At 49.4% G+C, this 57671-nt stretch carries 46 protein-coding genes (1 of these 46 running past the window's edge); 6 read left to right on the plus strand and 40 right to left on the minus strand.

Translation table 11 applies throughout. The features are described from left to right. Positions 1-67: 67 nt before the first annotated feature. Positions 68-934 (plus strand): YitT family protein, encoded by an 867-nt coding sequence (locus QU597_RS19570; protein WP_236332034.1) that lies wholly within the window; start codon positions 68-70, stop codon positions 932-934. Between the two features lie 417 nt (positions 935-1351). Here the strand turns inward: QU597_RS19570 and QU597_RS19575 are convergent, their stop codons facing one another. From QU597_RS19575 to QU597_RS19590, 4 genes are all read right to left on the minus strand, one after another. Continuing rightward, complete coding sequence (locus QU597_RS19575; RefSeq protein WP_310829452.1) at positions 1352-2605, minus strand: aspartate kinase; 1254 nt, start codon at positions 2603-2605, stop codon at positions 1352-1354. A gap of 169 nt (positions 2606-2774) precedes the next feature. Then, positions 2775-3332: an elongation factor P gene (efp, locus tag QU597_RS19580; RefSeq protein ID WP_054941504.1), complete on the minus strand. Its 558-nt coding sequence runs from the start codon at positions 3330-3332 to the stop codon at positions 2775-2777. Between the two features lie 40 nt (positions 3333-3372). Continuing rightward, the gene (locus QU597_RS19585) at positions 3373-4443 is read right to left on the minus strand and encodes a M24 family metallopeptidase (RefSeq protein WP_310829453.1); all 1071 of its coding nucleotides are present in this window, start codon (positions 4441-4443) and stop codon (positions 3373-3375) included. A 74-nt stretch (positions 4444-4517) separates the two neighbouring features. Then, entirely contained in the window at positions 4518-5009 is a 492-nt protein-coding gene (locus QU597_RS19590; protein WP_310829454.1) for a YqhR family membrane protein, read from the minus strand. Between the two features lie 207 nt (positions 5010-5216). On the opposite strand from QU597_RS19590, the gene QU597_RS19595 reads away from it, so the two are divergent. Continuing rightward, a complete protein-coding gene (locus tag QU597_RS19595; RefSeq protein WP_370656279.1) occupies positions 5217-6164 on the plus strand; it encodes a DUF1385 domain-containing protein in 948 nt (315 codons plus the stop codon). 7 nt (positions 6165-6171) lie between these two features. Then, positions 6172-6510: a hypothetical protein gene (locus QU597_RS19600; RefSeq protein WP_310829456.1), complete on the plus strand. Its 339-nt coding sequence runs from the start codon at positions 6172-6174 to the stop codon at positions 6508-6510. Between the two features lie 120 nt (positions 6511-6630). Here QU597_RS19600 and QU597_RS19605 read toward each other — a convergent pair whose 3' ends face one another. From QU597_RS19605 to mntR, 3 genes are all read right to left on the minus strand, one after another. Continuing rightward, a complete protein-coding gene (locus QU597_RS19605) occupies positions 6631-7563 on the minus strand; it encodes a patatin-like phospholipase family protein (protein ID WP_310829457.1) in 933 nt (310 codons plus the stop codon). 92 nt (positions 7564-7655) lie between these two features. Then, on the minus strand, positions 7656-9323 hold the full coding sequence (locus QU597_RS19610) for a family 10 glycosylhydrolase (protein ID WP_310829458.1): 1668 nt from the start codon (positions 9321-9323) through the stop codon (positions 7656-7658). Between the two features lie 249 nt (positions 9324-9572). Next, the gene (gene mntR / locus QU597_RS19615; protein ID WP_054941509.1) at positions 9573-9998 is read right to left on the minus strand and encodes a transcriptional regulator MntR; all 426 of its coding nucleotides are present in this window, start codon (positions 9996-9998) and stop codon (positions 9573-9575) included. Positions 9999-10188: 190 nt separating this feature from the next. On the opposite strand from mntR, the gene splB reads away from it, so the two are divergent. Beyond that, positions 10189-11265 (plus strand): spore photoproduct lyase, encoded by a 1077-nt coding sequence (splB, locus tag QU597_RS19620; protein ID WP_310829459.1) that lies wholly within the window; start codon positions 10189-10191, stop codon positions 11263-11265. Positions 11266-11340: 75 nt separating this feature from the next. Here the strand turns inward: splB and QU597_RS19625 are convergent, their stop codons facing one another. The 22 genes from QU597_RS19625 to QU597_RS28790 all read right to left on the minus strand — a co-directional run bounded on the left by QU597_RS19625 (position 11341) and on the right by QU597_RS28790 (position 41397). Beyond that, positions 11341-12054, minus strand: a complete 714-nt coding sequence (locus QU597_RS19625) for a cytochrome c biogenesis CcdA family protein (RefSeq protein ID WP_310829460.1) — start codon at positions 12052-12054, stop codon at positions 11341-11343. A 66-nt stretch (positions 12055-12120) separates the two neighbouring features. Next, positions 12121-12924: a metal ABC transporter permease gene (locus QU597_RS19630; protein ID WP_310829461.1), complete on the minus strand. Its 804-nt coding sequence runs from the start codon at positions 12922-12924 to the stop codon at positions 12121-12123. A gap of 346 nt (positions 12925-13270) precedes the next feature. Then, positions 13271-14020: a metal ABC transporter ATP-binding protein gene (locus QU597_RS19635; RefSeq protein WP_054941513.1), complete on the minus strand. Its 750-nt coding sequence runs from the start codon at positions 14018-14020 to the stop codon at positions 13271-13273. Between the two features lie 33 nt (positions 14021-14053). After that, on the minus strand, positions 14054-15037 hold the full coding sequence (locus tag QU597_RS19640) for a metal ABC transporter substrate-binding protein (protein ID WP_310829462.1): 984 nt from the start codon (positions 15035-15037) through the stop codon (positions 14054-14056). 161 nt (positions 15038-15198) lie between these two features. Beyond that, a complete protein-coding gene (metG, locus tag QU597_RS19645) occupies positions 15199-17223 on the minus strand; it encodes a methionine--tRNA ligase (protein ID WP_310829463.1) in 2025 nt (674 codons plus the stop codon). A 370-nt stretch (positions 17224-17593) separates the two neighbouring features. Next, positions 17594-17857, minus strand: coding sequence for a membrane protein insertion efficiency factor YidD (gene yidD / locus QU597_RS19650; RefSeq protein WP_206105225.1), 264 nt, complete (start codon positions 17855-17857; stop codon positions 17594-17596). 1 nt (position 17858) lies between these two features. Beyond that, the gene (locus QU597_RS19655) at positions 17859-18320 is read right to left on the minus strand and encodes a Fur family transcriptional regulator (RefSeq protein ID WP_206105226.1); all 462 of its coding nucleotides are present in this window, start codon (positions 18318-18320) and stop codon (positions 17859-17861) included. A gap of 205 nt (positions 18321-18525) precedes the next feature. After that, positions 18526-20757, minus strand: coding sequence for a stalk domain-containing protein (locus tag QU597_RS19660; RefSeq protein WP_310829464.1), 2232 nt, complete (start codon positions 20755-20757; stop codon positions 18526-18528). Between the two features lie 419 nt (positions 20758-21176). Beyond that, positions 21177-21968, minus strand: coding sequence for a response regulator transcription factor (locus QU597_RS19665; RefSeq protein WP_310829465.1), 792 nt, complete (start codon positions 21966-21968; stop codon positions 21177-21179). Further along, on the minus strand, positions 21946-23799 hold the full coding sequence (locus QU597_RS19670; RefSeq protein ID WP_310829466.1) for a cache domain-containing sensor histidine kinase: 1854 nt from the start codon (positions 23797-23799) through the stop codon (positions 21946-21948). The genes QU597_RS19665 and QU597_RS19670 overlap by 23 nt, the downstream gene beginning before the upstream one ends. A 26-nt stretch (positions 23800-23825) precedes the next feature. After that, on the minus strand, positions 23826-24656 hold the full coding sequence (locus QU597_RS19675; protein WP_054941521.1) for a carbohydrate ABC transporter permease: 831 nt from the start codon (positions 24654-24656) through the stop codon (positions 23826-23828). Beyond that, positions 24656-25540: a carbohydrate ABC transporter permease gene (locus QU597_RS19680; RefSeq protein WP_310829467.1), complete on the minus strand. Its 885-nt coding sequence runs from the start codon at positions 25538-25540 to the stop codon at positions 24656-24658. The genes QU597_RS19675 and QU597_RS19680 overlap by 1 nt, the downstream gene beginning before the upstream one ends. 97 nt (positions 25541-25637) lie before the next feature. Continuing rightward, a complete protein-coding gene (locus tag QU597_RS19685; RefSeq protein ID WP_310829468.1) occupies positions 25638-27041 on the minus strand; it encodes an extracellular solute-binding protein in 1404 nt (467 codons plus the stop codon). 325 nt (positions 27042-27366) lie between these two features. Then, positions 27367-28107 (minus strand): pyruvate formate-lyase-activating protein, encoded by a 741-nt coding sequence (pflA, locus tag QU597_RS19690; RefSeq protein WP_310829469.1) that lies wholly within the window; start codon positions 28105-28107, stop codon positions 27367-27369. Between the two features lie 137 nt (positions 28108-28244). Beyond that, positions 28245-30506, minus strand: coding sequence for a formate C-acetyltransferase (gene pflB, locus QU597_RS19695; RefSeq protein WP_236332076.1), 2262 nt, complete (start codon positions 30504-30506; stop codon positions 28245-28247). Positions 30507-30766: 260 nt separating this feature from the next. Next, entirely contained in the window at positions 30767-33388 is a 2622-nt protein-coding gene (gene adhE, locus QU597_RS19700) for a bifunctional acetaldehyde-CoA/alcohol dehydrogenase (RefSeq protein ID WP_310829470.1), read from the minus strand. 354 nt (positions 33389-33742) lie between these two features. Beyond that, the gene (locus QU597_RS19705) at positions 33743-35215 is read right to left on the minus strand and encodes an ABC transporter substrate-binding protein (RefSeq protein WP_310829471.1); all 1473 of its coding nucleotides are present in this window, start codon (positions 35213-35215) and stop codon (positions 33743-33745) included. A gap of 132 nt (positions 35216-35347) precedes the next feature. Beyond that, positions 35348-36220: a carbohydrate ABC transporter permease gene (locus QU597_RS19710; RefSeq protein ID WP_310829472.1), complete on the minus strand. Its 873-nt coding sequence runs from the start codon at positions 36218-36220 to the stop codon at positions 35348-35350. 1 nt (position 36221) lies between these two features. Beyond that, a complete protein-coding gene (locus QU597_RS19715; protein WP_370656280.1) occupies positions 36222-37049 on the minus strand; it encodes a carbohydrate ABC transporter permease in 828 nt (275 codons plus the stop codon). Positions 37050-37260: 211 nt separating this feature from the next. Next, on the minus strand, positions 37261-38592 hold the full coding sequence (locus QU597_RS19720; protein ID WP_310829474.1) for a response regulator: 1332 nt from the start codon (positions 38590-38592) through the stop codon (positions 37261-37263). Between the two features lie 16 nt (positions 38593-38608). Then, positions 38609-40402 (minus strand): sensor histidine kinase, encoded by a 1794-nt coding sequence (locus tag QU597_RS19725; RefSeq protein WP_370656198.1) that lies wholly within the window; start codon positions 40400-40402, stop codon positions 38609-38611. A gap of 602 nt (positions 40403-41004) precedes the next feature. Then, positions 41005-41397, minus strand: a complete 393-nt coding sequence (locus tag QU597_RS28790) for a LytTR family transcriptional regulator DNA-binding domain-containing protein (RefSeq protein ID WP_369698827.1) — start codon at positions 41395-41397, stop codon at positions 41005-41007. A gap of 294 nt (positions 41398-41691) precedes the next feature. On the opposite strand from QU597_RS28790, the gene QU597_RS19730 reads away from it, so the two are divergent. Further along, on the plus strand, positions 41692-42570 hold the full coding sequence (locus QU597_RS19730) for an RCC1 domain-containing protein (RefSeq protein WP_310829476.1): 879 nt from the start codon (positions 41692-41694) through the stop codon (positions 42568-42570). A gap of 63 nt (positions 42571-42633) precedes the next feature. Here QU597_RS19730 and QU597_RS19735 read toward each other — a convergent pair whose 3' ends face one another. The 5 genes from QU597_RS19735 to QU597_RS19755 form a co-directional block, all read right to left on the minus strand. Next, positions 42634-44232 (minus strand): peptide ABC transporter substrate-binding protein, encoded by a 1599-nt coding sequence (locus QU597_RS19735; RefSeq protein ID WP_310829477.1) that lies wholly within the window; start codon positions 44230-44232, stop codon positions 42634-42636. 214 nt (positions 44233-44446) lie between these two features. Continuing rightward, positions 44447-45244: an alpha/beta hydrolase gene (locus QU597_RS19740; RefSeq protein ID WP_310829478.1), complete on the minus strand. Its 798-nt coding sequence runs from the start codon at positions 45242-45244 to the stop codon at positions 44447-44449. Positions 45245-45326: 82 nt separating this feature from the next. Further along, positions 45327-45956, minus strand: coding sequence for a beta-phosphoglucomutase (gene pgmB / locus QU597_RS19745; RefSeq protein ID WP_310829479.1), 630 nt, complete (start codon positions 45954-45956; stop codon positions 45327-45329). Positions 45957-46024: 68 nt separating this feature from the next. Further along, positions 46025-48304 carry a glycosyl hydrolase family 65 domain-containing protein gene (locus QU597_RS19750; protein WP_310829480.1) on the minus strand — a complete coding sequence of 760 codons (2280 nt, stop codon included), beginning with the start codon at positions 48302-48304 and terminating at the stop codon, positions 46025-46027. After that, on the minus strand, positions 48301-50607 hold the full coding sequence (locus QU597_RS19755) for a glycoside hydrolase family 65 protein (RefSeq protein WP_310829481.1): 2307 nt from the start codon (positions 50605-50607) through the stop codon (positions 48301-48303). Before QU597_RS19755 ends, QU597_RS19750 begins: the two co-directional genes overlap by 4 nt. Before the next feature lie 355 nt (positions 50608-50962). Between QU597_RS19755 and QU597_RS19760 the strand changes: the two genes are divergently transcribed. Then, positions 50963-51682: a Crp/Fnr family transcriptional regulator gene (locus QU597_RS19760; RefSeq protein ID WP_370656199.1), complete on the plus strand. Its 720-nt coding sequence runs from the start codon at positions 50963-50965 to the stop codon at positions 51680-51682. 119 nt (positions 51683-51801) lie between these two features. On the opposite strand, the gene QU597_RS19765 is transcribed toward QU597_RS19760, so the two are convergent. The 6 genes from QU597_RS19765 to ric form a co-directional block, all read right to left on the minus strand. Then, positions 51802-52293: an NUDIX hydrolase gene (locus tag QU597_RS19765; RefSeq protein WP_310829482.1), complete on the minus strand. Its 492-nt coding sequence runs from the start codon at positions 52291-52293 to the stop codon at positions 51802-51804. 90 nt (positions 52294-52383) lie between these two features. Beyond that, positions 52384-53175 (minus strand): formate/nitrite transporter family protein, encoded by a 792-nt coding sequence (locus tag QU597_RS19770; protein WP_236332106.1) that lies wholly within the window; start codon positions 53173-53175, stop codon positions 52384-52386. A gap of 50 nt (positions 53176-53225) precedes the next feature. After that, positions 53226-53546: a nitrite reductase small subunit NirD gene (gene nirD / locus QU597_RS19775; protein ID WP_206101285.1), complete on the minus strand. Its 321-nt coding sequence runs from the start codon at positions 53544-53546 to the stop codon at positions 53226-53228. 25 nt (positions 53547-53571) lie between these two features. Further along, positions 53572-55998 carry a nitrite reductase large subunit NirB gene (nirB, locus tag QU597_RS19780; protein ID WP_310829483.1) on the minus strand — a complete coding sequence of 809 codons (2427 nt, stop codon included), beginning with the start codon at positions 55996-55998 and terminating at the stop codon, positions 53572-53574. 250 nt (positions 55999-56248) lie between these two features. Beyond that, positions 56249-56947 (minus strand): hypothetical protein, encoded by a 699-nt coding sequence (locus QU597_RS19785; protein ID WP_310829484.1) that lies wholly within the window; start codon positions 56945-56947, stop codon positions 56249-56251. Positions 56948-57169: 222 nt separating this feature from the next. Further along, positions 57170-57671, minus strand: the 3' portion of a protein-coding gene (ric, locus tag QU597_RS19790; protein WP_310829485.1) for an iron-sulfur cluster repair di-iron protein. 224 nt of this gene lie beyond the right edge of the window; 502 of the gene's 726 nt are visible here — the last part of the coding sequence; its start codon lies off the right edge, out of view; the stop codon is at positions 57170-57172.

Below are 57671 nucleotides of genomic sequence, written 5' to 3' on the forward strand. Positions count from 1 at the left end.
TATATTTTCAGCATCAGGGCTTTCCTGCATCTGATTAAAGACAACTTAAAAGAGGGGATTTTTTATCATGCAAGTTCGTAATCTCGTAGTACCGCTCGTATCAAGCACTGTGGCTAAGCAGGTAAAAGATGTAGCTATCATTATTTTTTCAGCCTTTCTGGTTGCGAGCGGGCTCCGGCTGTTCCTTATTCCGCATCAGCTGCTAAGCGGCGGGGTGGCGGGGACGGCTTCCATCATCGGCTATCTGACAAATCCGAAATATATCTCACTGTATTATTTTGCAATTAATCTTCCAATTCTGATCTGGGGCTTTGTGGCCGTAGGTAAAAAATATATTTGTCTGAGCATGCTGTCAGTCGTGTCCACCACCTGGTTCCTGACTGTAATTCCGGTGATTAAGCTGACCAAGGATCCGATTCTGGCAAGTATTTTTGGCGGAGTGATCATTGCCGGCGGGGTAGGGTTTTCGCTTCGTGCGGGAGGATCTTCCGGAGGATTTGATATTTTAGGCTCAATTATTACCCGCAAACGCGATATTCCAATGGGGACTGTGCTGTTTGTAATGGACGGTCTGGTTATTCTGAGCCTCGGCTTCTTCAAGAGCTGGGACTCCGCCCTGTATGCGATGCTCTGTATCTTCGTCAAAAGCAGAGTTGTGGATATGATTCATATCCGCCATATTAAATTGACCTGCTTCATTGTAACGAAGGAACGGGAAAAAATGCTGGACCGCCTGACCCTGCTTCCGCACGGCGTCACCGTTGTCAATGCGGAGGGCGGATACAGCCATGAGGGCAACACGATGCTGATGACGGTCACGACACGCTATGAGCTGGCTGAGCTGCGGAAGACGATTCTGGAGACGGATCCCAAATCCTTTGTCAACGTGCTGGAGACGGTGGAGATCGTAGGCAGATTCAGACGGCTGGGTTAGCTGGAATTGAAAAAGCGCGCTCCCGGGCTCTATGCCCCGAAACACTACGCTGAAATCAACGGGACTTTTCCCACTATTTCCAGCTAGTTGCCCGTTTCCGCTGGAATCAAAGGGACTTTTCCCACTATTTCCGGCTAATTGCCCGTTTCCACTGAAATCAACGGGACTTTTCCCGCTATTTCCGGCTAATTGCCCGTTTCCGCTGCAATCAAAGGGACTTTTCCCACTATTTCCGGCTAATTGCCCGTTTCCGCTGAAATCAACGGGACTTTTCCTGCTATTTCCAGCTAGTTGCCCGTTTCCGCCTTCCCGCCTGCTTTCCGCAAATGCATAGATATTTCCTATACAGCAAAAAAAGGATGTCCCTCCAGCCCTACGGCTGAAGAAACATCCTTTTTTTTTCATATAAGCAGCGGCCTAGCGGCGGTCCTTAGGACCACCAACGAAGGCCTGCTCTTCTGTATCCAGGTTGTAGGCGGTGTGAAGCGCCTGGATGATCGTAGGCAGGTTACCTGATTCAATGACGCAGGACACCTTGATTTCAGAGGTACTGACCATCTTGATGCTGACCCCTTCGCCGGAGATCACTTCGAACATCTGTGCGGCAACCCCCGGGTGGCTGACCATACCTGCACCGACGATCGAAACTTTAACCAGATTATCCTCTGAGGTCACTTCGCGGTAAGGCAATTCGCTGTGCAGCCCTTCAATGACTCCCTTGGCCCGCTCAAGCTCGCTCAGCGCGAGTGTAAAGGAGAAGTCCGCTTTCCCGTTCTGGACACCGCTTTGCACGATAATATCAACATCAACGCCTTCAGCAGCCAGCTTGCCGAATACCTGGGCCAGTACGCCCGGAACATCCGGAACTCCCAGAATACTGATCCGCGCCACGTTCTTGTCATACGCAATACCACTAACTACAACTCCCTGCTCCATGCTTGCTTCCTCCTTCACAACAGTACCTTCATTATGATTAAAGCTTGATCTGACGACCAGCTTTACTTGATATCTTTTGGCATATTCAACGGCACGGGGATGGAGTACCGCAGCACCCAGGTTGGCCAGCTCCAGCATCTCGTCATAGGAAATCTCCTTCAGCTTGCGCGCCGTCTTCACAATACGCGGGTCCGTAGAATAAATTCCGTCGACATCCGTATAGATCTCGCAGACATCTGCTTTGATCGCGGCAGCCAGCGCTACAGCTGTCGTATCTGAACCTCCGCGGCCCAGTGTTGTAATCTCGCCGTCCAGCGTCATCCCCTGGAATCCGGCTACAATGACGATCTGTTCACGTTCCAGGGACTCCAGAACACGCCGCGGCACAATTTCGTTGATCCGGGCCCGTCCATGGGTCTCATCGGTGCGGAAGCCTGCCTGCCAGCCTGTATAAGAGACGGCATCCCTGCCAATCCCGTGCAGCGCGATGGACAGGAGAGCAACTGAAATTTGTTCCCCGGTCGTCATCAGCATATCCATTTCGCGTGCAGGCGGCTGCTCATTCAGCTGTTTGGCCTGATCGATCAAATCATCCGTAGTATCCCCCATAGCGGATACCACCACAACGCAGCGGTGACCTTCATCCTGCTTGTCTGCGATGCGCTTAGCGACCCGTTTCATACGTTCAATGTCGCCGACGGAGCTGCCTCCGAATTTCATGACATAAAGTGACAAAGTCCCATTCACTCCCTATTTCGCTCTATGAAGCTTATATTTGGTTTAACGCTTTAACCCAGTATAATACGAAATTCATATCAAGCGTTAATGGTTTCACAAAAAAAACCTCCGCCGCTATGCGGGGAGGCCTTCTTGAAAGCGGACTGCGGCTAATGCCGTACTTGTCCTATGCGCGGGAAATGTATTTACCTTCGCGGGTATCGATCAGGAGAACATCTCCCTCATTAATGAACAGCGGAACCTGTACAGTATGGCCGGTTTCCAGCGTAGCCGCCTTAGTTGCGCCTTGAGCTGTGTTGCCCTTAACGCCCGGTTCTGTTTCAGTAACCTTCAGCTCAACACTTGTAGGCAGGTTGATTCCGAGGATCTCGCCCTGGTAGCTGACGATGTTAACCGTCATATTCTCTCTCAGGAAGTTAAGCTCCCATTCCAGCTGCTTGGCACTGAGCTCAAACTGGTCATAGGTTTCATTGTCCATGAATACATGCTCTGCACCGCTGGCATACAGATACTGCACACCACGGTTTTCGATAATTGCGCGGCCGATCGTTTCACCGGCACGGAATGTACGCTCAACAGTGTTGCCGTTGCGCAGGTTCTTGAGCTTGGAGCGGACAAATGCCGCGCCTTTACCCGGCTTTACGTGCTGGAAATCAAGAACGGTAAAAATATCTCCGTCAACCTCTACGGTCAAACCTGTTTTAAAATCATTAACTGAAATCACTAAAAATCCCTCCTGGATTAATTAACATGATAAAGCAGAATTACAGTACAAGATAATCCTTCGACGAATGCGTCAGCAGAGTAATGCCGCTCTCCGTGATCACGATGTCGTCTTCAATCCGCACGCCGCCAAGACCTGACAGATAGATTCCCGGTTCCACGGTAACGACCATCCCCGGCTCCAGAATCTCATCGGCAAGCTTGGACAAACGCGGCCATTCATGAACCTCCATGCCCAGACCGTGCCCGGTGCTGTGGCCGAAGTATTCTCCGTAGCCGTAACGGGTAATGATGTCGCGCGCCAAAGCGTCGGCTTCCCGTCCGGTCATGCCCGGCTTGATGTTCGCCAGCGTGTGCAGCTGGGCTTCAAGCACGACGTCATAGATTTCCTTCAGCTTCGGATCGGGAGTCCCCAGTGCAATAGTGCGGGTTACATCCGAACAGTAGCCGTCAAGCAGCGCCCCGAAATCGAAAGTAACGAATTCGTTGTTCTGAATCACCTTGCTGCTGGCCACACCATGCGGCATGGCGGAACGTTCGCCTGAGGCGACGATCGTATCAAACGATGAAGAGGTTGCGCCGTGGGTGCGCATGTAGAATTCCATTTCCAGATCAACATCACGCTCGGTCATGCCGGGCTTGATCACATTCAGAATATGACTGAAGGTCGCATCCGCCAGATCCGCCGCCCGCTGCATCACAGCCAGCTCGTCCTCGTCCTTGAACATGCGCAGATTCTCTACAGACTTAGATACCGGAACCAGGACTGCAGGCTGCAGCGCTGCAGCATAAGCCGTATATGCGCTGAAGGTAACGTCATCCTGTTCAAAGCCGACTCGGACCGAGCCGCCCTGCGGAAGCAATTCACGCACAGTGTCAATGAATTTTGGACCATGCTCAACAACCTTTAACCCTGCTACCTGTTCTGCCGCCTGTGTCCGGTACCGGAAGTCAGTCAACAGATAACTCTCATCACCAGTGACCAGCACGTAACCGGAGGAGCCGGTGAATCCGCTCAAATAACGGCGGTTAATGCCGCTGGTAATTAACATCGCATCCAATCCCTGTTCCTGCAAAACCTTACGCAGCTTGGAGACGCGCTTGTTGCCCATTCTCATTCTCCTCTCGAAATAGCCACATTGTATTTTAACATAGGGTCATGCCCTTGAGAAGTTTTTTCGGGCGTTCAGGCAAGCTTTGTCCGCTGTTCGCGTTTTCGTTCATCAGTATATTCAATTGCCGCTGTGTAGCCGATGAATAATCCCCAGAGTAAAGAGATGCAAAACTCGCTGACGACAGAGTTCCAGGGCAGCTTGAACATGGGCTGCAGCAGGAACATCCATGAGCCGGCAATGAAAATTCCCGCCCACCAGAGCATGCCGTAAATCATCCCCGGCCAAGGCCCTTTCAGCTTGCGGAAAATCAGCACATAGATCAGTGATGCAATTACAGAAAACGCGATATAAAACAAATATCCGAGCAGATGCCCGGCAGGCTTGATTAAGAACTCATGCTTAAAAAAGGGCTCCGCCAAAAAGCCCGGGATCACCTTAGTGAAATGCAGTGTATACATCAGCCAGCGGATACCTCCCCAGATCAATCCCGCAAATATCCCCAGTTCAATCGCAAAAAAGAATTGATTCGTATGTTCAGTTTCTCTCTTGACTGCTTTATTCATTATATAGCCTCACTTTCAGGTAAATGGTGTGCGGTACGCTTCTCAGATCTCTATATGCTAGTATGCTCAGGAAAAGGCAATCCAACTAGCAATGTAAGCATAAATTAGTTACAATGGATTATATAAATCATATTAATATGCGGGAAGGTGAATTGGTTGTCCCAGGAAACTCCCAGTTACGGCGGCCAAGCCGTTATCGAAGGCGTCATGTTCGGCGGCAAGCATATCAACGTAACAGCCGTACGGCGGAAGAATCAGGAAATCACATTTTTGGAGGTGCCGAAGAGCGATAAGAGCTGGGTCATCAAACTGCGCAGGATTCCTCTGCTTCGCGGCATTGTCAGTATTATAGATTCCAGCGCCAAAGGCTCCAAGCACCTCAATTATTCGGCTGAATCCTATGCCGAGGATGAGACAGAGCCGGAAGAGCTGGCGAAGCAGAGGGAAAAGACTAAGAAGAAGGAAGAAGGCTGGAGCCTTGGCATGATTTTTGGCGTCGCCGTTATGGGGATATTGTCATTTCTGTTCGGTAAGCTCATTTTCACGCTGGTGCCTGTCTTCGTGGAGAATTTCCTTTTCAAAGATGCATTTGATAACTATATCCTGCACAACCTCGTAGAAGGCGGCATTAAACTAATTCTGCTGTTAGTCTATCTGACAGCTATTTCGCAGACTCCTGTGATCAAGCGGCTGTTCCAGTATCATGGAGCCGAACACAAGGTCATCAGCGCCTTTGAAGCCGGCGAAGAATTAACTGTAGAGAACGTACAGAAATACAGCCGTCTGCATTACCGCTGCGGCAGCAGCTTTATGATGCTGACCATTATACTCGGCGTGGTAATCTACTCTGTTGTCCCTTGGAGCAACCTTACGGAGCGCATTCTTCAGCGGATTATTCTCCTGCCGGTTGTCATCGGTGTTTCGTTTGAGGTTCTGAAAGGAACCAACGCCGTACGGGATATTCCGGGCCTGAAATATTTGGGGTATCCGGGACTGTGGCTCCAGCTGCTTACAACGAAGGAACCTAAAGACGATATGGTGGAAGTATCGATCGCTTCGTTCAACCGGATGCGGGAGCTTGACGCCGCGATTGAAGCAAGAGGATATGCGGAGGAAAGTGTGTCAGGCGGCATATTGGATCCTGCGAAAGGATGAGTGGCCTATGATCAGGCATGCTTTGATTTTTTGGATTGCAGTTTCGCTCGCAGTACTTGGATTAGTTACGGGGATTATGGACTATGGCCTAGGCTGGCTGTTTTGGACGCTGCTTCCTACTCTGCTGCTGTGCGCCCTTCTGATCTATGCGTACCGGTTAACTCAGAAGAAGCCGAATGGTCCGGGCAGATCAAGACCCAAAGTAAAGCCGTCCCAGAAAACCATGGCCAAAGTTGCAGGGGTCCGCAAGACTCAAGCCGCTCCAGGCAAACGCAAAACTTACCCGTTTCAAGTCATTGAAGGCAGCAAGGGAAAGAATGATGAACATCTTCCCAAATATCATTAACCGCTGTTTCTGAAGTATAATTTACAGTTTATCAGAGCATCCCGATGTTGCGCCAGCAATCATGCGGGATGCTTTTTTATTAGGAATTACAGCCTGTAGCTTAAGGTTTAAAGGATGTAGTTAGGGCTTGTAAGGACGCCAATGTTTGAAAAATACTTCCCCTGCCTTCATTCCTGCTGCATACAGCTCATCACTCTGCTCTGGAGAGATATGGAATTGCGTCGTGGATACGCCGAGGGTCGGAATTTTGACGGTACGCACGAACTTTTCTGTCTCAATATAACGCTCGTCATGCGCAGACAGCATCGTACCCACCATTGCCTGCAGCATGCTGAACGGACCGGTGATCCGGTGCGCCTGCGGCTCCGCCTTCCCGATCAGCTGGTAACCGACCGTAGGAGTCCTGCGCTCCGGGCTTTTAAAGCCCTCCTTCTCATCGAACAGCCATAGCGGAAAATTACTCAGCAGGCCGCCGTCCACTACATAAATAAACTGTTCCATAAAGGTTTTGCCCTTCGCCGCCTGCCCGTTTAGACGCAGCATCACCGGATCGAAGAAATACGGAATACTGCAGCTCATCCGTACCGCCTTAGCGACTTCAAATCCGCCCGGAGATATCCCGTAGTCCTCCAGATCGTCGGGCAGTACAATAATTCGCCCATTCGTGATATCGGAAGCAATGATGGACAGCTTGCCGCGCGGCAGATCACTGAAAGTAACAATGCCTTTGTCCCGTAAAATGCCACGGATCCACGCCTCCAGCGCCTCTCCGGAATACAACCCTTTCTTAATCATTACACGCAGTGCAGGGCCAACGATAGCGGTATTGTACAGCATTCCCCGCTTTAAAAAAGTGGTAAAAGAGGTCTGCCTGATAATCCGGCTCATGGTCTCTCCGTCATAGCCTGCGGCCAGGAGAGACGCGATGATGGAACCGGAGGAAGTACCGGCCACTTTTTTGAAGATGCCCCCTGCCCGTTCCGTAGCCTCAACCGCACCGGCAAGCGCTACGCCTTTTACACCTCCGCCTTCAAATACTGCGTTAATCTCCATACACGGCAATCCCCCGTTCCATAGATCTAATGCTTATCTATGAGCACGGGGGAGCTTTAATGACTTTTTAAATAGGGATGAGGGAATTCCGCTTAGGATTTAAAATAAAAGGACAATAAGCTTGATAGCCCATACGGGTCACGGACGACAATATCGTTAGCCCGGAACATGATACTACCGGAAACTTCCTCGTAATTCTCATTATATTTCAGCTGGTTGATGATCTGCTCGCCGCTCTGCCACTCTGCACTCTGTTTGGTATCGCCTACCTTATAGGTTGCCTGGCCGATGTAGAGCTTAACACCTGTTCCCTTAACCTCATTCACCCACCAGTCCACCAGCTTGTCGTATCGGGCGGCCGTGAAGGATAGGCTCCAGTATATTTGCGGAGCAATATAGTCTATCCAGCCGTTCTGAATCCAGGTGCGGGTATCCGCATACATGTTGTCGTAAGCGGAAACGCCCGCAGCGGTATCCGATCCAGAACTGTCAGCTTTCTTATTGCGCCAGACACCGAACGGACTGACCCCATAGGAGAGCGCAGGCTTTGCGGTGTGAATCTCCTGGCCCAGCTGGCGGATAAATTCGTTAATATTGTCCCGCCGCCAATCTGCCTTGCTCACAATGGCTTTTGAATTATACGCGTTAAAAGCATCATCATCAGCAAAGGTAACGCCGGAAGGGTAGAAATAGTCATCTAAATGTATACCATCGATGTCGTAACCGCGTACAACCTCCATCACGGTATCTATAATGTGCTGGCGCGCTTCCGGAATGCCGGGATTTATGTACAGCTTGCTGTCTGCCTGAACGATCCATTCCGGATGAAGCTTAGTCACATGATTCGCAGCCAGCCCGGCAAGTGTTGCTGCACCGGTGTCCGTAGTTGCCCTGAACGGGTTGAACCAGGCATGAATCTGCATGCCCCGCTGATGCGCCGCGCTGACCATGTATTCCAGCGGATCATAACCAGGGGCCTTTCCCTGCGTACCTGTCAGCACCTTGGACCAGGGAACCAGCTGCGAGGCGTAGAGGCTGTCCCCCGAGGGGCGGACCTGTACAAAAACAGCATTGAACCCGGTCGCCTTGAGCTTGTCCAGGAGCGTATCGAATTCCTGCTTCTGCTTCGCAGCATTATTCGCCGAGGCTGCCGACGGCCAGTCCAGATTGAATACAGTGGAGACCCATGCCCCCTTCATCTCCTTCCCCGTCTTGACACCCGGGATGGACGGCACGGACGGCACTGTTGGCGCAGGTACTGTCGGTGCGGGTACCGTTGGTACAGCCGGAACCGTTGGAGCCGCCGGATTATTGATCTCGGCATTTGAATATAGTGCGATATGCTTGGCCGCCTGATTCCACACCACCTGCAGCCCCAGCTGTTCGCTAACAAACCGCAGCGGCACCATCACCCGCCCCTGTTTGATCTGCACGGAGGTATCGAGGCCGATAGAAGCATCATTAACCAAAGCTGTCTTCTTGCCGCTGGTCAGCTTGAGCACGGTATCCTCCTTGCTGATTGTTGCCGTCTTACTGCTCTGATTCCATTCGACAGCCGCACCTAACCCTTTACTGACAACGCCGACCGGCACCATCGTTACGTTAGAGGCTGTAATGTATGGCGGCACGTCACTGCTCAGCGTCTCCCCGTCCAGTTCAATTGTAATCTGAACCGCTGCCGCCGCCCGTGCGCCTGTTGACCACACCGGCAGGCATAACATCAACACCAATACTCCCATAATCCATTTACGGTAATTCATAATTCCTCCCGGTTGTAAAAAAATTAATATTGCTTTTAACAAAAAAAAAGAAACGGCCTTCTCGTCCTTGAATAAGGGAGACGGCCGTTTCTTTAAAAACGGAGTCAGGCAGAAACTGTCTTTCTGCGGAAATACAAGAAAAAGTATAACGGAAAGTCTATACTTTCTTATACTTCATTAAAGGACGTTATCCGTTTTGACGTAAAAAAACTGGAAAGGTTGCGGTAAACGATACAGAAACAGTCTTCTTTATGAATCGCTGACCAGTTCATGGTGGATATCATATAAGGTCTTCACGCGTTCTTCATCGCGGCGGAAATACTCCACCAGCGTTTCAATCCGCGTAATGGAATCCCAGCTCAAATGATGCTCAATGCCTTCGACATCCTTATAAATATGCTCCTGCTGCACTCCGATCAGGCCAAGAAACTCCTCCAGCAGCTGATGCCGGTCAACAAGCCGTTTTCCCACTTTTTTACCTTTGCTCGTTAGGACAAGCCCACGATATTTCTCATAGATGAGATATTCGTCCTTATCCAGTTTTTGGATCATCTTGGTCACAGATGAGGGGTGTACTTCCAATCCCTCGGCAATATCCGAGACCCGCGCATAACCCTTCTCGTCGATGAGCTTGTATATGCGCTCCAAATAATCCTCCATGCTGGGTGTTGGCATTCAAGTTTACCTCTTTTCTATAATGAGCGTGGCACGGGGGCCAACCTTGCTCTAACAATGATACATGTTTCTGCCGCTCCTTGGCAAGTCCTCCGGTGCTGAAACGCCACCGTTAGCGATGTTTACCATGATTTCAGCGGCCCGGAGAAAGGCACAATATCGGTATGACCATCCAAAGGAGCGTGAATACATGACGATCGCAGCACCTGAACGCCCTGCCGTAAAAAAACAAAGGAAGCCCACCGGTTTGTTCATCCCTGAGCTTGTTTTTTTTGAGCCGGATGCGCTGAATTACCCCAAAGGGGAGCAGATCATGGAATGGGTCAAAGCCCGTAACATCCCCTTCCGGATGACCACCTCGCATAACCGGATTACGAATCTGCCCGGCGAAACCGAGGTGGAGCAGTATAAAATCGCCAAACGGACCCTTGTGGTCGGTCTTCGAAAAACACTGGCTTTTGACCAGTCTAAGCCTTCAGCCGATTACGCGATACCCATTGCCACCGGCTGCATGGGCCACTGCCATTATTGTTACCTGCAGACCACGCTTGGCGCGAAGCCTTATATAAGAGTATATGTAAATACAGGTGATATCCTGGACGCAGCCAAAAAATATATTGATGAGCGTGCTCCCGAAATCACAACTTTTGAAGCCGCATGTACCTCTGATCCCCTGGGGCTTGAGCATATTACCGGTTCACTGGCCGAGCTGATCACTTTCATGGCTGCTGAGCCACTAGGCCGGCTGCGGTTTGTTACCAAATACCAGCATGTAGATCCGCTGCTGAAGCTTAATCATAATGGTCATACGCGGATCCGCTTCAGCATCAATGCTGATTACGTAATCAAAAACTTTGAACCTGCCACTTCCCGCTTCGAGGAACGGATTGAGGCTGCCGGAAAGGTTGCCCGTGCCGGTTACCCGCTCGGCTTCATTATCGCGCCGATTATCTGGCATGACGGCTGGGAGGAGGGCTATGGGGAGCTGCTGTCCAAGCTGGCAGAGACATTGCCGCCGGACGCCGGTAAAGGCCTGACCTTTGAGATGATTCAGCACCGGTTCACCAAGACCGCCAAAGCCGTCATCGAGAAACGTTATCCGAAATCCAAGCTCGAGATGGACATCGAGAAGCGCAAAAAGAAATGGGGCCGCTGGGGACAGAATAAATATGTCTATCCGGACGAACAGCAAACCGCCCTGCGTGAATTTATCACAGAGCGGATCTTTGAACATTTCCCGGAAGCGGGCATTGATTATTTCACCTAAAACCCACCCCACATAGTGAAGCGACACAGTAAGTAGGTTCCGAATACTTTGCGGGGACCCTACTGCACCTTGCTGCTAAAAAATCAGCCAGTCCGGCGTTACTCCCTGCAGCCAGATCGTAATCCGGAACATTTGGTCCGTGAATAGCAATAAGCCCATAAAGATCATCAGCGCACCGCCAACCTTCATCAAGGCATTAGAATATTTTAGAATGCGCCGGGCACTCCCAATGAAAAAGGCCAGTGCAAAAAACGGCAGCGCGAACCCGATGCTGTAAGCTGTGATCATGGCAAACCATGTGGTTGGATCACTGGCCGAGAGCGCGATGATCGCTGTCAGAATCGGCCCGATACACGGTGACCAGCCTGCAGAGAAGCCGATGCCGAATATGAAGGACCCGGCATACCCTGCCGGCTTCCATTTCAGATCCAGCTTACGCTCGCGCAGCAGAAACTGCGGCTGGAATATACCGAGCAGGAACAGGCCCATGACGATGATCAGAATCGCCGACAGCTGGCGGATCAAATCCCGCTGGCCGTTGAAAAATTGCCCGAACAGCCCGGCACCGAAGCCGAGCGTATAGAACACTGCCGAAAAACCCAAAATAAAGGCCAGCGTATGCGAAAGGGTCCGGAAACGGACCTCTTTGCTGTCGCTTCCGTTTTTTAGCTGCTGGACCGACAGTCCGGTAATATACGATAAATACGAAGGATAGAGCGGCAGGCAGCAAGGGGAGATAAACGACGCCACTCCGGCGGCAAAAGCGATTCCTGCATTCAGATTGGACAAAGCGGCAGCTCTCCTTTCGGATTCGGGGTCACTTTATGTATTGCAATTCCGCAGGTGCTTGAGAGATTAGGCAGGCAGCCCCTTTTTACCGATCAGGGTCAGGGTGAGCATTGCGATAAGCAGGAGGACGATTGTCGCTCCGGGTGCGAGATTCCATACTCCGGCCACAACCAGACCGCCGACAACGGCGATTTCCGCGATAATCACAGATAGCACCACCGATGACTTAAAGCTGCGTGACAACAGCAGGCTGATCGCCACCGGAATGGTCAGCAGCGCAGACACGAGCAGGGAACCGACAATTTTGATTGCAGTGCTGATGACCAGCGCCGTCAGTACTGTAATCAGCATATTGAGCAGCTTTACAGGCAGTCCGCTGACACTTGCCGCATCCTCCTCAAAGCTGAGCAGGAAAAATTCTTTGAAGAACAGTGTAACGACAACAACCACTGCAATAGTCACTATCCCCACTACAACCAGATCCGTATTGTCGAGCGTGTAGATACTTCCGAACAGATAGCTCATTACATCCGCATTATACCCTTTGCCCAAGGTAAAGAACAGCGAGGCAAGCGCCACACCGCCAGACATAATAATAGCGATCGACAGTTCGGCGTAGCTTTTGTAAGCTTTCCGCAGCTTTTCAATGGCAAAAGAAGCCACCACTGCAAAGATCAGACCTGCTCCAAGCGGATAAAATCCGGTCAAAAAGCCCAGCGCCACCCCGGCAATGGTTACATGCGCCAGCGTATCACCGATCATGGATAAACGTCTTAAGACAAGAAAAACGCCTATAAGCGGCGCCGTAATACCGATCATCAGCCCGCCCGCAAGCGCCCGCTGAAAAAAGTCACTGAATAGGATTTCCAAGATGATATCTCCTCTGAAATTCAATTGCATTTTAAGATTTTTGTATAAAAAATTTCGATCCCTCCCAAACCCTCCCTTCCAAGGGAGGGCCCCAAGGGCTCTGCCCTCTGGACACCCGCTAAGTGCAACTGGCGTATGAGGTTAGGCTCAAGCTATCTAGATAGGATGAGGAAGGATCGCTTTCGTCCCTTGCGGGACACGCTTTACTTTGGATTTGTTTAGTTTCTGGGTAAAGAATAGAGAGCGACGAGCAATAAGTGTATAAAGTGCAATTCGTACACAGCTAATACTATAACTTTTAGTTTAGTACTAGTGCCTATCCCTCAGACCCCAGATCCCTCTCGCTTCACGTCAGCGTATGCTGCAGATTCTCTACCACGCAATCCTGGGCCTCGTGGGAGTGGCGGCAGTAGAAGTTGATTTTGCCGTTACTCTGCACCGGCTCGTTACCCAGATAGCTTTTGATCATGTCAATGTCATGCGATACCATCAGGAAGGTCATGTGGTGGTGGGCATGCATATGGAAGATAAGATCAAAAAATCCCGCCTGCGTCTCCGCGTCAATCCCCACCGTTGGCTCGTCCAAAATGAGCAGATCCGGATGGTTGATCAGCGCACGGGCCAGGAATACACGCTGCTGCTGGCCGCCGGACAGCTGGCCTACTCTTTTCTCGGCGATATCCTGAATCCGCATGACTTCCAGCGCGTCCTCGCACTGGCGGTGCTGAGCCTTGGATACCCGGCGGATCAGATTTTTGTTATTGTACAGCCCGGACAACACGACTTCACGGACCGTGGCCGGGAACAGCGGATTAAAAGCATTTTTCTGCGGAACATAGCCGATCCGTTCCCAATCCTTAAATTTCCGCACCGACTGGCCGAACAACTTGATGTCACCACCGGTTGGGGGCAGCAGGCCGACGATCATTTTCATCAATGTGGTTTTGCCGGCTCCATTTGAACCGATAATGCCTAGAAAATCTCGTTCCTTCACCGTGTAATTCAGACCGGAAATCACCTTCTGCTCCCCGTAGGAGAAGGACAAATCCTGTATTTCAATCATATGCTGATGGCAGTCCAGGGATACCGATTGCATGAGTTGTACCGCCTTTCCTTTATACTTTCCTTTTTATTGTAAAGCCAGAATCAGATTTTGCAAATTTTTCTCCATCAAAGTGAAATAATTATCCCCGTTCTTCTCCTGAGCCTCAGTCAGTCCCTCCACCGGATTCAGTACCATCGTCTCCACACCCGCTTCACCTGCCAGTGTTTTGGCCAGCTTATCGGAGACTAATTCTTCGAAAAAGATATACTTGATGCCTTCCTCTTTCACGAGTGCAGCCAGGTTCACCAGATCCTGACCGCGCGGCTCCGAATCCGGCGATAAGCCCATAATGGCATGCTGGGTCAGGCCATAGTCGCGTGCCAGATACGCAAAAGCCTGATGGGAGACGACAATCTCTTTATTCGGCATCTTGGCAAGCTCTGTCTCGAATTTGCTGTCCAATGCCTGCAAACGCTCAGCAAGCTTGTTATAACGCTCCTCATAGCCCGCTTTATGCGCTGGATCAACCGCAATCAGGCTCTCTTTAATATTTTCCGCCATGATCAGTGCCGATTTTGGACTTACCCAGGTGTGGGGATCCGTATGCAGACTGTCACTGCTGCCTTCCGCCGCATGCTTCTCCGCTTCTTCTGCTTCACCGTGATCATGTCCATCTTCTTCGTCAGTCATAATATAATCCACGCCCTGGCTGACTTCAACAGCCTTGGTTTCACTGTCGCTTTCCAGACTTTTCAGGAAATTCGGCACCCAGCCCTCAAGGCCCGCTCCATTATACAGGAATAACTGTGCCTTGGAGGTATTGATAATATCCTGGCTGCGCGGTGTCCAGTCATGGGGCTCCACCCCAACCGGCAGCAGATTGATTGCATTCACATCTTCGCCGCCAATTTCACCGGCAAATTCATATATGGGATAAAAAGTTGTGACCACGTTTACTTTACCCTCGACAATACTCCCGCTGCTCTTAGTGCCGCAGGCTGCGAGCATCAACAGAACCGGCAGGGCAAGCGCAATCAGCAGTCCTCTGTGCAAACCTTTGAAAGACATAATAACTATCGACTCCTTAAATCGTAAATTTTACTATGAGAATTATAATAGTAATCGTTACGATAAGTCAACACCGAACTCTTCCCGAACGGCAGGATGAAAAAGAACGCCTGCAGCCGTTCCCGGCATGCTGGCGTTCTTTTCCTCCTATTGATTTATGCTTATTTAACAATAGCTCCGTTTGGCATGCTGTCCGGAACAGTAGCGATGGTCAGTTGGTCGCCTTTGGAGGCCGCCAGAATCATGCCTTGCGACAGCTCGCCGCGCAGCTTCACCGGCTTCAGGTTGACGATGCAGATGACTTTACGGCCTACCAGTTCTTCCGGTGTATAGAACTTGGCAATCCCGGAAACGACCTGCCGCTGCTCGTACCCCAGATCCAGCTGCAGCTTCAGCAGCTTATCTGCCTTCTTAACCGGCTCTGCTGCGATAACCTGAGCCACGCGCAGCTCGGCTTTGGCGAAATCGTCGATGCCGATTTCTTCTTTGTGCTCTTCCTCCTGCTCCGCTTCGGCGGCAACCGGGGCTGCAGTTGCTGGTGCAGCTTCCGCCTCGGCGGCTGCCGGCTTGCCTGCACCCATTGCCTCTGCGATGTAGGCCACTTCCACTGCGACGTCAAGCCGCGGGAAGATCGGGTCGCCCTTGGCCAGCTTCGTTCCGGCCGGAATCAGGCCAAAGGTCTTGCCGCTGTCCCAAGTAGTCAGTTCACCCGGCTGGATGCCAAGCTGCTCCCAGATTTTGGCCGGTGCACCGGTCAGGAACGGCTGAAGCAGAATTGAGGCTGTGCGCAGTCCTTCCACGAGATGTCTCATTACTGATCCCAGCTCGCCGGCTCTGCTCTCATCCTTGGCAAGCACCCATGGCTGGGTTTCGTCGATATATTTATTCGTCCGGCTGATAAAAGCTCCAATCGCGGTAAGCGCCACGGAGAACTCCATCTTTTCCATGGCTTCTTCTACCTTGACATAGGTGCTGTTTGCTGCCGCTTCCAGCTCCCCGTCAAATGCAGTAACGTGACCTGCATAAGCCGGAAGCTCGCCGCCGAAGTACTTCTCCACCATCGCTCCGGTACGGTTCAACAGGTTGCCGAGATCATTGGCGAGGTCGTAGTTGATCCGGTCGACGAAGCTCTCCGGTGTAAACGTGCCGTCCGAACCGAACGGAACCTCACGCAGCAGGTAGTAACGCAGCGCATCCAGACCATAGCGGTCAATCAGCGTAACCGGGTCAACGACATTGCCCTTCGATTTGGACATTTTGCCGTCCTTCATCAGCAGCCAGCCGTGGGCGAAAACCTTCTTCGGCAGGGGCTCGCCCAGCGCCATAAGAATAATCGGCCAGTAGATGGTATGGAAACGTACAATTTCTTTGCCGACGATATGCACATCCGCAGGCCAGAACTTGTCATACAGGGTGCGGTCCTCGGAACCATAGCCAAGGGCTGTAATATAGTTGGTGAGCGCATCAATCCATACATAGACCACATGCTTGTCATCGCCTTTAACCTTTACGCCCCAGTCAAACGTTGTACGCGAAACCGCAAGATCCTCAAGGCCCGGCTTGATGAAGTTGTTGATCATTTCGTTCTTGCGTGATTCCGGCAAAATAAACTCCGGATTCTCCTCATAGAACTGGATCAGCCGGTCAGCATATTTGCTCATCCGGAAGAAATAGCTTTCTTCCTTGACCAGCTCCACGGGATGGCCGCTGTCCGGGCTTTTGCCTCCGGTAATATTGCCGTCCGCATCACGTTCGATATCCACAAGCTGAGTCTCGGTATAGAACGTCTCGTCCGAAATACAGTACCAGCCCTCGTACTCACCTTTATAGATATCTCCCTGCTTCAGCAGGCGGTCAAAGATATCGGCCACCACTTTTTTATGGCGGGGTTCGGTTGTACGGATGAAGTCATCATTGGAGATATCCAGCTTGCGCCACAGCTCCTTAATGCCCTCGACAATCCCGTCAACAAACTCCTGAGGCGTCTTTCCGGCTTTGCCTGCCTTCTCTTCGATCTTCTGCCCATGCTCGTCGGTACCGGTCAAATAACGGACCTCATAGCCGCGCAGCCGTTTGTAACGGGCCATTGCATCACCGGCAACCGTCGAATAGGCATGCCCGATATGCAGCTTATCACTTGGATAATAGATCGGGGTCGTTAAATAAAATGTTTTCTTCTCGCTCATTGGTATGGGTCATCCTTTCGTCATGACAAATCTCTTAATACTAATTAACGCAAAAAACTCCCGCCCCTATATGGGGCGAGAGTATACTCACGCGATACCACCCAAAGTTCCCCGGCTCTTCACAGAGCACAGGCTTCGCCAGTTCCCCTGAAGGGAACTGTCCATTAACGCTGGATCACGCTGTTATCTTACCAGAGCCGGTGTATTATCCGCTCCTGCTCGAACACAGTTCCTCCCGGACCATATTCAATCTGTGTACCATACCGGTTCCCAGCACTCCCGGCTCTCTGTAATGGCCAACCCGATCTACTCATCCGTTCCTTGGAATTCTTGTTATTCTCCAAAATATACCCAAAAATAACCCGCCCTGTCAAGTCGTGCGGGCAGAGCTCTCACCTGGCGGCTGATCTTCCCGCGGCGGCACCGGGTCCAGCCCTCCGGGATGGAAGGGATGGCATCTGGCAATCCGCTTTGCGGCGAGCCATGAGCCCTTCACCGGGCCGTGCACCTCAATCGCCTCCAGCGCGTATGCGGAGCATGTCGGATAGAACCGGCAGGTCGCAGGCTTCAGCGGTGAGATGAACTTGCGGTATACCCGGATAGGAGCTTGAACTGTTCTGCGCAGGCTAGCCATATCAGCGGCCTTCTTTGCCGTGAGCCGCTACGGCTGAGTCTTCTTCACGGCTGCTTTCACATTCCTTGCAGTAACCGAACACCTCAAATTTATGCTTGACTACCCGGAACTGATCCGGGGTATCCGTTAAATTCATCGGGCAGAAATGGATCGGGTAAGTCTTCATACACTGAAGGCATATCATATGATGATGATGGTGGTCCTGACTGCAGCTGGCTTTGAATTTGACGCCTTCTTCAAATACCACCTGCTCCAGTACGCCGAGCTCCTCCATCACACGCAGGTTGCGGTAGACCGTATCGAAGCTGAGTCCGCTGTACTTGCGCCCCATATGATCATAAACATCCTTCGCCGACAAATATCCCGTATTCTCGCCGAATAACTTGGCAAGCGTTTTGCGCTGATCGGTGATTCGCAGACCCTGCCCCGACATTGCTTCCAGTATTTGTTCTGTCGACAGCATTCGCTCATCTCCCATAACATAAGTCATTGGTGTTGCACTCTCTTTATAATGCCCCAAAACAAATGCCCCGTCAATGAAGTGCCGCCGTGGATTTCGCCCGTAAAGAGTAATTAAAGGACATCCCTATCCTGCAGATATACAAAAACCGGCCAAAGCTCCACAAGGAGCCTTAGCCGGTTTGAATTACACATACTCGATGAATCTCTTATTGCTTCAATGCAGGAAGCGGCGTGAAGACAAAGTTAACCGGGAGATTGCTTCCGGAAGCCACGGAGAATACGATATCTACCGGGCCTTCATAATTGCCGGAGCGGTAGACTACAGCATTCATATCCGAGCTGGACAGGTTGCCTTTATTCGGCAGGTTGACAATGGTATTATTCACCATCAATGAGCCAAGATAATTGCCTCCGCGCGGGTTAAACGTAATCAGGGTGTTTGGTGCGACGCGTTCGAGTCTGATTTTGTACAGCACACCGAAGTTTCCGGCATTGGACGCTGTGGTTCCGGTCATAGGGTCCATACCAATCAGATTCAAGTCGTTCTTGTTATCACCAAGCACCAGCTTAGCTTGTGTAGCTCCGACCACATCGCTCACATTAATGATCCGTGTGGAATTCGGATAGGTTCCGCGGTTGTGTACGCCGTCACGGTCCAGAATCGGCAGTGTTGGCAGCAGAGCCACTGGATCCTTACTTTCTTCGACCATCACCACATTGTATTGAACCGTGAGATCACTGAACAGATCGGCACTAAGAGACAGTACTTCACCCGGCTTCATGGACACTTTATTAATATCCGTCAGGATTGGCATGCTCTGGCCTGGCTGCAGCGTCACGGAGCTGTATTTTTCATTAGTCAGCATAGATGTGTAATACTTCAGGATCGAGATTTTACCGGTATATTCCGGGGAAGTAACCGGACCGGCAATCCCTGAATATTGCGTTGTAATGGTCGTCGGATACAGATTATTGTTGGTTGCGATAACATACAGCTTCTGTCTTGTAGACATATTGTTCATGTGATGAACAAGGAAGCGTGTCTTGCCGACCGCAGTTTCACGGTACAATATTCCTTCCGTATTAACTGTCTCTGGACTGTTGCTGCGGATCAGTAAGTAATCCTCGGATGAAGTGGTATTATTCACATTAGTCAATCCAGGAATCATTCCGCCGTCCATAGAAATAATGTCTCCCGGCAGAGTGAACAGCTTCGCTACTTCATCCTGGGTATACAGCTGTTCGCTGGTAATATTAATGGTTTTCTCAAAAGTACTGCTCAGACCGTGCTTATCCGTTACTTTCAATTGAATCGACACCGGACCTGGATTAAAGAATGCCAAAGCGCGGTTCGTCCACTCGGCAGTCAGTGCTTCATTTTCCGGATCATAGCTTAGATCAGTAAGGGTTACCGGCTCACCCATCTTGTACTCTTCTTTGTTGGTTGTGAAATTAGCGACCGGCGGCTGGTTAGGCTGCAGCACATTAATCGTCACAGAATAAGGGTCACTTAACACCCCGTTTGCATCCCGGACAGAATAAGTCACTGTATAATACCCGGGCTGATCATACATATCCTGCTTATTACCGCTCCAGATTTCCTCAACAATGGGTGTTCCATTTGGAGAAGAACTAGTGGTTTTATAAGTAATATAGGTCTGGCCGGCATAAATTTCCGTCGGTTGAACGCTAAAAGTAGCTGTCGGCTTAGTGTTCAGTGTCAGAATGACACGCTTCCCTATGTTATCAACCGTATACGGAATTCCGAGCGCGTAGGTAATGGAGGTCAGAGGAACCATAAATGTTCCTTTATATTGGTAAGCCGGACCTTTCATCGTCACTTTACTGCCGTTTACGGTATAAATTTTGCTGTCTGTTTTGAAACGCATCACACTGGTGCCTTTGGTAACAATGACTTCTTTAGTTTTGTAATCATAGGTGTAACTCACGCCCACCATCTCCACCATAGCGCGAATGGAGACGTAGGATACTCCGTATTTGACGGCCATCGGCTGATTAGCCAGATACGGTGTGCCGTTCTTGTACATTTTATTGCTGTTCATCATTAGTATGAGCTGATTGGAGGTTGCTGCATAAACGGCTGTCACCGTGTTTACTGGCTGGGCATTAATACCTTCAGTCGCAGCAGGAACTGCAGTTTCCGACGGAACCGGGGTCACTGCCGGGGTTGTTGCCGGGGTTGTTGTTGCCGTAGGATTCGGGGTTGCTGTTGATGTAACCGTTCCGGCTGGAACTTCACTTGGCAGCGGATCGGTAGCCTCCGGCTGAAGCGTTACCTCAGACACCTTAGCAGCTTCTGCTGCGTAAACAGTGCTGGATACCCCTGCGGTACTGACCGGTACGGCAAACGCCGGAACGGCTGCTGCAGCTTGCGATACAACCAATGCAGCGACTAATGTTAGTTTTTTCAAATTCATGGTATGACTCCTTCTGCTCCCATTTGTAGTTTATAAGGCAGTAATTTATCTCTCTGATCCTTATATTCCCCGCAAAACATAATCCTCCTCAAAAGCCGGCAGGTGATGTTTTGCCACGTCCATTTTACAAAACATAGTATTAGACGCATCGAACCTCAAAAAGTTTCATTCAGCGCAAATAAAAAATAACTTGAAAATACATTTTTTACTTCACCTTACAGTTCCCTGTTAAGGAGTCCCGCCGATATCCAACTCTATCTCACAGAACCTAGATCATACCATTGCCTGCCATTTCAGTAAACACTTTTGCCTATGCTGCTTCAAACAACAAAGACGATTCCCCTTAAAAAGTAAGGTTAATCGTCTTCTCCGGTAAACATTTCAGTGGATCTGTCATCTAATTGTCCGGAATACAGGTTTCACTGCGTCTCCGCGCGTTTCTTCTGATCACGGTATTCTTTGGGTGTCATTCCCGTCTGCTTCAGAAAAACCTTGGTAAAATACCGCCGCTCCTGATACCCCACGCCCGAGCTAATCGCCGTAATGCTCTTGTCCGTGCTGGACAGCATGAATTTGGCGGCTTCAATCCGCTGCTGGGTGACATATTCCACGAAGGTCATCGCAAAACGGTTCTTGAACAACAGGCAGAAATAGCTGCTGCTGATCCCGATCCTGCCCGCGACCTCCTCGATCCCGAGATCATAGCTCAGCCGTTCGGAAATAATTTTCGCCGCCAGATTCATCAGCTGATCCGGTGTTTTTTTGGCCGTATCCTCTGCCGCGGGCAGCTCCTGGAACAACGGGATGCTATTGTACAATTTGTCCTTATACTGCCGGTTGCGGATTTGCGTGCCGATTTCCCGCACCTTGTTGCCAAGCTCACCATAATGAATCGGCTTGCAGATATATTCCTTCACCCCAAGCCGGATGGCTTCCCTGGCATAATCGAATTCCTGATATCCGCTCAGCAGCAGCACCTCGCTCTCCAACCCCATTTCCCGCAGCTTGCCAATGAAGGTCAGTCCGTCCATCACCGGCATGCGGATATCACAGAGCACCAGATCCGGCGCCGCTTCCTCAGCAATCTTCAGTGCTTCCATACCGCTTCGCGCCATGCCTGCAACTTCCATCCCCATCTCCGACCAGGGCAGCACTCTGTTGAGATTGTTAAGGATAGGGGCTTCATCGTCAACCAATAATACTTTTAGCATAATGATCTTCCCCCTGCTCGTATTTAGGTATGACGCATTGGATAATCGTGCCCTCGCCGGGGCTGGCACAGATGAAAATACCATATCTGCTGCCGTATTCAATCCGAATTCTGTCGGCTACACTCCGTACGCCAAGCCCGCGCCGTTCCTGGTGCATTCCCTGATCCTCCTGGCTGACCGCACTCTGCTCCGCCGAATCACCGATCATATACTGGAACATCGAAAGCTGGGCAGAAGTCATGCCGATTCCGTTATCCTGTATTCGCAGAATCAGATTCCCCTGATCCTCCCAGCCCTTCACACTCAACCGGCCATGGTAGCCGATCCCCTCGAACCCGTGCTGGATGCTATTCTCTACAAGCGGCTGCAGTGTCAGCTTAAGAATACCGCAGCTCATAAGCTCCTCCGGAATATCGATCTCATAATCGAATACATCCTCGAATCGGAATTTCTGGATATCAAGGTAATTGCGCAGATGGGTTATTTCCTCGTGAAGTGTGATCTCATCCCTGTCCTGAATACTGATCCGTAGAATGCTGGCCAGACGGTAGACCATTTCACTGACTTTGCTTCCTTCGTTCTGAACGGCGAGCACATTGATGGATTCCAGGGTATTAAAAAGAAAATGCGGTTTGATCTGCGCCTGCAGTACACGCATTTCCGCCTGATTTTTCCGCCGCTGTTCCACCTGAATACGGTTAAACAGCATATTTATTTTGTTCATCAGGTCGTTGATCCCTTTGGCCAGCAGTGTCATCTCGTCATTGCCCTTCTCCTCCACCCGCGTTGTGAGATCACCATCTTCAACCCGGCGCATAAAACGGACAATGACAGCAATCCCGCCGGTAATCCGGTTCATGAAGAACAGGTTGAAAATGACCGCTGCCAGAAAACACAGGAATATTACGGCGACAAACCAGCGGGCAAATACGGTAACTTCGCGGGACAACGAACCCCATGAGGTCACAGACACCAGGCTCCATGGATAGTCTTTCAGATGATATACAGACAGAATGCTTTTCTCTCCGCCGAATTGGGTTTTGAAGCTTTGAAAGCCTTGCTTATAGGTAATATTCTTAGTTGTAAAAGAGCTTAAACTCTGGCCGTCCAGATTGCGGTCCGGATCAAGCAGAATCATTCCGTCATCATTCACGAGCATAAACGAAACCTTCTGGTTACTGCCGCCGATCTTTAAATTACGGAAGATGGATTCGAACTCCCAGTTTTTGATCTGCACTACCAGAATGCCGATATTCTGAAAGAAGCTCAGCTCTTTGATTAAGCGGATCTGCGTAAATACCGCTTCGGTTCCGGTCAGCTCCGGATACTCATGCGGCGCCAGCCATTTCGGCACTCCATTGAGCTCCATAACCTCCTGGTACAGCGCACTTCCTTTGAACTTGTCATAGGGAAGCGTCCGGAAATTCTCTTTGGTGAAGACCGAGACAATCTCTGAGCTGCCTTTTCCATTAAAATTGTATAAAAAGGCGTAACTAATCGAAGGATGATTATAGAGCAGACTGCGGAAATTGCGTTGGCTGGCATTCAGACTCAGCTGCTCGGCATCGGTCAGGTCCTGTTTGGAGGGATCATCCGCACTAAGCGCCATATGAAAAACTGAGGTGGCAATTCCGTTGTCCGTCACATTGTTCATATCCTTGAAGACATTGGAAATGCTGTAGCTGATCGCTTTGAGCGAATACTCCGACTGCTGGCTGTATTTCTTCTCAATTGAATTATAAGTTACGAAGAACATAATCATGCCAAGGATAAATAACGGAATAATGATCAAACCCAAAAATGCCGTAAACAATTTATAGCGCAAATTCATCGGCTGCGCTCCTGACTGTGATAGGGTTAACCTTTTACGCTGCCTGCCGTTACACCTTCAATTATTTTCTCCTGCAAAACAGCATAGATTATGACTACCGGCAGCACGCTATAGACAATCCCGGCAGACATTTGCGCGTAGTTCATCTGGTACTGATCACGAAATTGGACCATTCCCACCGGAAGCGTACGCAGCTCATCGTTCGAAAGAAAATAGTTAGCCAGCAAAAATTCATTCCAATTTCCCAGGAAATTGACTATGAATACTGTAACCATGGCGGGAACCGTCAGAGGTACAATAATCTTAGCAAAGATGCCCGGAGCCTTCAACCCATCCATTACCGCTGCTTCCTCAATTTCACTGGGCAGGGAACGCATGAAAGCGGCCAGAATGATAATCGTAAACGGAATCGCGTTGGCAATATAAGGGATAATCAGCGCCCAGTGCGTATTCAAGATATGCAGCTTGCGTACAATCGTATAGATCGGCAGCATCAGCGCATTATTCGGAATCAGCATTCCGATCAGCACCAGCGAAAACAGTATCGTGTTCCATTTGCCCTGGCGCATCCGCGTGACCGCGAAGGCAAACATCGAAGCCAGCAGGATCGATACCACCGATGCCAGGACCGAAATGTACAAGCTGTTGAAAAAGTACGTGCTGATCTTAGCGTTAACCCACGCCTCTACATAGTTGTTAAACACGAATTCCTTCGGGATGCCGAATGGATTCAGGGCGATCGAGTTATTGTCCTTCTTCACGGAGGAGAAGAGCACGAATAAGAACGGAAACAGAACCACTAAAAGATAGCCGAGCAAAGCAACATGGGGCAGACTTTTCTTCAAGGTACGCGGCATCAGTATTCAATCCTTTCACTACGCCGGTTAAACAGCAGCTGATATAGTGCCGTAACGACAAGAGTAAACACGAAGATTAGGACTGCAATGGTATTGCCGTACCCGTACTTAAAATTGGTGATAGCATATTTAATCATGTAGGTGGCCATGACTTCAGTCGAGCCTGCCGGTCCGCCTTTGGTCATAACGATGACAATATCGGCAGCCTTCATGGCCCCGGCAATGGAGAGCATAATCACCACGGAAATAATCGGTACAATCAGCGGCAGAGTAATACGGGTAGCCCGCTGAAAGCCGGTTGCGCCGTCAATCGCTGCCGCCTCATCAAGCTCACTGGGAATGGATAGGATCGCTGCCAGCACCATGACGATGTAGAATCCGGTCCACTGCCAGGCATTTGTAATCAGAATCGACAGCATGGCAAAACGCTCATCTGACAGCCAATAAATCGGCTCCACTCCGAACAGCCCCAGCAGTTTATTGAACAGCCCGATATTAGGCTCATAGATAAAGCCCCACAGAATACCGATTACTGCTGTAGACATTATGGAAGGCATAAATACGGCTGTTTTATATAATCCTTTGAGCTTCTTCACATTGGCAATCAATAAGGAGAAAAAGACGATCAGCGGAACCTGTATAAATACGGAGAATAGGATGAACCAGCCGTTATTCTTCACGGAGACCCAGAAGCGTTCATCGCCCAGCGCCTTCTTGAAATTGGTTAGACCGGTGTATTTGACGGTATCCGATACGCCGTTCCAGCTGGTGAAGCTATAATAGATTGAACTGAAGATCGGATAGATGAAGAATACAAAGAACAATGTAAGTGCAGGAATAACGAACAGGATGAAGACCAAGGGGTTTTTGAGTGCTTTATTCATGACTACCTCCGATAGCTTTGACATCTGGGAATGATTAGGCCGGAGTGCAAAAATGCACCCTGGAGCAAGCACCAGGGTACATTTCATTGGCTGCTGCTTACTCTACCGCTGCGTTCGCTTCTTCCTGAACCTTCTGCAGCGCTTCGCCCATCTTCTCAGGTGTAGTCTGACCGCCGATCAGCTTCTGAATTTGAATATTGCTGATTTCGGTCGTTACATCCGCCTGTACCAGAGAGTCGAACGCCGGGAAGGAGGACTCCGAGCTGTTCAGCACTGCCACAATTTCACTCATCAGATCATCTGTGATATTCTCGTTCAGCACCGCCTGATCAATCTTCATCGCCGGAAGCACACCGTCTTCCACCAATCCGCGCAATTGCATTTCTTCATTGTACATATTTTTGATGAACGACTTCACTGCGGCTAGTTGACGTTCGTCTTCACCTGCTGAAGCGGAGAAGCCATAGCCGTTGTTCACATCACGCATCAGGGCCGTCTGATCGCCTACCCCGCCTTCAACCGCAGGGATATTGAAGAATCCTACCTTACCGATCAGCCCTTCGCCGGATTGACCAGCCTTGAAGACCGAGGATTTCCAGGTTCCGTCATACATCAGAATCGCTTCACCGCTGGTGAACTGGGTCGTATATTCAGCATATTCGAACCCGAGCTCACCTTTTTTGAAGTAGCCTTTGTCGACCCATTCCTTGTATTTGGCGAATCCTTTTACAACGTTCGGATCATTCCACTTCGCTTCACCCGTAGCAAACTTCGCTGTAACATCCGGACCGGCATACCGGGACCACAGGTGATTAGCCAGCATCAACGGTACCCAACCGGCTTTGGATGCGCCTGCCATTGGCACTTTGCCGTCCGCCTTAATGTCAGCCAGCTGCTGTTCCAGTTCCGCGAAGGTAGTTGGAGCTTTCCAGCCCTTGCTTGCATAATATTCTTTATTATAGAAGAATCCTTCACCCGAACCGCCAATCGGCAATCCGTAGATTTTGCCTTCATAAGTAAAAGGATCCAGATTGGAGAATTTATCCTTGATTCCGAGTTCTTCGAGGATCGGGGTGAGATCTAGCAGCTTGCCTTCTTTCGCGTAGATCTTGGAATCAGGGCTGCCGAACAGGTCGAAAATTTCCGGCGGATTACCGGCGGCCATTTCACCGCGCAGCTTCTCTTTGCGGTTCACATCCGAATCCACACCATCCAGCTTGAAGGTCAGACCCGGCACCTCTTGCTGCACCTTGCCTACGACATCTTCCAGAATCGCCAGGCGTTTCTGTTTATCGGCACCAACCTGTGTATGACGGATTGTCATTTCAAAAGGCTCCGTGTTCACCGGTTCTTCTGTTGCCGGGGCATTGGTTGCAGCAGTCCCGCTGTTAGTTGCAGCGGCTTCACCATTGTTGCCTGAATTATTATTATTTCCGCAAGCAGTCAGTAGGGCTGAGGTGACAAACATTAGGGACAAGAGCATGGTTATACTTTTTCTCATTACGGGTGACCCTCCCTGGTTAATGATTTATGATTTCACTTACAACTCTTATTATAGAAAACAGACTTTGTAATCGTAAGGTTAAGATTCATCTACAATAGGGATAAAAACCTCTAATGTAAGCGAATACAATGGCATTTAGTCACATATTAAGTTATATTTTATGACATAATATTAAAAACCCAGTGAAATGACAACTCATTCTTGTTATGAAACCTATACACAATGTGAATTACCTCTATATTTACTTTCTTAACCTGACAGCAAAAAGCCGTCCCCCAGTATATTAGCTACTGTCAGGAACGGCTTCATTCAATTGCGATCATTATTTTACCAAAGCTGTCTCTTGACGTCCTTCTTCGATCAGCCGGTAAGCGCGCTGCACTTCCTCTTCTGTTGGTGAAGGTACACCCTCAAGCTCATAGGGACGGCCAAGCACTTCCCATTTATAGATCCCCATCTGGTGATAAGGCAGGATTTCAAACTTCTCAACACCGTTTAGGGTTCCGATGAACCGCCCAAGATTCAGCAGGTCTTCTTCCTTGTTATGAATACCAGGAACGTAAACGTGGCGGATCCACATTTTACGATTATGATCTGATAACCAGCGGGCCAGTCTCAACGTACGGTCATTGGATTTACCTGTTAGCTTGATATGAGCTTCATCATCAATATGCTTTAGGTCCAGCAGCACCAGATCCGTTACATCTAACAGATCAGTAATCTTATCGCCTTCGTTATACCCGTTCGTATCGAGTGTAGTGTGCAGGTTCCAGCGTTTCTTCACTTCCGTGAACAATTGCTTTACGAAATGTGCCTGGAGTGTTGGCTCCCCGCCTGAAACGGTAAGTCCACCGCCTGAAGAGCGGTAATAGTTCAAATAAGGCTGAATTTCTGAGAGTACATCCTCGATACTCATTTCTTTACCTTCGTTAAGACCCCAGGTATCCGGGTTATGACAATATTGGCACTTCAATAGGCAACCCTGCATAAATAGAACAAAACGGATACCAGGCCCGTCCACGGTCCCAAAGGTTTCTAAGGAATGTATGTGTCCATTAGCCATATGATGACATCCTTTCGAAATAAAACTTCAAATTTTAATGAATTTTAAGCAAGATTTTACCGCCCTTGAAACAAGAGCGGTATCACCTTGCAGCTATTGCATTGTATAAGCGTAACTGCGGTTAGCAGTTAATTTAATTACATTGCACCGTGGAAAGTACGGTTGATAACATCGAGTTGTTGTTCACGAGTCAGCTTGATGAAGTTAACAGCATAACCAGATACGCGGATAGTCAATTGTGGATAGTTTTCTGGGTGCTCCATAGCATCCATCAATTGTTCGCGGGCAAATACGTTAACGTTCAAGTGGTGGCCTTTGCTGCCGAAATATCCGTCCAGCATCGATACCAGATTGGATTTACGTCCTTCTTCTTCTTTACCAAGTGCTTTAGGCACGATAGAGAAGGTGTTGGAGATACCATCCAAGCTATCTTCGTAAGGCAGTTTAGCTACGGAGCTCAAGGAAGCCAAAGCGCCTTTTTTGTCGCGTCCGTGCATTGGGTTAGCACCTGGTGCGAACGGCTCGCCTTTTTTACGTCCATCAGGAGTTGTACCTGTTTTCTTACCATATACTACGTTCGAAGTGATAGTCAGTACCGATTGTGTCGGCAGAGCATCACGGTATGCATGGTGTTTGCGGATCATAGTCATGAACGATTCAACCAGTTCTACTGCAATGCTGTCAACAGCATCATCATTGTTACCGTAGCAAGGGAATTCACCTTCAGTTTCGAAGTCAACCGCGATACCTTGTTCGTTACGGATCACTTTAACTTTTGCATGTTTGATTGCGCTCAGGGAGTCAGCGGTAACAGACAGACCGGCAATACCACAAGCCATAGTCCGCAGAATATCGCGGTCATGCAGAGCCATTTCGATACGTTCGTAGGAATATTTATCGTGCATGTAGTGAATGACATTCAGTGTGTTCATGTAAGTCTTAGCCAGCCACTCCATCATCGGTTTAAAACGTTTCATTACTTCGTCGTATTCCAGGTATTCAGAAGTGATACGCGGATATTCAGGTCCTACTTGAGCACCAGATTTTTCATCCACACCGCCGTTGATTGCATACAGCAGAGCTTTTGCCAGGTTAGCGCGGGCTCCGAAGAATTGCATTTGTTTACCGATACGCATTGCGGATACGCAGCAAGCGATACCGTAGTCGTCGCCGTAGATTGGACGCATCAAATCGTCATTTTCATATTGAATCGAGCTGGTTTCGATGGAAACCTTCGCACAATATTTTTTGAAGCCTTCAGGCAGTTTTTCAGACCACAGTACAGTCAGGTTAGGTTCTGGTGCTGGTCCCAGATTGTACAGGGTGTGCAGGAAGCGGAAGCTGTTCTTAGTAACGCGTGTTGTTCCGTCTACGGACATACCGCCGATGGATTCTGTAACCCAAGTTGGGTCACCGCTGAACAGTTCGTTATAGTCAGGCGTACGCAGGAATTTCACGATACGCAATTTCATGATGAAATGGTCAACCAGTTCTTGTGCTTGTTCTTCAGTCAATGTACCTTCAGCAATATCGCGTTCTACATAGATATCAAGGAAGGAAGATACACGTCCAAGGGACATTGCAGCACCGTTTTGTTCTTTGATTGCAGCCAGGTAACCGAAGTATACCCATTGGAAAGCTTCTTTAGCGTTGTTTGCAGGCTTGCTGATATCCATGCCGTGCATTTGTGCCATTTGTTTCAATTCGCTAAGGGCACGAATTTGTTCGGAAATTTCTTCACGAAGACGGATAATGTCATCTGTCAGGGAATCCACTTCAAGGTTTGTAAGATCTTGCTTCTTTTCTTTGATCAGGAAGTCAATACCGTAAAGTGCTACGCGGCGGTAGTCACCGATAATACGGCCACGGCCATAAGCATCAGGAAGACCTGTGATGATACCGGCTTTACGTACGGCTCTCATTTCGGATGTATATGCATCAAATACGCCTTGGTTATGCGTTTTGCGGATGTTCGTGAACATTTCAACAATGTTTTGCGGAAGTTCGAAGCCGTATGCTTTGGTAGCATCGATCATCATCTTGATTCCGCCAAAAGGTTGAATAGAACGTTTGAAAGGAGCATCTGTCTGAACACCGACAATTTGTTCTTTGTCCTTGTCGATGTAACCAGGCTGGTGGGATACGATTGTAGATACAGTATTAACGTCTACATCAAGCACGCCGCCGTTAGCAATTTCTTGCTTGGTCATTTCAGAAACAATTTTCCAAAGTTCTGTTGTGTTATGTGTAGGACCTGCGAGGAAATCTTCCTTACCTACATAAGGATTGATGTTCTTCTCGATAAAATCATTTACGTTTACTTTCTTGGACCATTTACCTTTTGCAAAACTTCTCCAACCGGACTTTACTTCTTGTACATCTTTTTCAATCACCGACATGCTAAATCCCTCCATTTATATTTATATTATTTGTAGAGATCGCGGGCTTGAAGGTTAATCCCGTGTCTCGTGATCCCAATGATATGGTTGTTATAAAATTCACAATCGCGACTTCATATCCGGGAACGTTGTTTATATAAACATTTTAGTTTATTTTCTCAAAAAGGACTGTGACAAATATCACCTTTCCGGTGATATTTGTCACTACCATCTAGTCCCATATTAACCTTTAAACTTGCTTTTTGCTAAGCAATCGCCAATTATACGTCGAATCTTCCGTAAAATGCGTTGCGGTATACATCAGCCAGCTCAGTTACCAGCGGCAGTTTAGGGTTGGCAGTAGTACATTGGTCTTCAAATGCACGGTCAGCCAGGTAATCTACACGCGATTCGAAATCCTTAGGATCGAAGCCAAGCGCCGAGAACGACTCTTCGATACCGAGTTTTTTGTTCAGATCGCGGATTGCATTGATCAGGCTAGTTACGCCTTCTTCAGTAGTGCGGGCCGGCAATCCCAGAATGCGGGCGATTTCGGCATAACGCTCGTCAGCTACGAAGTGGGAATATTTAGGGAACGAAGCGAACTTCGTAGGTTTTTTAGCATTGTAACGGATAACGTGCGGCATCAGGATGGCATTGGTACGACCATGCGCTGTGTGGTATTGACCGCCCCATTTGTGCGCCAAGCTGTGGTTAATGCCCAGGAACGCGTTAGCAAAAGCCATACCAGCGAGTGTCGATGCGTTATGCATTTTTTCACGAGCCAGTTTGTCGCCAGTCAGAGCCGATTTTTCCAGGTACTGGAATACCAATTGAATTGCTTTGATTGCCAGACCATCGGAATAGTCACTAGCCATTACAGATACATAAGCTTCAATTGCATGTGTCAATACGTCCATACCGGTATCAGCAACAGCAGTTCTAGGCAAGCTGTATACAAACTCTGGATCAACGATCGCAACATCTGGAGTCAGCTCATAATCAGCCAATGGGTATTTAGTATTGTTGCCAGTTGTCTTGTCAGTAATAACTGCGAATGGAGTTACTTCCGAACCTGTACCCGATGTAGTTGGGATTGCAACGAATTTCGCTTTGTTGCCCAGCTCAGGGAATTTGTAGACGCGTTTGCGGATATCCATGAATTTCTGTTTCAATCCGTCAAAGTCAGCATCCGGGTGTTCATAGAACAACCACATTCCTTTTGCAGCATCCATTGGGGAACCGCCGCCGAGTGCGATGATGCAGTCCGGTTGGAATCTGTTCATCATAGCAGTACCTTTTTCAACTGTAGTAGTCGATGGATCCGGTTCAACTTCCGAGAACACTTCGATAGCTACAGGTGTTTGGCGCTGACGCAGATAGTGTTCTACTCTCTCAACATAACCCAGTTTAACCATCATTGGGTCCGTGATGATTGCTACACGGCTGATGTTAGGCATTTTAGTCAGGTACTGTGTGGATCCTTTTTCGAAGTAAATTTTGTCAGGTACTTTAAACCATTGCATATTCACGGTACGACGGTTCACCCTTTTCACGTTGATCAGATTGATTGCAGTAACGTTCTGCGATACCGAGTTGCGTCCATAAGATCCGCAGCCCAGGGTAAGCGAAGGGATATTCGTATTGTAAATGTCGCCGATGGCGCCATGTGTCGAAGGCGAGTTCACAAGAATACGTCCTGTTTGCAGGCGGTTCGAGAACTTCATGATAACTTCTTCGTTGTTGGAGTGGATAGCCGAGCTGTGGCCCATGCCACCAAATTCAACGATTTCTGCAGCGCGTTCGATACCTTGGTCTGCATTTTTAACTTTGTAGCAAGCCAGAACCGGGCTGAGTTTTTCAGCGGACAGCGGATATTTAGTGCCTACGCCTTCGATTTCAGCTACCAGAATCTTAGTGCCGGCTGGAACCTGAATACCGCACATTTCAGCGATTTTCACTGCCGATTGACCTACGATTGCTGGGTTAACTGCGCATTTTTCTACGTTCATTGCGCCGTTTGTCAGCTTAGCAGCTTCATCTTTGTTAACGAAGTAGCAGCCATTCGCGATCATTTTCTTCTTCACTTGGTCAAAGATTGCTTCTTCAATAATAACGGCTTGCTCGGAAGCACAGATCATACCATTGTCAAAGGTTTTGGAAAGGATGATGTCTGTTACTGCTTGATCGATGTTAGCACTCTTCTCGATGAAGGCAGGAACGTTACCAGGACCTACGCCGAGTGCCGGTTTGCCGCAGCTATAAGCTGCTTTAACCATTGCCGATCCGCCGGTTGCGAGGATCAGTGCAACGTCTGGATTGTTCATCAGTGCGTTTGTTTTGTCCATAGTAGGAAGTTCAATCCATTGGATGAAGTTCTCAGGTGCACCAGCTTTTACGCCTGCATCATGAAGAATTTTGGCTGCTGCCGCACTACACTCTTGCGCAGATGGATGGAAACCGAATATAATAGGATTACGTGTCTTAGCGGCGATCAATGCTTTAAACATCGTGGTGGATGTTGGGTTGGTTACCGGTGTGATACCCATTACAATTCCGACTGGTTCAGCAATCTTCTGGAAGTTGTCATAAGTGTTATCTTCAATAACGCCTACTGTCTTGTCGTACTTAATTCCGTGCCAGATATATTCAGTTGAGAAGATATTCTTCGTAATTTTGTCTTCGTATACTCCGCGTCCTGTTTCTTCGACGGCCAATTTCGCCAGGTACATATGTTTGTCGAGACCTGCCAACGCCATTGCATGAACGATTGTGTTAACCTGCTCTTGATCTAGCTCCATGAACGCATCCAGGGCTTTCTTTGCTTTATCCACCAAAGTCTGAATATACTCTTCAGCGGTGGTTTGTTTCACTTGGGCGGCGACTTCGTTTTTAACTGCCATCTCCCTCGTCCTCCTGTCAATTTTTAGGTTGTTTTTCTCTACACATTTATCTTATCACATCCTCCTCGTCTTGTATAGTGAATTCTTTCACAAAGTATAAAGTTTTTTTGATTTGTTTTCAAAGCGCTTTCATTCGATCATAATCAGGATTTAATACCATTTTTTATAAAATATTTTGGTAATATTTATATTGCGGCTCTCTGTTGACTTCTGAAACCCAGGTTCTCAAGGTTTACAGGGATTTGAAATTGCTGCTTTTTGTCTGATATTGGAAAACAAAAAAACAAGACGGCTGTTCTCCCTATTCGGAAGAATGGCCCGTCTTGTATTCATTTCTGGCGTTACCAGCGTATTCTACTCTACTTTAATAGTATCGAAGAATTTCTCCTGCACCGTTTTGGCGGCGGCATCCAGCTGCGCTTTGGAGTCTGTGCCTTTTTTGGAGAACAGCTCCTGGATCACATTGGACATCGTTGCGTAATAATCCTGAGTGTTGTACTGTGCTTCAGGCTTACCATCCAGTAGAGCCATAATGTCAGGGTTGTATTGATACACAATGTCGGAATACTTGTCGTATACGGCTTTTGTTTTCTTGCCGAAGTCAGAGTCAGCAGCATAATAGTCCAGAAGCGGCGGGATAAAATACTTGCCGTCCGCTTTGCGCTGCTGCAGAATCGCATCGAGCGCTTCCAGGCCTTTATCAGAGAAATAATCAAATGTAATATAGCGGAAGGCCATTTCCTGCTCGTCTTTAGAAGCGTTCGGATTGATTACGAGGTAATCGCCGCCGAGCACTCCGGTATGCTTGCCGCCTTTTTCAGCTGCTGGCATTGGATAGGTGAGCACATCCTCGGGTTTGAGTCCGCCCTGATTCAGTGCCTGTTCAATGACGCCGTCGGAGCCAGCCATCACCATCGCCGTACGTCCCTGCTGGAACGCCCCAACTGCATCACCCCAGCCAAGTGCCCAGTCCTGCGGAATAGCGTTCGCTTCCCATCTCAGCTTCTTGTAGAAATCCAGTGCTTTTACCCCTGCTTCGGAATTAAAGGTAGCAACGACCTTGCCGCCCTCCACATTCTGGATCTCTCCGCCCGCTTCGAACAGGAAGTTGGTCCAGTTCCAGCCAGCTTCATTGCCTTTCCCCATTGGGGCGATTCCGGAAATCCCTTTTTTGGGATCAGCTACCCCTTTGGCGGTGTTCAGCATATCCTCCCAGGTCCAGTCCATCGCCGGAACGGCTACGCCTTTGTCATCCAGCATCTTCTTATTAATCATTGTTGTGGTTACATACCCTTTTTGGGTTACACCGTAGACCTTACCGTCAATGATGAACTGATTTTGCAGCACCGGATTGATTTGATCCTTGTACTCATATTTGTTCCACAGCTCCGTAATATCGGCAGCCCAGCCCTTTTCCACCAGGAATTTGGCTTCTGTAGCATAGGTGTTAAAGAAGGTTGGCGCTTCATTGGCGGCCATTTTCACTCCGATTTCACTGACATTGTACTGCCAGTCATCCTTGATAATCTCTACGTTCGGATATTCCGCCTGAAAGCGTTTGATCCGGTCGTCCTCCTGAGCCCGCATCTCTGTCAGGTCAGGTGTCGGATAGTGGATTTTGATCGTTACTTTTCGCTGGGTGATATCATCGGCAGGTGCATTTGTTGCAGCAGTGCTGTTATCCGTATTTGCTGTGGCAGGTGCCGGAGAAGCTTCCTCCCCTGTATTTCCCTGGGCATTTCCGTTGTTGTTATTGTTGCCGCCGCAAGCGGATAACAACGAACCGGCCACAAGGAGACATGCTAATACGCTGGAAAATTTACGCATTGAAACTCCCCTTTTCAATTCATAATTAACTTACAAATTCATCTTAAAAGAGAAATCGTTTACAAACGAGGTGTATTTATATTCCTTTCATGTGCAGGTTTACGATCCCCCGTAAAATCGCGTCTTCCGCGCCTACCCTTTCACAGCCGACAATGTCACTCCGCGCATAATGAATTTCTGGAAGATCAGGAACACGAGAATCGGCGGCAGAGACACCAGGAAGAGAATTGCAAACTTAATGTTCGTATTCAGCGCCTTGACGTTGATAACATACTTATAGATCGCAGTCGCGAGCGTATATTTATCCTCGGTGTGCATGACCAGTGACGGCCAGAACCAGTCATTCCAGGCTGTGGAGAAAATAAAAATGGCCAGCGTGGCGAAAATCGGCACGGACAGCGGAACAGCGATAGAGAAAAAGCTTCTCGGCTCCGAGGCTCCGTCAATCCGCGCAGCTTCAAAGATTTCCTGGTGAATTCCGTCAAAAAAGTTCTTCAGCAGCAGAAAAAAGAACGTGTTCGCTCCTGCCGGCAGCCAGAATGCCGCATACTGGTTGAGCAGGCCCAGCTCCTTCAGGTTGACAAAGTTCGGAATCATATAGCTGGTTGCCGGGATAAACAGTGTCATCAGGAAAAAGAAATAGAAAGCTTTCCGGTACGGTACATTCATCCGGGAAATACTGAACGAAGCCATGCCGAGCACTACCAGTGTCACTACCATATTCCCGACAAATATATATAGGGTATTCTTCAGGAACATCAGCAGATCAATGTAATTCACCGCATCCCTCAGATTGCTGAAATGCCACTCCTGCGGGAAAAAATGCGGCGGAAAGGAGTTAACCTCCTGGTTGGATTTCAGGCCGTTGAACATGGTCATCAGGATTGGATACATCATGGTAAAAACCATTATGGCAATAAGGAATACCATAAGGCCGTAGACAACTTTATTGCTTGTCTTTTTAAGATCATGTTCGGACAAAATTCCTCTCTCTGCGCTCTTCATCCTAATTATCCTCCTTCCCCAGCTTGAACTGTAAAATGCCCAAACCGCCCAGGACGATGAACATCAGCATGCCTAACGCCGTTGCCGTTCCATAATCAAGCCGGGTGAACGCATACTTCACGATCAGGAGTGCATAGGTAAGCGTGGTCTTATTCGGCCCGCCGTCCAGCAGCGCCAGCTGTGACTGGTATCCTTGAGAGGTCGCGATTATTTGCAGAATCAGCATCAGGACAATCAGATTGCGCAGGGATGGCAGTGTAATATGGCGGATACGCGCCCAGACACCGGCTCCGTCAATCTCGGCCGCTTCGTACCAGTCACGCGGAATACTGAGCACAGCGGCCAGATAGATCAGCATCCCCGAGCCAAACTGCTGCCACGTTTCCATAAACACAAGCGAGAGCATAGACCACCTGCTGTCCGTCAAAAAGGGGATCTGGTCCGCCCCAAGCGTACCCAGCAAGGCATTAATCGGTCCGACCGGATCATAGAGCCATCTCCACAGCCCATACAGAACCACCGCAGGCATTACATAGGGAAGATAAGCTGCTACCCGCACAAACCCTCCGAACCTCCGGAGTTCTGAGATCGCAATAGCGAAGGCAATCGGCACCCAGAAGCCGACGACAAGACAGAGCAGCATGTAATACAGTGTATTTTTGACTGCGATCAGGACATCGGGGTCCGTGAGCGCTGTAGCATAATTGCCGAAGCCTACAAAGGTATTTCCTTTAACAAAATCCACAGTATAAAAGCTGTACAGAAAGCCTTTGAAAATCGGCACCCACATAAACATAATGAAGATGACAAGGGCGGGCACGAGAAACATATAGCCCCAAAAATTCTTTTTCCAGCGGTTCTGTTTGTACGGTTTACTCTCGGGCTTCAACTGCAACTCGTCGTTTAATACAACGGTCTGGTTCATCTGGCTCCCTCATTCCTTTCCTCTTGCAGCACATTGACAAAGTGCTTCTTACCTTAATTGTAGGAAAGGCGGGGGAGGCTGAACATGTCTATATCTACCGAAGTCATGAGCGTTCTTACTTCTTCAGTTCACTCGGGCTGATGCCATAGTATTTTTTGAAAATCTTGCTGAAATGCTCCGGCGATTCATACCCGACCCGCTCGGCAATCTCATACCGGCGCAGATCGGTATTCAGAATCATCTCCCGGCTGTCCTCCATCCGCAGCTTGATCACATATTCCCACAGGTTGTGGCCTGTATTTTTTTTGAACAGGTAGCTGAGGTAGTTGGGGCTGACATGATTTTTTTTGGCAACCTCATGGATGGTTAATCCCTTCTGGGCGTAATTCTCATCGATATACTCCTTGGCCTTCTGCACGATCAGGTTGCTGCGCGTATGCAGCTCCTCGGGCGAAGGATCGGCGGCATAATTGTTCCAGTTGAAATCGCCGTAATAGAACACATAATGGTCGATATGCTCCTTGTTCCAGAGAATGGCCTTGGATGCCTGCCGGTTCAGCACCTCCATGAATGACAGCCCCTTAAGGATCTGGCTGATTCCAATGACTGCATTCAGATGCAAAAATTTATGAATGTTAAAATGCAGACTTCTGCCAAGCGTATCAAGCCTGCCTACCTGGCCCGTTCCCGCTTCTTCGTAGCTCTTCTCGTCCCATTGAATAATGACTGTGATTTCTTCAGCCGGGGAGTAAAACGCAGTAGAGCTCCATTCCTGATCCAGCAGTTCTTTGGCAATATTGAGCGCCCCATAACGCAGCAGGCCTCTGTCACGGGAGCTATAGTTCTTGCCCCCCATACTTTCATCAGGCAGCGGAAGCTTAATCTTGAGTACGGAGAAATAAGGACCCTGCAGCCTCAGTTCATCCAGCTTCGCCATTTCTTCCTCTTCGTTTAGAACAGCAGCCGGGTCTGACAGCAGCGCATTCAGCACCTTACTGTATTCCGGCAGCGGCTCCTCCAGCTTGAAGCTCTCGCCAAGGCCGGCCATGAAGGTGGCCAGTTCCGGCGATGGCCGGTCCATTTTGAGCAGGACATTCCGTACAGAATCAAGAAACTGCTCACTGTTGAGCGGCTTGATTAAATAATCCTTCGCCCCCAGCCTTACCGCCATTTGGGCATATTGAAAGGTTTCATGCGCCGAGATTACGATTGTCTGCACCCAGGGCTTCGCCAGCTTGGCATGCTGCATCAGCTCAATACCGCTCATCGCCCCCATCTGGATATCGGTCACCAGTAAGTCGACCTCCTCCATCCGGATACAGTCAAGCGCTTCAAAACCGCTGTTCGCGGTATAAATATGGTCGATATCCAGTCCGGAAGAAGCAAGCAGATTGCTGAGCCCCTTGCAAATTAGCGGTTCATCGTCCACAACCAGAATATTGAACATATGGTGATTCCCCCTTCTATTCTTTAACTTCCGTTTTTGGCAGCACGACAGAAGCCACTGTTCCGCCTCCCGGACGGGGGCCGTAGCGGATACCATAGCCAGGGCCGAAATGCAGCTGCACCCGCTGGTTAATATTCCGGATGCCGTAGCCGCCCGTTGGATTAGGACTATCATCATTCAGCACATGAGCGATCGCCTCGTAGTCGACCTGCCTATAACCGTTATCTGCAATGGTAATCAGCACCGTATCCTCTATGGCTGCTGCTGTAATGATGATCTCCCCGTCCTCATCCATATTTTTGACCCCGTGAATAATGGCATTCTCGATCAGAGGCTGCAGTGTAATCTTGGGAATCAGGTTGCTTTTCGTTTCCGGGGCAATGTTCCAGATGACAGCAAACACATAATCATACCGGTGCTGCTGCAGCTTGATATAGGCGCCGGCATGCTCCAGCTCCTCCTCCAAGGTAATCAGCTCTCTGCCCCGGCTTAAACTGATTTTCATCAGCTTAGATAATTCCTTGATCATCTCCGCAGATTCCACATTGCCTTCCAGCGAGCTTTTCCAATAGATACTCTCCAGAGTGTTATATAGAAGATGAGGGTTGATCTGCTGATACAGCAGCTGCAGCTGTGACTCCTTCTGCTTGATCTCCATCTGGTATTTGTACATTATGAGGCTGTTCAGCCTGCGGGCCATATCATAGGTCGAGGCGATCAGCACGCTGACTTCATCATTGCTGCCTCTTTTGGGCGTCTCGGGAACCCGGTTGCCTGGCTCATATTTGCGCACAAAAAAAGCCAGCTTCTGCAGCGGTGTCATCAGGGAACGCCAAAAGTAAGTGATTATGATCAGACCGAACAAGGCGTAGGCAACCGTTATGTATTGAATGACCCGCTTCATTTCATTCTGCTGCTGCAGGAGCGCTTTTACCGGAACCTTATAGACCAGCTTCTGCCCCAGCATATGATTATTGTTCACGACATAAATAAAATCATTGGTAATCACATCCCGCGTACCCTCCGGATCTCCGCTCTCCGCACCCTCGGGCAGCTCAATAACCTCTCCGGTGGAATTCGTGGTCGAAGCCAGCACCCGGTTATTCATATCCGTCAAGTAGATTTCCCCGTCCGGCAGTGAAATGGATTTCATCGATGCGCCGATCTTCGCCTCCATTTTGGTCACCACCAGCACGCCTATTGTTCCTGCCCCAAGATAGATGTTATTTACCGCTCTGACGTAAGTAAGGGTCTTCAGGTTCTCAGCCTGCGGGCTAAGGCGGTCCATGAACATCAGATACCCCCGGCCCTTCTGCCCCACTACCTGCTTAAACCAGAAAGGCTCCTCTTTCTGTGTAAAAAAATAAACGCCCGCCTTTTTCACCTGCGGAAAATTAGGGGCAAAAAAGTAATAATTGTTCGGATCATATACGTACAGCGAGTAATAAATCGCATCGCCCCGCTCCGCCCCCTGCGAATAGCTGCCGAGCAGCTTTTCTATCGTTTCATACCGTTCGACGCGCTCCAGCACCGGATCAAGTCCGCTCATATTCAGCTGCTGCAGAATCGGATTTTGAATCACTGTCGTAGTGATCTTATTCACCGTATCGATATCCCTGTTAATGATCGCAAAATTTTGTTTATTCAGCTCCACATAGGCATTCGTCACATGACGCTTTAAAATCTGCTCCGCCTTGTAGTTCCCATAGCTGTTAAGAATCAGGATCGGCGCAAACATAATCAGGAACAACAGAATCAGCTGCTGCTTGACGCTCAGCCTGACAATAGGTTTCATAAATGCGGACAACATCCCGGATTCACCTCCAGTTTCAATAATATAACAAATGGATAAGCGCTTACATAGGTCTATTTTAAAGTCAATTAGGTGTGTTTGTATGCAATTTTTCCGGCCGGCAGGGCTTGGAGAGGCTATATGGAGTCATTACGCAGAACATTTGGACCTCCGGCCGCTGTTGTCTCCGGATTTCTATGATTTATACCGCACAGCGGATAAAATCCGGAGACAAAGGCGGACGCTAACGCTCCTCCGATTCCAAATTTCTGCTCCATGACTCCAGCCTCTCTGGAGACTGCAAAGCGAAAAAGATTGCATACGGGGTGGCGGCAGGGGGAGAAGAACCCGGAGGAACAATATGGAGTCATTACGCAAACATTTGGACCTCCGGCCGCTGTTGTCTCCGGATTTCTATGATTTATACCGCACAGCGGATAAAATCCGGAGACAAAGGCGGACGCTAACGCTCCTCCGGTTCCAAATTTCTGCTCCATGACTCCAGCCTCTCTGGAGACTGCAAAGCGAAAAAGATTGCATACGGGGTGGCGGCAGGGGGAGAAGAAGCGGGCAGCAGCAAAAAAGAACTGTCATCTGACAGTCCCCTCGCACACAGCTTATTAACACACTATAATATTAGGATTTCTACGGATCAGTTCTTTCTCAACCAGTCTGTACCGATGGTGGGCAATCGTACAAATAAGAGCATTGGGGCCGTTCATAAGGTTAAAATAAGCAGCTTTGAAAGCTCTGTCCAGACGTGATACGTTATCAATGTTAACTGCCGCCCCCCGATTTACGATGCTGAAATGACATCCGGTGCTGTTAAGCGCACTGACCCAGTAACGCAAGGGACCCACGATGTAATATACGCCTTCCCTCGTATGTACCAGGATAGACTGTGATTCGCTAGTATTGCACTTAAGAAACATGATGTCCTGGAGTTCGACAGAGATGATCCCGCCAGATCCGTCCGGAGTTTCGGTCACGGATAAACAATTCACGGAACACACTCTACTTTCTTATTGATTGTTAAAAAGAAGACAATCCGTGCCAAAACAAAACACAGCACGACTTACATTTTTTTCTAAATATAATGCTATTATATTCAATATTTATCTAACCGTATAGCAAATTTTTAGAGGATTATAGCATGAATCAGACAGCCAAAAACTTGGCTACGCTTTGCAGAAAGTTATGCCGAAATGTTAATCAGAGAAACTGGTCGCCGATCGCAGTGAATCGTTGTAAATTCCCGATGGTTCTGCAATACTAGCTATAAATTATGAATTAAAGGGGATTAGATTATGGAACCCGTTGCACCTAAGGGCAGCTACTCACTGGTTGGCGCACGATCCGCTATCGCGGCAGGTTATCGTCATACCGTCGGGCTTCATTCGGACGGCACCGTAACGGCTGTGGGCGATAATAAATATGGCCAATGCAATGTAAGCGGCTGGCGCAATATTGTGGCAGTTGCGGCGGGTAATGCTCACATAGGTAGTGCTCATACTATCGGACTTAAAATGGATGGTACGGTGGCAGCTGTGGGGTGGAATAAGTATGACCAATGCAATATAAGCGGCTGGCACGATATTGTGGCGCTTGCAGCGGGTTGGCGTCGTACCGTCGGGCTTCAATCGGATAGCACGGTGGTTGCTGTGGGCCGAAATAATGAAGGCCAATGTAATGTAAGCGGCTGGCGTGAGATCATAGCGGTTGCAGCTGGTGACTGGCATACTGCCGGGCTTAAATCGGACGGTACGGTGGTGATAGCCGGCAATAACCGGTATGGACAAAGCAATGTCAGTGACTGGCACGATATAGTGGCGGTTGCGGCGGGGTACCTTCATACCGTAGGGCTTAAATCAGACGGCACAGTGACGGCTGCGGGTTGGAATAAGCGTGAACAATGCAATGTAAGCAGCTGGCACGATATTGTGGCAATTGCGGCGGGTAGTAGTCATACGATCGGGCTTAAATCTGACGGCACGGTGGCGGCTGCGGGCTGGAATGAGCATGGGCAATGTAATGTAAGCGGCTGGCGTGATATTGTGGCGGTTACAGCGGGTTGCGCTCATACGATCGGGCTTAAATCAGACGGTACGGTAGTTGCTGCGGGTGATAATCAGAATGGACAATGCGATATAAACGGCTGGCGTGGCATCCAACTGCCCGGCAATTAGTTATCCGTACATATAATTATGAAAGCCATGCGACTATTTCTCTCGCATGGCTTATGTTTTGAGTTATGGTTTAAAATAACCCCTTGTATAATCTATTGATTCATCATAGTCTACGTACACATTTTGGATATTGGGCTTGTGCAAGACATCTGAGGTGTAGTAATAGAGCGGGATAATGGCCATTTGGCTGATGAGCAGCCGCTCCGCTTTTGCATACAGATGCATTCGCTCACGGGGCTCGGGCTGCTGCCGTGCCTGCCGCAGGTAAGTATCATATTGCTTGTTACTCCAGCCAGAATCATTATCCGAACTCCAGGAGGCGAACAGTTCCAGAGAAGAGGCTGGATCGTTATAATCTGCCGTCCACCCGGCTCTGGCTATCGAATAATTCTGATTAATACGATTATTGAGCATCTGCTCCCAGTCCTGGACCTCTACAGTTGCAGTAACCCCCAGATTCTTCTCCCAATTGTTAATTATCTTCGCGGCGATGAATTTATGATTGCCTTCGTTCACAATAATTGAGAACTCCGGCATCCTCGCAAGTCCTGCTTCCTTCAGTCCCTCCTGGAGCAGCTTCTTGGCTGTTTTAACATCTTCATTAAAGTATGGCTGATCTGATAATTCTGACCGGTAGGTCTGCATAGTCCCATGAATTGTCAGTGGAACAAAGCCAAAAGCCGGCGTGCCGTAGCTAAGTGCTTCGCGGTCAATTGCCATGGCTAGAGCTTGACGAACTTTTAGATTGTTAAAAGGGGCTTGAGACAGATTAAATTGATAGAAATAGGTTGAACCCGTAGGCATTTCATAAAGTTCGCTTGAGGTTGGTGAGCTTAACAAGGAATAATCAAGAGGACCGGTCCCCCCACCGCCTAGCCAATCGGTTTCACCATTTATGTAGGCCGCTGTAGATGAGTCACTTCCCGCTGATGGAACAAGAAACTGAACTTCTGAGAATTGAATCTCCTTTGCTCCATAATAGTTGGAATTCTTGACCAAGACGATTTTGTAAGTGTCCCATGCTGCAAGCTTGAAAGGGCCGTTTGTTACAAAAGACTTTGTGCTGCTTGCCCAGTTTTTATTGGCTTTGGCCACTGCTGCATTAACCGGAAGGTAGATACTTTCCGCAAGCATCTGAAGGAAGGTATAGTTTTTCTCTGCAAGAGTAACTTGAAGCGTATAGTCGTTCAGCGCCTTTATCCCTACTTTTGAGGCGTCTTTCTGCTTGCCGTTGTGATAGCTCTCTGCCCCGGCAATCATGAACATTTTGAATGCCAGACTATTGGAAGCTTGCGGGGACAACGCCCTTTTCCAGGCATATTCGAAATCCGATGCTGTTACAGACTGCTGGTTACTCCATTTGGCACTGGATCGCAGCGCAAAGGTGTACGTCTTGCCGTCATTGGATATTTTCCAAGACTTCGCTATTCCAGGCACTGCCTGACCGGACTCATCCAGACGGACCAAGCCTTCAAATAAGCCTTTAATTACCGAAGATGCCGTATCATGAACAGCTGGAGCAGGATCAAGCACTGCAGGAATAGCGTCCACACCAATCCTTAAGACCTGCTTCGCTCCTATCGCTGATACCTCCTTGCCTTCCATCACACTAATACTCATAAGCAAGCTCAAAGCCAAAAGCACGTGAAGCAGCTTTTTCATTCATAATCCCCCTCTATCGCTACTAAATTTAACCATATTCAATCATAGCACGAAATCATTCAGCAGGAGGGTCCTAACGGGGATGGAATCTGATATTTTATTAACTGCGAAGCCATGCTTTTATTCGGGCAAGCCGTAGCAAAAAGAGCCCTCCATCATGTTCTAAGAACACATGAAAGGCTCTGCCTTGGCGTTCATATCAAAAAAAGTTGAATTATTTGACGTAGTCGTTCATCTGCAGCCAGGAAGCGCAGGCTCCCGTCCAGCCGCTGGTATGCGGCTCCCCGGTGGCGAGCCCCAAACCATGTGTCCCGTGGGTATAGACATGAAGATCAAACGGAACCCCCTGGCGGCGCAGCGCAGCGGCGAGCAGCAGGCTGTTCTCCACCGGCACACTCTCATCATCCGCGGTATGCCAGAGGAATGCAGGCGGTGTATCAGCTGTAACTTGCAGCTCGCCGCTGAGCTGACGGACCAGCTCCTCAGCGGGATGCTCTCCGAGCAGATTGGCCTTTGAACCTTCATGCGTCACGCCTTCCATCATGGAAATGACCGGGTAACAAAGGATCGAGAAATCCGGCCGGCAGGACTGGCGGTCCAGTTCCTCGCCCGCTTCCGGATTCCCCCGGTCAAATAAGCTGGAAGCAGTCGAAGCCAGATGTCCCCCGGCTGAGAATCCCAGGATTCCAAGCCTGCCCGGATCAATTCCATATTCATCTGCCCGCAGGCGGATAGTGCGCAGCGCTCTCTGAGCATCCTGCAGTGCACTTGGATATTGATATGGTGCTACGCGGTAACGCAGCACAAAGGCTGAAATCCCGAGCGTATTCAACCACTCGGCTACTGGACCTCCTTCATGATCTGCACGCAGCCAATAGCCGCCTCCCGGACAGATCAATACTGCGGCATTCCCCTTGCCTTCCACCAGATACGGCGTAATCGCCGGACAATCTTCCTCGCTGCTTCCCAGTGCTCCCGGAGCCCCCTCCGGCCATAACAATAATGTTTCCATCTGCATCCCTCAAGCTTTCTTCTATAATAGAATAATTAGTCTAAGGAGTTGCTTTACCCTCGACCATTAGTCTATCAAGCCCTTACAATTCATGCAATCCGGTAATGACAAGATCCGCCTCACGCAGCACGTCCGTTCTGCCGATGCCGACCACCTGCATGCCTGCCGCTTTTCCTGCTGCCACTCCCGCTTCCGCATCTTCGAACACCACACAATCCCGGGGCTGCAGCCCAAGCTCATGGCAGGCCGTCTGAAACACCTCTGGATCCGGCTTCGCTCTGGATACTTTGTTGCCGTCAACAACAGCGTCGAACATCCCGGCAATATTCAGCTTACCCAGAATAAACAGCGCATTTTTGCTGGCTGAACCAAGAGCGATTCCCACACCCTTTTTCCTCAGCCTGATCAGATACTCTCTTACGCCGGGCAGCAGCTCAGACTCATCCAATTGCGAGATGTATTCTACATAGAGACGGTTCTTCTTCTCCGCCATCTCAAGCTTCTCGGCCTCCGTAAATTCCATGCTGCCAATCTCCAGCAGAATATCGAGCGACGCCATCCGGCTGACTCCCTTCAGCCGTTCATTATGTTCTTCTGTAAATTCGAAGCCAAGCTCTCCGGCCAGTGAACGCCAAGCCAGAAAATGATATTTAGCCGTGTCCACAATTACACCGTCCAGATCAAAAATTGCGCCTTTCATTTGCTCCAGCATGTTTTCCTGTCCTCCCTAATCTTGAACATTCTGCAAAGACTATAAAGCGCCTTGCTGTTCATCTGCGGTTATTGCCCCTGCCAGCTGCAGCGCAGCCGCACTCCCGGCCGGCACAGCTGCCGTTCACCGCCAAACGTAATCAGCGCCAGGGCATTACGATTACCCGTAGCTGCAGTCACTGTAATCTCATTACGGCTAATCCGCAGCCTGAAACCGTCCCCATGCAGGAGCAGCGGCAATTCCACGGCATTCCAATGCTCCGGCAATGCTGGTTTGATGTAGAGCGCCTCACCGTCAAACTGCACGCCCGCAAAGCCGAGCACTGCCGCCATCCAGGCTCCCCCATTAGCAGCCGGATGCGTTCCGCCAATATAGAGGTCTCCGACATACTGCTTGGACTCTCCGGTAAGATCCACGGTTGCGGTCCGCATAAAATAAGGATACCCCCAATCCGGCGAACCGATATCGGCGGCCACCAGCGCATAGATACACGGGCTGAGGCTGGAGCCGTGCTCTGTCCGAGGCTCATAGAACTCCCAGTTCGCCTGCTTCACTTCCTTGGAGTAGGAGCTTTTGAACAGATTAAGCATCAGCACAACATCGGCTTGTTTCAAAATAGTAGTTGTCGTCGCCAGGCCATTGCCCCCGCCCCAATATTCGTTTTTGTGGATGACTCTTGATTTCAGTTCTGCGAGCCCCACCTCTTCCAGCTGGAAATAGCGGTCGAATTGCTCGATTAGCAGTGTTTCCGGATCGGGCTGCGGCACATAGAAGCTGTCCAGCATCGTTTGGAATTCTTTCAAAAACGGGCCGTCCGCGAATTGCCCGGTCAGCTTCCGGAACTCCTTCGGGAATTTGGCCTGCAGCAGATCTGCACTCTTTAGCGCTACCTCCAGCGTTTCTTTCACCAGGGCATTCGTGAACGCATTGTTGTTCACCCGCTCATGATATTCATCCGGCCCGGTAACATCGAGAATCTCATACCGCTGTTTGACCGGATTATAGTAGGCATAAGAATAGAAGAAGCGCGCACATTCCCAGATCACCTCAGCACCACCATCTGTCAGTAAGGTGTCATCTCCGGTGAACATCACATACTGCCAGATCCCGTGCACCACGTCTGCACTGATATGCACCTGCTTGTCGCGGAAATAGGTGCGCACCCTGCGGCCGGTAAACACATCATTAACATTGAAAAGGGTACAGGCATCATCACCGGAATCCTGGCTTTCCCAGGCGTAGAACGCGCCTAAGAATCCGTATTCTGCCGCCTTCTGTCGCGCCCCTTCCAGCGTATGGATGCGGTACATCAGCAGATTACGGGCTGTCCTGGGATCACTATGGAGGAAAAAAGGCAGCATGAACATTTCCGTGTCCCAGAACACAGCGCCTTTGTACACTTGCCCCGACAGCCCCCGGGCCGGTATCGAAACTTTCTCCGACCGGGTTGGCGCAATAATCAGCAGCTGATAGATGCTGTACCGCAGCGCAAACTGGGCGGCATCATCCCCTTCAATCATACAATCACTCTGCAGCCATCTCTCCTCCCATGCATCACGGTGAGCCTCAAGCAGACGATCATAACCCGCTTCTTCCGCCGCACGGACATTCCGCTCGGCAAGTATAGCCGGATCGCCGCCGGCATCAAGCCCCGTGTAGACCGCGGCAAATTTAAACCATTCATATGTCTCTCCTGCTCTGGCATCGAATGAGATTACCCGGATTGCACTGTCACCGGCTGTTTCTTGTGCATCGAAGCTGAATACTGTCCTTTCAGCTACTGACACCGACACCCCCAGCTCACCAGTAACCGCACTTGAGCGGAGCACGCCTTCCACGAACTGCTCCTGCCGCGCATACAGATGCGGGCCGTTTATATCCCATACATCCCCATCGATTCCGCTCTCAATCTCAATCCGGCAATCCGCCGTACTGCGTATGCTTAGCTTGCCGGCCAGTAGATGCAGCTGATCCATGCTGATGAACCGTTCAGCAGTGAATACCAGCTGTCCGCCTCCGGCGAGGCCGTATACCGTCTCCCGTTTGTGGACTGCGCCGCGTATATCAAGCTCCTGTGTATGTGTCTCGGGCTCAGTATCCAGCACTCCGAGCTGCTGTCCGTTGCAGCTGAGTCTGGTGAACAGCCCGTTCGGGGCGTTCACCGGCTCGCGCCACTTCCCGCCGGCCTGATCATATACACCGGCCAAGGTGACCGCGGCAAGCTGTTCCTTGCCGAATTCCTCCAGCGTACCACGGTATCCCATATAACCGTTGCCGGTCATAAATTTATTCCCGTTCGTCGTGATCCGCTCCCGGTCAAAAACCTGATCCTGTACGGTCCAGCTCATCCGGCCATCATCCCTTTCCCCAGCGGGAGTACGATGCGGTCTGCCCCAACCGTGATCTGCTGCCCATCCATAATGATCTCTGTGCATCCGCCGGAGGCGGCCTGTATCCGCACTGAATCCTTAGTAACCTCCAGCTTCAGCAGAACTCCCTCGTACAGGACCTGGAAGCTGTAGGAGGTCCAGCGTTCCGGCAGCGAAGGCTGGAAGCTTAGCCGTTCCCCGTCCGAGCGCATGCCGCCGAAGCCGTAGACGATGTTCATCCAGGCAGCCGCAATGGAGGTTGTATGCAGGCCCTCGCGGGTGTTGCGGTTATAATTGTCGAGATCAAGCCGGGTTGCAAATTCGAAGAAATGATAGGCTTCCTCCGGTTTGCCGATTTCACTGGCCAGAATCGAATGGATGGATGGTGAAAGCGATGATTCATGAATACAGCGCGGCTCATAATATTCGTAATTGGCACGCTTGGCTTCCTTGGAGAATTGTCCGCTATAAAGGAACATGAACATCAGTACATCAGGCTGCTTAATCATGTCATAGCGGTACAGGCGGTCATAAGACCAATTCGAATACAGCGGAAATTCCGTCACCGGAATCGAATGAATATCAATATGCGGCATATCAAAAAATCCGTCATGCTCTTCATAAACACCGCTATCTTGATCTAACGGAATCCGCATATGCTCCGCCTTGCTGCTCCAGTCTGCCAATTCGTCTTCACGGAGCGCTGTCTTAGCAGCCAGTTGGGCGTAGGCCTCTGGCACTGCCGCCTGCATATGAGCCACCGTTTCCAGGGTATATTCGAACAATTTTTTAGCCATCAGGTTGATGTAGCAGTTATTGTTCACCATTAATTGGAATTCATCAGGACCCATTACGCCAAAATAACCGAACTGGCCGCTGCGTGCCCCCCATTGACCGCGTGTAGCATAAAACCGGCTGATCTGAATCAGCATTTCAGCACCTTTACTGTAGAGGAATTCCCTGTCTCCCGTATTTTTTACATAATGCCAGATACCGTAGGACACAGCCGTCCCGACATGAAGCTGCAGGTTAGAGTGCTGCCACAGGTCGCAGCTTTCGGTTCCGTCAATTGTCGCAATCGGAAAGCAGGCCCCCTCGCAATCCACATCCCTGGCCCGCTGAATCGCCTCGGGCAGTGTTTTATAGCGGAATTCCAGCAGGCTCTTGGCCGCCTTCGGATTGTTGAACATATAGAACGGCAGACAGTACGACTCCGTATCCCAGAAAGCAAGCCCGCGGTAGGCTTCACCCGTCAAGCCTTTTGCGCCGATATTATAGCCGGGATGGTCGCCATGGTACGTCTGGTACAGCTGAAAAATACAAAAACGGATGCCCTGCTGATTCTCCGGGTCACCTTCAATAACGATATCGCTGGTCTCCCAAATCCTTGTCCAGTATTCGGTTTGAGCGTTGAATATTTCAGCCTCATTTAGCCCTGCAGTTGTTGCAGCAAGCTCCATCCCTTCTTTCCATAGTACGTCTGCTGACTTGGAACCGCTGCTATCCGCACAATTGACGGCAAGCTTCGTATAATGGACCTTTTTTCCTTCTATTAAAGGCAGGGTGAACGACTCTCCGATAAATTTATCCCGCTCTACACGAGATGGACTGAATTGGACCGGAGACTGCAGGACAAACCCGGAAAACAGCTTATTACCCGTAGTCAGTGTCTCCGCCATAATTGCGGTAATCCCGTCCGCCCCTCCGCTGCGCAGACCTCTCCACATACTCTGGCCCCGTTCCTCATGGATCATCCCAAAATCAAGACCCGTACACACCTGGACATTGCCCGAGAAATTTAGCGGCTCAAAGGCAACTCTCTGCAGTCCGAGATGGGACATGGTCATACTGACCAGCCGGGTAAAGGTTAGTTTCAGTTGTTTGCCGTTCTCCAAATGCCATATAAATTCGCGGCAATAGGTGCCGGTACGGAAATCCAGCCTGCGGCTGTAATCCGATATCTTACTGAAAGCCAAATCCAGCTGTTCGCCGTCAAGCGTAATCCGGGTATACAGCCAGTCCACCGCATTCACCATATAGCGCAGAGAACGGATAATGCCTTTGTAATGGTTGCCGATCGCCTGCTCTTCATTCAGGCCGTTGAAATAGCTGCCCGGGAGCGTATCCCCGCTGTAGCCTTCCTCAGCATAACCTCGCACACCCATATACTCATTGCCCAGTGAAAAAATCGATTCCGAGGTCCGGTTCCGCTCCTGATCAAAGTCCTCTTCAATAATTGCCCAAGGGTCGACCTTTAAATATTTATCTGCTACTTTTGCCATATCTGAATTCTCCTTCTCCCGAGTGTCAACGCTCATATCCAGCGTACCTTTCAGGAGATAAGAGGCCAATGTCCGACTGTATCAGAGTTATGTGCATTTTTACGGAGATAAAAAAAACAGCCTCCCCACAATTGTGTAAATTGGGAATTGACTGTTATAATAAACGATAACTATGGATTTTCTCCCCCTGTTACGGTGAAAATCATATTAAATCTCACACGTTCGAAGTGAAAATTATCACAATGTTAAAAATTCGACACTTTTTATCGAAAATTTTTAACCATTATGAGGAATTACAAGGTATAATTAATTTAAAATTTACTGAAAAACTGAGGGAATAAAGGGGATGTCGATTATGATAAAGGAACATTACAATGTTATCGAAGCCCACGGAAATACAAACTGTTTCTCCGAACAGAACTTTAACAGACTTCTGGTCACAATGAAAGAACGTATGGTCCCTGAAGGATCACATCTGTTCTGGGAGGGTGACTACTCGGATAAATTGTTTTATATCAAACGTGGACGTGTGAAACTGACCAAATCTACCGACGAAGGCAAAGAACTGATTCTTTATATGTATCAGGCTGGTGACATGGTAGGCCAAGCTGACCCGTTCTTCAGCACGAAGCACAGCTTCACTGCCGAAGTAATTGAGGAAAGCGAGGTTGGCGTAATTGAGCAGAAGGATCTGGAGATTCTGATCTGTCAGCACTGCGACTTCGCCATCGACTTTATGAAATGGATGGGTATCCATCACCGTCTCACACAGACGAAATTCCGTGACTTGATGATGTACGGCAAACCAGGCGCACTCTGCTCCACACTGATTCGTCTTGGCAACACCTACGGCGAGAAGAATGGTGACAATATTCTGATCAACAAGAAAATTACGCATACGGATCTGTCCAACATGATCGGTGCTACCCGTGAGAGTGTCAACCGGATGCTGAGCGATCTGCGTAAAAAAGATGCAGTTGAATATGAGAATGGCATGATTGTCATTAAGGATCTTAGCATGCTGCAGGAAATCTGCCATTGCGAATTATGTCCTAACGAAATTTGCCGTATCTAATTTCCTAGTAACATTACCCTCTATTCTCCTCATTGAATCATATATGGCCCAAATATTCTGCACAATAAAATAGAGTGGTCAAGGCGCTTATCTGGCGTCTTTTTTCTTATGTATAAGTTCTATGGCTTCCCAAGCACTTTCATCTCCCAATGCTCATGGTAACCTGTCTGAGAAGGTAGACATCCGCTGGTAAGCCACTCTGCCGCAAGCACTGCAATAGGCGACGCCGAGTCCAGGGTTATTGCCGGTAAATCCACCCATACACAGCCGAGGGAATCCTGCATGGCAAAGGTTGCGATATCGGAAACCGGGTGATCTTCATTGATCTCAACCGTATACAGTGCAGCAATGTGATGCATATGTGTAAAAGAATCCTCTTGATAGCGCACAAAAAAATCAAAGGCTCCCAGGTTGTTCTTCACCCGGACAGACAGTCCAGTCTCCTCCAGGAACTCACGCACCAGTCCGTCTGTCAGCGCCTCGTTCTCCTCCAGCCGCCCCCCGGGAAGATCGAATCTTCCGGTATACGCCCCTCTGCCTTTGTGAATAACCAGCAGCCTACCGGCCTGCTCACAAATCCCGTAAACCCCAAAATGGTTAAAGCTCTTCATTGTGGCCCTCCCTCGGACATTCCTAAATTCCAGTGTAACAAAAAAACTGCCCTGAGGGCTATTGCCTCAGAACAGTTTATCAGTACATGCTTAATGTTTGCTGAATTTTGAGCGAACCGGAGAGATCAGCCAATACGCCATACCGACGAACAGACCGCCGCCGATTATATTTCCCAGTGTGACCGGAATCATGTTGTGAATCCAGCCTGCAACCGTTACCGTCTCTGGATGATTCGGCAGCAAAACGGCCACACTAAGCAGTGTCATGTTAGCCACGCTATGCTCATAACCACTGGCGATGAAGGCGAACAGACACCACCAGATAAGCACCAGCTTGGCAGCTTCACTTTTAGCACGTGAAGACATCCATATGGCTAGACAGACCAGCCAGTTACAAAGAATCCCCCGGAAGAACAGCTCTGAGAAGGGAAGTGTCATCTTTTTGGCTGCTGCAGCGAAAATCAGATGCTCCGCAGGTGCAGCCTTGAACAATCCGGTCCCCTGAATCAGCAGGGCAAGAATAATTGCCCCGCCGACATTGCCTATAAAGACGATAACCCAGTTCTTGAGCGTATCCCACACCGTAGTTCTTCCGGCAAGTGTACTTACCGTAAAGAACATATTGTTACCGGTAAACAGCTCTGAGCCCGCAAAGATAACCAGTGTCAGCGCGATCCCGAAGGAGGCTCCCATTACCAGCGGCTGAAACGGTGATTTGATTGCAGCCAGAGGCGCACCAAGGGAGAAGATAAGGATAATTCCGATTCCGACATAAGCCCCGGCCAGTAATGCAGCCAGAAAATACCTCGGCAAACTCTCATTCATTTTGTCACGTTTGCTGACTGCTGCCTCTACGATGTTCTCGACACTTTGCGTAAACATCTTTCCACCCCGCCATTTCTCTACATAGTTTAGCTTTGGATCATTGTTTCTTACAGGATGACATTTACGTTATCGCCATCCACCGTAACGGGGAATGTGGCAACGATGCCTTTATCCGGAGCTTGAACCTCTCCAGTGCGAAGATCGATCTTCCAATCATACAGCGGATCATACAGATAATAGCCGGATACAATTCCTTCAGCCAGCGGACCGCCTTTTGGATGCGGACTCCGGTTTTCCACGGCATAGAATTGGTCATCAGAAGTCCGGAATATAGCCAGCTCCACCGGACCGCAGGTGACTACACGGCCTATCTGCGGCAGGAAATGCTGAAGCGTGCCTAGCGTATACTTAAGTTTTGTGCTTTCCATCGTCTTCTCTCCTTTAGGTTCCGTTTTAGAGGTTAGCTTTTTCGAACAGTGCACTGCGGGTATTATCATCATCCAGCATTTTTTTCCATGGATCTGAAACCTGGGCCAAGGCAAAATCAATCCGTGCAGCCAGTTCCTTGCGGTTCTCCGCATTATCCATAATCACGCGCTGGATGTTCTCCAGACCCATTCGTTCCACCCACTCGGAGGTTCTTTCCAGATAGTTCCCGGTTTCACGGTAGTACTGCATAACGGCTGAACAGACCTCAACCAATTCTTCATCCGTCTTCACCTTGCAGAAGGCATCAGCGATACGCGGCTTAATTCCGCCGTTTCCGCCAATGAACACTTCCCAGCCGCCGTCATTGCCGACGATACCGATATCCTTGGTGCAGGATTCCGCACAGTTACGCGGGCAGCCGTTAACAGCCATTTTGAATTTGGCCGGGAAATCAAGCCGTTCATATTTGCGCTCAAGCATAGCTCCTACACCCATTGAGTCCTGGGTGCCGAAGCGGCAGAACTGGTTACCAACACAGGTTTTGACGGTCCGAAGCGACTTGGCATACGCATAACCGGATGGCATATCCAGCTCTTCCCAGACTTTAGGCACATCCTCTTTTTTGACACCAATCAGGTCCAGACGCTGTCCGCCGGTTACCTTCACTACCTTCACATCATATTTAATGGAGACATCGGCAATCCGCTTCAAATCCTCCGGTGTAGTTACACCGCCATACATCCGCGGAACGACGGTAAATGTGCCGTCCTTCTGGATATTCGCACTCATACGCTCATTAACGAAGCGCGATTCCTTCTCGTCCTCATGCGTGTCCGGATAGATCATGCCCAGGTAGTAGTTCACAGCCGGACGGCATTTGGAGCAGCCCTCAGGCTGTTTCCAGTCCAGTACATTCATGACTTCTTTGGTAGTCTTGAGCCCTTTGGCCGTAATCTCGGCTACAATCTCATCACGGCTGAGTGTTGTACAGCTGCAAATGCCGGCTTTGGCACTCTCCTGGAAGCTGTCACCAAGGACAAACTGGAGAATTTGTTCCACGACAGGCTTACAGCCGCCGCAGGAACGCGTGGCTCCGGTGCAGGCTTTGATTTCATCCACAGTGGTAAATCCGTTCTCGGTCACTGCATCGACAATCGCTTTTTTGGTGACCCCATTACAGCCGCAGACGATTTCTTCATCGGCCATTGCCTCAACAGACATTCCTTGTTTGGCTCCGCCCCCGCCGCAGCAACCGGTGCCCATGACTTCACTGTAGATCTCATCGGTCATCTCTGCGCCTTGCTTCACCAGCTTCTGCAGGCTGGCCGATTCGGTAACATCACCGAACAAGACGGCGCCGACGATCATATTGTCTTTGAGCAAAATCTTTTTGTAGGTTCTCTTCCACTCATCTTTAGCTGAAATAACCGTATGCTCAGCTGTTTCCGTAAATTCACCTGCGGAGAATACATCTACTCCGGAAATCTTCAGCTTCGTAGCCACAACCGATCCTTCATACGGCTGGGTAGCGGCACCGCACAAATGCTTTGCCAGCACCATACCCTGTTCAAACAGCGGTGCTACCAGACCGTAGCAGGTCCCGCGGTGTTCCGTACACTCTCCGACAGAATAGACATTCTCCATAGAGGTCTGGAGATAGTCGTTCACGACAATCCCGCGGTTAACTGTAATACCGGAGTCTTTGGCAAGCTGAGTGTTCGGCTTAATGCCGACAGCCATCACCACGAAATCCGCCTGGAGCTCCGTACCGTCACTGAATCGCAGACCGTTAACCCGCTCTTCGCCTGTCAGCTCCACCGTCTGCTTACCCATGGCAAACTTCACGCCTTGACGTTTCAGTTCAGCCTGCAGCATGGACGAAGCGGTATGATCCAGTTGCCGCTCCATCAGGTCTTCCAGCAGATGCACTACTGTTACATCCATGCCGAGATTAACCAGACCTTTGGCTGCTTCGAGTCCGAGCAATCCGCCGCCGATTACCGCTGCTGTACGGTACTGTTGTGCTGCCGCCAGCATGGCATCGCAATCTGCGATATCGCGGAAGCCGACTACGCCTTCTTTGGTGCTGCCCGGAACGGGAAGAATAAAAGAGTTCGAGCCTGTTGCAATAATCACTTTATCGTATGAAACACTTAAACCGTTATCAGCGATGACCTGACGGCTTTCTTCATCAATCCGGACTACAGTAGTCCCCGTATGCAGGGTAATATGGTTGTCCTCATACCACTGGCGGTCATTCAAAATAATGTCCTCAATGCTTTTGCTGCCTTCAAGAACATATGACAGCATAATCCGGTTGTAGTTAGGATGAGGCTCGCTGCCGAAGATGGTAATATCATAAGCGCCGCCCAGCTTGAGAATCTGTTCAATTGTGCCTACGCCTGCCATCCCGTTGCCTATTAATACTAATTTTTCTCTCTCCACTCTCACTGTTAAAACCTCCCCGAAGCATCTGAATTCCTATGAAAATATATCTCGTAAGAGAATTATACATTTTAAATTTGAACTGCATTTGTGATTGTAATCACATTAAATGTGAATCTTTTCACAATTTACATGCCGTGTTAGCTTATAACGATTCGATGGATGTTTCCAACTAAAACAGCCATGTTCCTCTGCAGCCGGTAGCGGCAACAGAGAAACATGGCTATAGACAAAGACTAGTCAGAACACAGCATCACTATCGCAGTACAAGTGATAACTCCAGTTCGTCCTGTATCCTCAGCTTCATATCGATACCGCTGTCCAGCAGCGTCTTATCGTTCAATTTCAGCTTCCATTCCTCATTGGTAAGCGGTTTATACTCCTTTACAGTCAGCACAGTCTTATTATTCTCCGCCAAATGAACAATTCCGCTGCTCATCAGCAGTCCCCTTACAGACAGATTTTCCGTAAACGGCTGAACGTATGAATGAGTCAGCTCCGGCTGCTCACTCCCCCCGTTCACTGTAAGGATAACAGGCTGAAAAGGGGTATTGGGTGCTGCCGCCTGCGCAGTAATCACTATACTATCTTCCTGCTTAACTCTGGTATTCATATCTGTAATCCGCTTGTCGTTCAATTTGATTTCCCACACCATATCTTTAGCCAGTGACACTTTATTTACAGTAAGCAGCGTAGATCCGTCTTCAGCAAAAGTGACGAGACCGCTGTTCTTAAGCAATTCCTGGATCGTTATCTCCTGCTTATACGCATCACTAAGCTGTCTGCCTGAACTCCCTGTCAGATCATTGTCTCCCACCTTAAGAGAAAAACCAGGCTGGGTTGCCCCGGCGTCTGCAATATTCCCCTCCAGATTGCTATTAAGCGCAGAACAGCCTCCCATGATCACGATAAATAGAAGTCCCAGACATACGCGCCCCATCAACTTCACTGACATTCCCGGCACCGCCCTTTTTTGCCTGATCACAGCTTCCAGCATTTCCTCAGGCTTGTAGTCTTTATGTATAATGTCCTTTTCGCTTCATTATTTTCACATGATTTATTAATTAAGGCAATATGAACATGGCCCTTCTGCTTAAAAAAAATATCTCAGCCATCGCAATTCCGGCAGTGCAACAAAAAAAGTCCCCGCAGGGACTTCTTTTTACGATACATTGGATTATTGGTAACGCAGGAAGAGGTTATTATTCTCCAGATGCACATGCTCGAAGGTCATTCCTTCCAGCTCCTCGAGCCGGGCATACGTCAACCGGTAAGTCGTGCAGGCATGCTCGGGCGGGGTAAAGTCATTCGTCACCGCGCGGAGCTCACGCAAAATCTCGCCTGCCCCATCATGTTCCGCTTCCAGACCGGACAGCAGACCGCGCAGTTCAGCCAAAGCTTCCTCGCTCGGATTCGCGCTGTAAGCCAGCATTTTTGGAAACTCAATTTCTTCTTCCTGTGCTGTATGCTTCAGCAGATCTTCACGCAGCAGGTTGAATAAGCGGTAAACTTCGGCCAGATGCGGGGAATCCTCGCCGTGGACACGGAATACCTTGGTTACATTCTGGCTGATCAAAGGCAGCTCTTCACGCAGGTAACGGTGATGCTTGTTCACGATATGTTCCACCAGTTCCTCTGAAGATGCTCCATTCCACTTGGTGTCTTCCTCTAGCACAGGA

Source organism: Paenibacillus pedocola, from assembly GCF_031599675.1.
GTDB classification, from domain to species: Bacteria; Bacillota; Bacilli; order Paenibacillales; family Paenibacillaceae; genus Paenibacillus_AQ; species Paenibacillus_AQ pedocola.

Coding starts and splice junctions, on each gene's coding strand:
- QU597_RS19570 (WP_236332034.1), top strand. CDS start 68: ATGCAAGTTCGTAATCTCGTAGTACCGCTCGTATCAAGCACTGTGGCT.
- QU597_RS19585 (WP_310829453.1), bottom strand. CDS start 4,443: ATGGGCAACAAGCGCGTCTCCAAGCTGCGTAAGGTTTTGCAGGAACAG.
- QU597_RS19590 (WP_310829454.1), bottom strand. CDS start 5,009: ATGAATAAAGCAGTCAAGAGAGAAACTGAACATACGAATCAATTCTTT.
- QU597_RS19595 (WP_370656279.1), top strand. CDS start 5,217: ATGTTCGGCGGCAAGCATATCAACGTAACAGCCGTACGGCGGAAGAAT.
- QU597_RS19600 (WP_310829456.1), top strand. CDS start 6,172: ATGATCAGGCATGCTTTGATTTTTTGGATTGCAGTTTCGCTCGCAGTA.
- QU597_RS19605 (WP_310829457.1), bottom strand. CDS start 7,563: ATGGAGATTAACGCAGTATTTGAAGGCGGAGGTGTAAAAGGCGTAGCG.
- QU597_RS19610 (WP_310829458.1), bottom strand. CDS start 9,323: ATGAATTACCGTAAATGGATTATGGGAGTATTGGTGTTGATGTTATGC.
- mntR (WP_054941509.1), bottom strand. CDS start 9,998: ATGCCAACACCCAGCATGGAGGATTATTTGGAGCGCATATACAAGCTC.
- splB (WP_310829459.1), top strand. CDS start 10,189: ATGACGATCGCAGCACCTGAACGCCCTGCCGTAAAAAAACAAAGGAAG.
- QU597_RS19635 (WP_054941513.1), bottom strand. CDS start 14,020: ATGCAATCGGTATCCCTGGACTGCCATCAGCATATGATTGAAATACAG.
- QU597_RS19640 (WP_310829462.1), bottom strand. CDS start 15,037: ATGTCTTTCAAAGGTTTGCACAGAGGACTGCTGATTGCGCTTGCCCTG.
- metG (WP_310829463.1), bottom strand. CDS start 17,223: ATGAGCGAGAAGAAAACATTTTATTTAACGACCCCGATCTATTATCCA.
- yidD (WP_206105225.1), bottom strand. CDS start 17,857: ATGGCTAGCCTGCGCAGAACAGTTCAAGCTCCTATCCGGGTATACCGC.
- QU597_RS19655 (WP_206105226.1), bottom strand. CDS start 18,320: ATGCTGTCGACAGAACAAATACTGGAAGCAATGTCGGGGCAGGGTCTG.
- QU597_RS19660 (WP_310829464.1), bottom strand. CDS start 20,757: ATGAATTTGAAAAAACTAACATTAGTCGCTGCATTGGTTGTATCGCAA.
- QU597_RS19665 (WP_310829465.1), bottom strand. CDS start 21,968: ATGCTAAAAGTATTATTGGTTGACGATGAAGCCCCTATCCTTAACAAT.
- QU597_RS19670 (WP_310829466.1), bottom strand. CDS start 23,799: ATGAATTTGCGCTATAAATTGTTTACGGCATTTTTGGGTTTGATCATT.
- QU597_RS19675 (WP_054941521.1), bottom strand. CDS start 24,656: ATGCCGCGTACCTTGAAGAAAAGTCTGCCCCATGTTGCTTTGCTCGGC.
- QU597_RS19680 (WP_310829467.1), bottom strand. CDS start 25,540: ATGAATAAAGCACTCAAAAACCCCTTGGTCTTCATCCTGTTCGTTATT.
- QU597_RS19685 (WP_310829468.1), bottom strand. CDS start 27,041: ATGAGAAAAAGTATAACCATGCTCTTGTCCCTAATGTTTGTCACCTCA.
- pflA (WP_310829469.1), bottom strand. CDS start 28,107: ATGGCTAATGGACACATACATTCCTTAGAAACCTTTGGGACCGTGGAC.
- pflB (WP_236332076.1), bottom strand. CDS start 30,506: ATGTCGGTGATTGAAAAAGATGTACAAGAAGTAAAGTCCGGTTGGAGA.
- adhE (WP_310829470.1), bottom strand. CDS start 33,388: ATGGCAGTTAAAAACGAAGTCGCCGCCCAAGTGAAACAAACCACCGCT.
- QU597_RS19705 (WP_310829471.1), bottom strand. CDS start 35,215: ATGCGTAAATTTTCCAGCGTATTAGCATGTCTCCTTGTGGCCGGTTCG.
- QU597_RS19710 (WP_310829472.1), bottom strand. CDS start 36,220: ATGAAGAGCGCAGAGAGAGGAATTTTGTCCGAACATGATCTTAAAAAG.
- QU597_RS19715 (WP_370656280.1), bottom strand. CDS start 37,049: ATGTTTCTCGTGCCCGCCCTTGTCATCTTCATTATGTTTATGTGGGTG.
- QU597_RS19720 (WP_310829474.1), bottom strand. CDS start 38,592: ATGTTCAATATTCTGGTTGTGGACGATGAACCGCTAATTTGCAAGGGG.
- QU597_RS19725 (WP_370656198.1), bottom strand. CDS start 40,402: ATGTTGTCCGCATTTATGAAACCTATTGTCAGGCTGAGCGTCAAGCAG.
- QU597_RS19730 (WP_310829476.1), top strand. CDS start 41,692: ATGGAACCCGTTGCACCTAAGGGCAGCTACTCACTGGTTGGCGCACGA.
- QU597_RS19735 (WP_310829477.1), bottom strand. CDS start 44,232: ATGAAAAAGCTGCTTCACGTGCTTTTGGCTTTGAGCTTGCTTATGAGT.
- QU597_RS19740 (WP_310829478.1), bottom strand. CDS start 45,244: ATGGAAACATTATTGTTATGGCCGGAGGGGGCTCCGGGAGCACTGGGA.
- pgmB (WP_310829479.1), bottom strand. CDS start 45,956: ATGCTGGAGCAAATGAAAGGCGCAATTTTTGATCTGGACGGTGTAATT.
- QU597_RS19750 (WP_310829480.1), bottom strand. CDS start 48,304: ATGAGCTGGACCGTACAGGATCAGGTTTTTGACCGGGAGCGGATCACG.
- QU597_RS19755 (WP_310829481.1), bottom strand. CDS start 50,607: ATGGCAAAAGTAGCAGATAAATATTTAAAGGTCGACCCTTGGGCAATT.
- QU597_RS19760 (WP_370656199.1), top strand. CDS start 50,963: ATGATAAAGGAACATTACAATGTTATCGAAGCCCACGGAAATACAAAC.
- QU597_RS19765 (WP_310829482.1), bottom strand. CDS start 52,293: ATGAAGAGCTTTAACCATTTTGGGGTTTACGGGATTTGTGAGCAGGCC.
- QU597_RS19770 (WP_236332106.1), bottom strand. CDS start 53,175: ATGTTTACGCAAAGTGTCGAGAACATCGTAGAGGCAGCAGTCAGCAAA.
- nirD (WP_206101285.1), bottom strand. CDS start 53,546: ATGGAAAGCACAAAACTTAAGTATACGCTAGGCACGCTTCAGCATTTC.
- QU597_RS19785 (WP_310829484.1), bottom strand. CDS start 56,947: ATGTCAGTGAAGTTGATGGGGCGCGTATGTCTGGGACTTCTATTTATC.